Genomic DNA, 45,832 nt, shown 5'->3' on the forward strand with positions numbered 1-45,832 from the left:
GGTTTTGATGTTCAATATTTCCTCTCAACGAAACTGAAAACCCGCAACCAGTTGCCTGCCAAGAAAATTAGCGTTTAATCAAGACAAATACGGCAACAGCTAACACAAAATAACCAAAGCCTTTCTGGAGATTCTTGGCATCGATAAAGCGAGTTAAATATGCACCTACGAGAGTGCCTAAGCTGGCTGCAACAGTAAAGGAAATTACTAGATTCCAATCTAACTCTACTTGGGAAAGATAACCCCAAAACCCTGTAGCAGAATTAAAAGCAATAATTAATAAAGAAGTACCGATCGCTTCTTTCATCGCAATACCACCGAAAAGCACCAAAGCAGGAACAATAATAAAACCCCCTCCTACCCCAACAAAGCCAGTGATTATACCAATGCCTAACCCCTGTAGGGGAATTGCTAACCAGTGACTTGCCAAATTATATTGCTTGCTGGCAACTTCTGCTTGAGTTTCAGATGATTTCCCCTTCTTACGTATCATCAAAATACTAGCGGTTACCATTACTAAGCCAAAACAAATTAGTTGAAAAGTTTCCGTAATTAAGGGCAAATCTGCAATCCGCGCTCCCAAATAAGCCCCAATCATAGCTGTAGGAGCAAAAAACGCAGCAGTTCGGAAATTTACATTACCTTGTCGCCAATGAGGAATCACGCCAATTACACTCACCATCCCCACTACGGCTAAACTAGTAGCGATCGCAGTTTTGGGTGTTAGTTCCATAACATAAATTAAAATTGGGACGGCTAAAACCGAGCCACCACCGCCAATTAAACCCAGACTCAGACCAATACATAAGGCTAAAAGATATCCCACAAACTTCATCATCTTGTCATCACTCTGCTACGGTTTGGTTGAGTGTTTGTAGATAATGACGGGCAAAGCGATCGGGAGGAGAATCAGGGGGATAAGTAAAGCCAATGGAAGCTAGTTGCTGGAAGAATTTTTCTTCCGTCCATTTTTCTTTAGTTGCCAAGGTGAGTAGGGTCATTAAACTAGCGCGGGTAGCGGAGACGCATCTAGTATAAATGGGCTTTGGTACAGACTCAATAGTCTGCATGAACATTTCCAGAGACTTTTGATTGATATCATTGCGATATACAGGAACGCTGAAATAACCCAAACCAAGGGCTTCTACTAAACTCCTATTGAGTTGACTACCTTCCTGGGCAGGGCAGAGATCGATAAATGTGCGATATCCCTGTAGGGCAATTTGCTGTATTTTTTCTATTTCAGCAGCATTGCCAATTGCCAATTCTTCAGTGATTTGCTGTAACAACGGTTTCACTCCTCATCTACCTAATTTAAATATATTTACTGCATCAGTTCTAATTAATTGCAGAAGCTACTTTGCCACAACGCTCGTTAGCAGGGACAGCCTCCATAATCTTTTTGGGATTGGGCAGATTAAGGTTATCCATAAAACTGATAAAACTGTCGCGGTCTTTGCCTAAAAAACGAGGATTAAACCGCTTTTCTTCGCCGATAGTGGAAACTGTCTGTCCTTTATAGTCGTGTCCTGGATAGACTAAAGTCTCATCGGGTAGGGTAAAAAGTTTTTGGGTAACGCGATCGTACAGAGTCCCCGCATCTCCGCTTTGAAAGTCGGTGCGTCCACAACCCCGAATAAACAAGGCATCACCAGTTAAAACGTAGGTGTTATTTACCAGATATGCCACATGGCTGTCAGTATGACCGTGAGTTTCGATCGCTTTAATTTCAACATCTCCAACCTGTAAAATTTCGTCATCTTTGATATAGCGATCGGCACAAGCAGCTTGAGCATTTTCTGGCACAATACCAATGCAGCCAGTCATTTCTCGTAATTTGCCAGTACCAGTAATGTGATCGGCATGAATATGAGTTTCTAAACAGTATTTCAACTTTAGACCCAACTCGCTGAGTAATTTAAAATCTCGTTCTACCTGTTCTAAAACTGAATCCACCAGAACAGCCTCTTTGGTTTTGAGGTCTGCAATCAAATAAGTGTAAGTCCAAGTATCTGCATCGAATAGTTGACGAAATAGCATGGGGTTAACTCCTCCATTAAAACTAAGGTAATAAGTGCAAGCTAAGTTTACAATCTAATCTAAATTAGACCACCATATTATTATATAGTAATATACTTTTAATTTCAGGTTAAAGTCACAGATTACTCCGTCGTTTTACGGCGGACGCTGCCCTCTGCTGTGACCGTTGTCAAGATCGACATTCTAAGCTTAACATTTTCTCAAGAAAAATCAATCATATAACCAAATAGTTGTATGATAAAAACAATATATAAGATTAATTTTAAGTTTCAAACTCAATTTAAATTGACGAGGAAATTATTGTGTCAACATCAAGCAAGCGATCGCGCAGTGCCTCACTTTCAGCGAGATCGCCATCAAGAGAAAAAAATCCCGACGAACACTATCAAATTGTCATCGTTGGTGGTGGAGCAGCAGGAATTACCACCGCAGCCCAACTACTCAAGCAAAACTCTAAGCTGGATATTGCGATCGTTGAACCTGCTGAAAAGCATTACTATCAGCCAGGATGGACATTAGTAGGTGGTGGTATTGCACCCATAGAACAATTTGTTCGGCAGGAACAAGATGTTATTCCTAGAGGAGCAAAATGGATTCAGGATTACGTGACTGCTTTTGACCCCGATCGCAATAGTGTAACCTTAGCTCAAGGGCATGAGATAAAATACGACTACCTTGTAGTGTGTCCTGGCATCCAGATTGATTGGCATCTAGTTAAAGGATTAAAAGAAGCATTGGGTAAGGGTGGAGTAACCAGTAACTACTCCCAAGACTATGCACCATATACCTGGTCAACCATCAAAAACTTCCAGGGGGGTACGGCGATTTTCACCTATCCCAATACTCCGATTAAATGTGGTGGCGCACCGCAAAAAGTGATGTATATGGCAGATGACTATTTTAAAAGTAAGAGCGGAGTGGGTGTGAATACTAAAGTCATGTTTTGCACTGCGGGGGCGAAAATGTTTAGTGTTCCTGCATACAATGCAACTTTAGAAGAAGTAATTGAGAAGCGGGAAATTGCGACTAAGTTTAAACATAACCTTAAAGAAATTAAAGCCGATACCCAAGAAGCTATTTTCGATGTCACCACCGACAACGGCGTAGAAGAGGTCAGTATTCACTACGATATGATTCATGTCACTCCACCGATGAGTTCCCCTGATTTCATCAAGCATAGCCCTCTAGCCAACGATCAGGGCTGGGTGGATGTTAACAAATACACCCTCCAACACAATCGCTATCCCAATGTATTTGGCTTAGGTGATGCCTCATCCCTACCTATCTCTAAAACTGCCGCTGCTGCTCGTAAGCAGACTCCTGTAGTAGTGCAGAACCTAATTTCCCAAATGAACGCTCGGCAACTGAATAGCAAATACGATGGTTATACATGTTGTCCGTTGATCACGGGCTATCATTCGGCAATTATGGCTGAATTTGACTATGAAGGCGATCCTGCTCCGTCTTTTCCTCTCGATCCAACCAAAGAACGCTACTCGATGTTTCTGGCTAAAGCTTACGCGCTACCTTGGATATATTGGAATCGAATGCTCAAAGGAGAATCTTTTGAAGCAGATATCTTCAAGCCCATCAATCGACTATTACAAAAAGATAGCGATAAATCACCTGTTATAAAAACAGAAGAGAAAAACACTACTTGTTAACAAATATTTCTAGAGTTGGTTTTTGGCGTTTAAACACCCTATTCTACCAGCATAGCTTGGCATCTTCTTCGCGCAAATACAGATAATCTTGACTAAAAAGTATAAATTTTGACAAGAACAATTAACTATTGACGTAAAGTTTTGAGCATTTCCAACTGTTGACTTTGCTGTTCAAATTGAGCGGATAAAGCGTCACAAACTAGATCGCATAACTCAAATAAGCAAGAATTGGCAATTTGATAGTAAGTATAAATTCCTTGTTGTTCGCGGGCAACCACATTTGCTTTGGTAAGCACATTCAAATGTTTGGAAACATTGGCTTGTCCCAAACCCGTTTCTGACACAATTTCGCTGACGTTTTTTGCTCCATTTTTCAAGCTACAGACTATTTGCAGCCGACTAACTTCAGATAAAACTTTGAAGAAGTCAGCCATCAAGCCCAATGCAGCAGGGGAAAGTTTGGTAATTCTACAATCATCAGCTTTACTGGCTAGTTTGGTTTTGGGTTTTGTACTTGCTTTACTGGGCATAAGCTTGATTTGGCAATTTAATACAGAGTTATTACTATATTACTAAATGGTTGTACTGTATACCAATATAACTTGCCAAGAAAGAAGCGTATTTTACACAGTCTTTACCAAAGTTGATTCAGGGCTGGCAAACATTGCTGTGCTGAGATATCGCTCGCCACCACTGGCTTGAATTGCCACAATCAGGCGATCGCGGTACTGCGATCTCCTTGCTACTTCTATCGCTCCATAAACTACTGCTCCTGTAGAAATACCACTGAGTATTCCTTCTTCCCGTCCTAAACGCCTACCGATTTCATAAGCTCGTTCTTCTGTTACCTGAATAATTTCATCGATTAAATCCACCCGTAACACATCGGGAATAAAGCCAGCCCCAATCCCCTGAAGATCGTGAATTCCCGAAGGTTTACCACTTAGTACTGCACTCTTAACTGGTTCGATCGCCACAATTTTTAAACTAGGTTTTTTTTGTTTGAGATAAAGACCAGCACCTGTAAGAGTACCGCCAGTCCCGACTCCGACAACCAAAACATCAATTTGTCCTGCCGTATCCGACCAGATCTCTGGACCTGTAGTTTCGTAGTGAATCTTGGGATTTGCTGGGTTGCTAAATTGCTGGGGAGAAAAAGCCCCTGGAATACTCGCAATCAGTTCATTAGCACGGGCGATCGCACCTGGCATATCTAATTCAGCAGCAGTAGTAATTATTTTTGCCCCATAAGCTTTAACAATTGACTGTCTTTCCTGGCTCATATTTTCAGGCATCGTCAGAATTAAACGATAACCCTTAGCAGCACACACCATTGCTAAACCAATGCCAGTGTTGCCAGAAGTTGCTTCGATAATTGTAGATACTCCAGGTTCGATTAAGCCGACTTTTTCTGCTTCCTCGATCATGCTAATAGCAATGCGGTCTTTAACTGATTTGGCTGGATTAAAGCTTTCTAACTTCAAGACCAGATCGGCAACACAGCCAGAGCTTTGAGATAGTTTTGGTAACTTCACTAAGGGAGTGCGACCAATAATTTCGGTAATGTTATTGTAGATAGCCATAGAAAAAAGTAAATTTAAAACATAAGTTGGAAAAAGACCAAAATAAATCCACCCATTAATCCCATATGGGGCAGATTACTCCAGAAAGGACGCTGGGTAATTTTAATTAAGGGAAAGAGGCTAAGGAGAAAAACCGCTAATAAGGTCGTACCTTGCAGAAATGCAGCAACATCACTACTCCAGGTTAGAGTTGGTAAACCCACTCCACTAAAGCCAAAACTGCGAGCGATCGTGGGGATAATTTTACCAGCTTCGGTAATCGCAGCAGGGATATAATAAGCAAGGTTAAGTCCCAAGGTCATGGGCAGATAAGCATAAATGACTTTCAGATAATCTGGCATCTGGGGATCGAACAGGCGGGTTAGCTTATGGATTAGATAAGTAGTTACAAAAGGAATACTCAGCAAAATAGTAACTACAGGCAGTGAAATTAGTAAATGCTCGGAATCAATCGCTAAATCTCCCCAACCGATCCAACTGAGAATTTTGGCAGAATAGTGCATAAATACTCCCCCAAACAGCAAGAGCATCAAAGCGACTTCGGCGGGAAACCCGCGATGGTTTTCCAAGATATCCGCAGCAGGAAAGCGAAAATTAAGTTGAACCGAACGATTGGGACAAGCCTTGAGACAAGTCATGCAGAGAACGCAATCGCGATTATCGGTTAACTGGGCTGGATGGGAGTACAGGGGACAACCACCAGTTGCTTGTCCTTCAGTGGGGAGGGCATTAGCAAAGTTAACAGTCGTTGCTTCTCCACCTTTATAACAGCCAAAAGTGCTACATTGACTACCGCACACTTGTTGAGTTGAGCGCAATTCAATGGCAGCCAGCTTGGCAAACATCCCATTCATTCCCCCTATAGGACAGAGATAGCGACACCACAGACGACGCTCATAAATTAGACTACCAAGAACCGCCCCAGCAGCAATAATAATTAATAACCAAGAGGAGAGATAGGCAGTGTGAGGGAGATCCCATAATTTTTCCCAAAGATAAATAGCTACAAAACCCAACCAAAGTACCCAAGCTCCCCATTTGTTCAACCATTTAGTTGGCCAAGGGAGCAATTTTCGCGGCCAAATCCAGAGAGAGATAGTTCTGATCCATTCTCCCGCAATCATAAAGGGACAAACCGCACACCAAAGCCGACCGATAATAGGAAATAGCAAAAGGTAAAATGGCCACCACCACGCCCAAAAGAAATTGAGGGTGATGCTGGAATCGCGAGTTTGAGGACCGATAAAACCCAGAACCGTAACGGGAATAAAAACCGCCATCATCAGTAGCCAAAACCTTTCTGGCCACCAGTTACTGAGTAAAAACCGACGTAACCAAGGAAATTGATTGAGTAAATCGACCCGAAAGGTATTTTTAGATGATTCAACCGACCACAGTACCTGTTCGGGAATCACAGCCTGTTCGGCAGGGGTCATGCTCGCTGCTCGTTTGAGAATGGCTGCGAGTTCGGCAATATTTTCAGGATAGTCGTAACTGAGCAAACGACGGAGATCCGCTTGGTTGATTTCTAAAGGAGTTCGTCCTCGTTCTCGGCAAAATTTAGTCAGGAAATAACGAGTAAAATCAGGAATATCCTGTTTGCGTTGGGCTAGGGTAAAGAGTTTGATTTGATGGGCTTCAACTGCGGCAAAAGAGATTTTCTGAGGACTGGCACAAACAAGACGCACCCAACTGGCAGTTTCTCTTACTTGCTCTCCTGTTCTTTGGTTGACAATAATCCGCCCTGTTTTAAAATAAGCACTCAGACGATCTCGCTCGGACTGACTTAAGAGGTGAGCATTGTCGATTAATAATGTACCTCTTTCTAATAATTCAATCACACCCAATTGGGATTTCTCTCGACCAAAAAGAGCATCGGTATTTAACTGACCGTTTTCTTGTGTGGGTAATTGAGCTAAGTCAATTTCGGCAAAAGGACGGTTTTTCAATCCCGAATTACCGTGAATTAAACCCGCCAAAAAGGTTTTACCACTACCAGGAGGTGCTTGTAGAATAACTGGCTTTAAATCTGTTGCTGTTTGTCGAACCTGCTGGGCTAATTTTTGACTGGCTTTACTGCTGCCAATAACCGACTCATCCACTGGGATAGGGCGAATAAAAGATTGTAATCCTTGAATGCGTTCTTGTTCTTTAGCTGCTCGTTGGGCAAAGTAGGCTAAGTCTTGAGCGAGTAGAGAATTAATCGCTCCCTGAAAATCGGGATAGGTATTAGTAAGCTGCAAAAAGCGATCGCGTTCTAAAAACCAAATTTCACTTTTACTCAATGCTACGGCACTAGCAGGATAAATAGCAGTTTTTTCACTGTTTAGTAAAGGTACACAGCCAAAAATTTCCCCCGCACTACGGTAATTAATATGGGTTCTTCCTACTAAAGAAGAGCGATAAATTTCTACCGACCCCCATTTAAGCAAGTAAAACCCTAACGCTTTAGTTTCCTGTTGGTAGATTTCCGTATTGGCTTCGACTTGGAAAACTTGTAAACATTGAGCGATCGCCTCAATCGCTTTACTGCTCAACCGCCCCCAAATCCGATGAAAACTCAACCAGTTAATACATTCTTCAATTGCTGGTGCGTCTAAATTAGAAAGCTGTAAGGACTGGGTATTCATAATTTTAGCATTCAACAAAAGCTTAACTTAATACAGGTTTTCCTCAATCGCTCCCTCGTGTTGCTGCCATTCTAATAAGACAGCACGACATTGCAGGCAGGTTAAATCTTGCAGTAAGTTTTTAATGCCGATCGCGTTGTGGGAATAAACGGTAGAAATCAGTTTTTCAGGTTTGACAATAATTTTAGGTTTAATTTCAGCGATAAAACCATAAAGTTTTTGATTGGAAAAAGAACTATTAATTGCCCAACCAGTTTGATTTAAAGGATCGAGGCGGATTAAGTCGCAATTGCTGATGCCTAACTCTCGGCGGAGGATATTTGACACTGCATCAACGGTGGTTTGTTCGGGTAAAACCCTACCCCCTGGAAAATCGAGGGTAGTTTGTCCTAATCCAGGACGATAAACAGGTTTGGGTAATATAAACTGACCGTTTTGAATCGTGATCATCACTACAGAATCAGTTTTTTCCACTCGCCAGTAATCTAATATTCGTTGTCGATCGTCTTGTAGTTTTTCACCAATTAAAGTCAACCAAGGAGAACGAATTTCCACAAAACGTTCTAAAGTTTGCCATTGATGTTCGAGATTTTCCATCAAAAATAGCCTTTTTGTCCGATTTTAAGTGGCAACACTCTGCCATTCCAAAACCACTTCTGGAGGAATGGATAGCTGGGTAGTTTCCTCACCTTTCATCGGTAAAGAGAGATTCAGTTTGGTTGCAGGTAACTGAGATAAAACATTTTGCATATCAAACTCACCGACATTGGCAGCAGGGGCTTTTTCGGCAAACACATCTTCAGCTTTAAATAAGTCTTTGTTAGTAGTAATTTGCAATGGTTGAGGGTGAGCAAAATCTGCTAATCCTGGAAAATCTACTAACCGTAAATGGATCGTACTCGAACCATCTGCTTTGGTGCGTTTGAATAACACTACTTGCCAAGAATTACCGCGATCATCTTTTAATGTATGTCGCGATTGAACTAATATTTGTCCTGGTGCTTCTTCCATTTGGCGGATCGAAGCAAAAGCTGGTTGAGTATGGAAATTATCTAAACCGATGAACAATAGCAGAACTATTGCAGCAATTAAAGTCAACTTGGATAAAAATCCGCGAATTCGATACCACATTAAATTTGTCCTTTTTTAATAAGTTACTAGGTTAGGCTTTATTTTCGATCCTTTGTTCTTTGTTATCAATGACAGCTAATGTTTCTTTCTGCCTCCTGCCTTCTGCCTTCTGCCTTCTGCCTTCTGCCTTCTATTAAATTATTCAGCTTCAAGATAGGGAATAAACGCCGAATACATTCCCCGCAAGTCGCCGACATTAAAATCAAAAGCTAAATCTTGAGGATATTTATCTTTAACAAACTGTGGACGAGCATTTTTACCGCCATGACAAGCAAGACAGCTAGATTCAACATTAATGCGACGATAGTAACGAGTACCTTGTTGACCATCAATGGTTTCTGAATCCCAAAATCCCATCAATTCTGGATCGTTTTTAAACTTTGCTAGTGCCATAACAGCGTGTAAATTGTCGGGCGCGTGAGCAGGATTGCGATATTTAGTAGCAATCTGTTTGACCTGCCAGCCATTTTCTTTACTTAGCTGCATGGCTCTCATCCCTACTGGTTTACAAACCTCTTTAAAAGTCTCTATTGTCGGTTCGGTAGTTGAACCTTCTAAGGTAGAAGCTAACCCAGAGCGCATCGCGTCGAGATTTTCAATTTCCTGTACCGCTTTGGCTAACTGAGTAGGATCGGTTTGAGCGTTAGCCAAAGAAGGATTCGCAATTAAGAGTAGAACCATAACTACGAATCCTATTAAAACTCGGTTCAAATATTTCATTTTCAATGTCTTGTGCTTTTAAAATTAACAGTTATGTAACTCGGCGATCGCCTTTGACAAGCTAATTTCCACCGCTTTGATTTCCTCCGCAGTTTTGTCTTCCAGTGCCATTGCCAAGAGAGACAAGCTAATTTCCACCGCATCATCTCGATCCATAATCAAACCCAATTCCTCCGCAGTACCTAAGAGACTTGGTAGTTTTTGGGGATGTTCGACGTTAAATGTTAAATGGACAGCAGAAGTATCTTTTTTTCCTGGTTCTGGCTGGTCTTCTAAAATTGATACTTGATGCCCCGTAAGTGTAATGCTGGTGACATTACTCATTGCTGTTAGTTTGCCAGTTTTAAGGGGATTAGTTACTAGTTTAGTAGTCATGTCGTACCTCCTGGGTAAGTTTGAGAGATTTAATAATTAAGACTTCACTCAAAACCATAGATTGATAAGTTGAGGAAGTTATGAAGGAAGATATTTTCAGGATTCTGGCTCGATCTGGCGATCGCCTTGGCTACATAAATCGAGTAAATCTAAATCGATAATGCGGTAATAACGGCAGATACCAACTCGGCGACAAGCGACAACTCCCGCACTTTTAAGTAACTGTAAATGCTTGGAAACATTGGCTTGATTCAGCTTAGTGAGATCGCATATTTCACTGACGCTACGTTCCTCTCGACAAATCGCTTGTAAAATCCGTAAACGACTTGCTTCACTGAGAAGCTTAAAACGATCTGCCAGTTTTTCTAATTGATGGAGTTCCAGAGTCCTTTTCATCTCACCTTTGGTTATTTCAGTAATTGACGAAGTCAGAGGAACAGTTGCGGGTAAAGCCTTACTCGTCGTCTCACGGCGGAGTCTCTCTGACAAGTAGCAGAATAATGTTTAACTTTTAACCACCTCTTGATTTGTATCAGTTATTTTTTGATTATCTCCTTCAGATAGTTTGAGGGATTTCAGCATCGATAAGCCAAATAACAAGCGCAATCCTAATTTTTCAAACCAAGGCATTCCCAAGCCCCAGCGCATCTTCAGCAGAAAATATTCCTCAAAGGCTGCCTTAACCCAATTCACCCAAAGTCCTCGCACTGCATAGGAATATCGTCGTTTGCCAGTAACAGGATCGGGAAGGACAGGGGCAGCAATATAAGCAATGCCAATATTGCCGTATTCGGCAAAGCAGAGAGCTTCTAAAGTCGGTTTGGTTAAAGGCGATTTAATCGCTCCCAATTCCACAGCAATATTATGTGCCACTGCTACGCCCATAGCTTCGGTCATTTGTCCACTTTTAGGTAAGCCGATGGGAACGGTAGTTTGTTCTGGCTGTTCTAAATGCACCCCCACCCCCAAAGCATAAACAGAGGGGAAATCTGGATGTCTTTGGTCAGGTAGTACGGGAATAAATCCTTTTTCGCTAGTCAATCCAGGTACTTTCCGCAGAAACTCAACTCCCCGAAAAGAAGGGAGAATCATCGAATATTTAAAGGGAAGTTGGCAGCCGTCAGCTAAAGTAATGTTCTGTGGATCTATGTGAGTAATTCTGGCATTGGCGATCGCCTTAATTCCCCGTTCTGCCATCAGTTCTTCCGTCAATTTTTGGGCATTTTTAATCCCTCCTACCCCTGTATGACCGATATAAGGTTCTGGGGTGACGTAGGTAATGTTTACTTTGTCTCGTATTCCCCGACGACGCAATTCCCAATCTGCCATCAAGACGAACTCATAAGCAGGACCAAAGCATCCCGTACCTGGCATTGCTCCCACTACTAAATCTCCTGGGTTTTCTAGAAATTCTAACCAAGCATCTCTCGCGTGCAGGGCATGATCGGGAGTACAGACAGACTGGGTATATCCTCCATGAGGTCCTAATCCTGGGATTTCTTCAAAGGCTAAAGAAGCTCCTGTGGCGATCGCCAAGTAATCGTAATCAATAACTTGGGTTTCTTCGACAGTAATTTTCTTGGTTTGAGGATTGAGAGCGGTAACTTTTCCCGCTACCCATTCAATTCCCTGTCTTCGTGTCAACCGCTTTAAATCTAGTTGAATATGTTCTAGGGGGTTGAGATTTAACGCGACTCTGATTAATCCTGGGATGAAAGTAAATTGAGGTTTATCGGAAATTAAAGTAACGGTGTGTTCTTTGGGCAAATAATGCCTTAATTCATAGGCTGTGGGTAATCCTCCTAGTCCTCCTCCAATTACTACAATATTAGCCATTGGTATATTCCTCTTGCTTAAATTTGGTTATTAGTCATTTGTGTCGATTGACGATCTATCTTTAATTTAGATTTATTCAATATTTATATAACCAATAAGTTATATAGTGATAATAACAGAATTGTGAAATTCGTCAAAAGATTAAAAATTTAACTTCAATAGAAGTTACTCTCCTGTAAACCAAAATTAGTTCTCTGGATTCAATTTAAATTTATTTCGTCCAATTACTTGACTAAATTACTAAATAGTAATATGTTGATAATTAAGAAGTGTAAACTTACTCATCACAACCAACTTCACAACAACGAGGTATATCAATGAATCACTTCAGTAAAGTATTAGACACATCATTTGAAGAAGCGATCGCGCAAGTAACCAACGCCCTGAGAGAAGAAGGTATGGGCATTTTGACCGAAATTGATGTCCAAGCTGCTTTTAAAAAGAAACTGGATGTAGATTTCCGCAACTATAAAATTCTTGGGGCTTGTCATCCTCAAATTGCCTATCAAATGCTCCAAACCGATGATAAAGCAGGAGTTTTCTATCCATGCAATGTCGTCGTCCAAGAACATGAAGATGGCAGAGTTGAGGTATCGGCAGTCGATCCTTTAATGATGTTTCTGACCATTCACAGTCCTAAAGCGAAAGAAATTGCCCTCGATGCAAGTCAAAAGATGCAAAGGGTAATCGAAAGCCTTGGTTCGCCTGAATTAGTCGCTCAAAGTTAGTTAGATATCTGCAAAGCAAAATAATTTAATTTAAGGAGAAAATAATCATGTTTAATAATGTAGGAACAGGCGATCGCATCATTCGTTTAATTTTAGCTAGTGCCTTAGCTTATTTCGGTTTATTAATCTATAGCGGTTCGGCTTTAGGTATTGGTTTGACTATTGCAGGTGCTGTCTTAGCAATCAGTGCTTTAGCTGGTTCGTGTATGCTTTATGGCTTATTGGGCATCAATACTCGTAAACCCCAACAAAACTAAATAATAAAAATTTAAGGAGGTATTAACAAATGGAAGAAAGTCTTCCCTTAGAAAGTCCATCTATGTCACGACGGCAGTTACTCAATTTTCTCACTGGTGCAGCGATTGCTGCTACTGCTGGTGCAGCCCTGTATCCTGTAGGTAAATATTTCATCCCACCCTCTGAAGTTGGCGAAGATGGCTCGATACTGGCAAAGGATATTAACGGTAATGTTATTCCTGCCAGTCAAATTTTAGCAGAACCCCCTGAAACTCGCGCTTTGGTAGCGGGACTTGCTGGAGAACCGACCTATTTAACTATTAAAGAAGACGGTACGCTGCATCCTTGGGGCATCGTGGATAATTGCACCCATCTAGGCTGTACTTTCCCTTGGAATGAAAATGACGCTCAATTCCAATGTCCCTGTCACGGTTCTCGCTACGATGATGAAGGGAGAGTGGTAAGAGGTCCTGCTCCTCTACCTTTGCGACTGGCTCATATAAATGTTGAAGGGGATTATATTCGCATTTCTCCTTGGACTGAAACCGACCCCCGTACAGGTGAAAAACCCTGGTGGGTTTAGCTCATACCTTTCAAGGTGGGCAAATTTTTTTCAAGCATATTGAAGAGTTACACTTGCTGATTTGCCCACCTTACTTTTCTTGATCATTTCTCAAAAAAACTGAAATATAAAAACCATGGAAATTGCCGTTGCCAGTCAAAATAAAAGCAGCATAACAAGTCATACAGGGAAATGCCGAAACTTCTGGATTTATGAAGTCAACCCCAAAGAAGTCCTCGGTAAAGAGCTTATAGAACTATCCTCAGAACACACTTTCTACAATAGTTCTCCCCATGACCCCCATCCTTTAGATAATGTTCGAGTTTTAATTTCAGGAAAGATAGGAAAGGGATTGATGCGTCGTTTAGAAAAACAAGGAATTGAAGGAGTCGTAACTTTGGAAAGCGATCCAGATTTAGCGGTTATTTCCTACTTGGAAAATTCCTTAGTCCAAGAAATATTGCAACCAAAACCTCCATCAAGGGAACGCAGACATCTTCAGGGACACAAACATCAGCATCGTTACAGACACGCTTACAACTGTAGTTAAGCAAAAGCTTTTTAATTTAAAGGAGTTTAAAATGACATCTATCGCAAATTCCCCACCACAAGTTATTAACCTCTCCCCAGAAGAATTTACCCAGTTACCCCAACCACCTCGGTTAATTGATGTTCGCAGCAAGTTTGAGTATGGTGTGTTTCATGCTCCCAATGCTATCAACCTCAGTCTGCCTCGCATTTTGATGAATAATCCTCCCTGGTTGAGTCGTTATGTTTTACCTCAATGGTTTCAGGAGTTACCCGAAGATGAACCCATTGCCCTAATCTGTTTAACTTCTCATCGTAGCCCTATCGCAGCCGAACAACTTACTAAAGCTGGATTTACTGAAGTCTACAACGTTACGGGTGGCATGATGGAGTGGAAAGAATTAGGGTTGCCTACTTGTAAAGGAAAATAAGCTCATAAATTCCTCAAATTAAATAAAGATTATTGGTTTAATTACTGGCGTTTTATAGAACTTGCCATAACCAACAATTCACACAAATCAATTATCAGAGGAAAACAAAATGAACTTCGAGATTCCTGAAACAATTAAAACTTGGTCGCAATTTTTCCATCCCATCATTATGTGGGTTTTGTTTGCCACTGCCATTTATGCCCTGTATCTCGGTTGGCAAATTCGCCGTACTCGTAATGCTCCCAAAGAACTCCGCCAAGAACTTGTCAAACAAAATTTTAGCAATAGACATCATCGAGTTGGTTCAATTTTACTCGCTTTAATGGTGCTAGGGGCTTTGGGCGGAATGGCAGTAACTTACATTAACAACGGCAAATTGTTTGTTGGACCTCACTTATTAGCAGGATTGGGCATGGTAGGACTTATTGCTACATCTGCTTCTTTAGTTCCATATATGCAAAAGGGAAATGACTTGGCTCGTTACAGTCATATTTCCCTCAACGCAATACTTTTAGCATTATTTAGCTGGCAAGCAATAACAGGGGTACAGATCGTACAGAAGATTATCAGTAATTTGTAATTTTTTAGCAAGTGGAGATCGCTGTCCTCTGCCTCCTGCCTACATGCGGCTAAAGCCTTTGTGCCTTCGATGAGAATACCGCTTCAAACTTATCTAATGAAAAAGAATTTAAACCCATGTGGAAAATATTATCCGCCCTGAAAAAAAATCTAGTTTGGTCAGTTCCCGCATTTATGATTGCAGGGATTATCTTCGGCGCGTTGGCTGATGCGAGTTTCCTCAAAGCTGCGATCGTTCCTCTGACTTTTTTGATGGTTTATCCGATGATGATTAACCTTCAGATCGCTAAAGTCTTTGCGGGGGGAGATTTTAAACTGCAAGCTATTACTCAAATAATTAACTTTGCCGTTGTACCTTTCTTTGCTTTCGGCATTGGTAAACTGTTTTTTAACGATCGCCCGTTAGTTTTACTAGGATTATTACTCACTTCCCTACTTCCCACCAGTGGCATGACCATATCTTGGACTGGCTTTGCTAGGGGAAATCTCAATGCTGCGATTAAGATGACGGTGATTGGATTAATTGCTGGTTCTTTGGCTGCGCCTCTTTATGCCAAATGGCTCATGGGTACGGCAGTAGAAATCCCTTTAGTTGATGTTTTTAAACAGATTGTGATGATCGTCTTTCTGCCGATGTTATTGGGGTTTGTCACCAAAAAAATCTTGATTGCTACGGTAGGGGAGAGTAAATATAATCGCAATCTCAAGCAAAAGTTCCCTGTCTTTTCTACCATTGGCGTACTCGGCATCGTATTTGTAGCAATGGCATTAAAAGCCAAGTCCATTGTTAGCAATCCTCTAGAAGTTCTATCCTTCTTTGTACCTCTACTAATTATTTACGGTTTCAATTTTGTTTTAAGTACTATTATCGGCAAAGCTTTATTCAATCGGGGCGATGCGATCGCTCTTGTGTACGGTACGGTAATGCGGAATCTTTCTATTGCTTTGGCGATCGCCATTACCGTCTTTGGTTCGGAACAAGGTTCGGAAATCGCCCTAATCATTGCGATGGGTTACATCATCCAGGTTCAATCCGCAGCCTGGTATGTCAAGTTAACCGACAGAATCTTTGGCATACCTGCGATCAAAGCACAACTTGAATAAGCGATCGTAATTCAAACACACTTAATTATTGGAGAAACACAATGAGAAATAGAAATAGAAAATTTAAGCGGTATGGCTTGCCAATTCTAGAGGATTCTTTTGTGGGAAAAGTGGAAGCTCCCGAAACCTTGGAAATCGCCTGTCAAATGGGTGTAGAAGCAGAAATTGCTAATGTAAAAATGTACGATCGCTTCCTTGATTTTGTCCGAGAAAGTGACTTAAGAGACACCTTTACCCAACTGCGTTATGTTTCCCAAAACAAGCACAAAGTAGCATTTGAAAGATGCCTCAATTCCAGAAGATCCAAAATATAAATTATGAATTTATCAACCATTCAAAAACGTCTATTTGCCTGGGGCATGGGTCAAGCTAATGATGCCGATGTAGATAGAATTAAACTAATTGATTGCCCTGAGTATCAAAGCTTAGGAGAACTAAAACGGGCATTATTAGGCAATGCACAGCATCAAGTTTTAGAAATTGGTCCTGGTGCGGGAGCGAGTCTTGCTTATTACCCTAAAGATATTCATTGGATTGGTATCGAACCCAATCCCTTTATGCACCAATATTTAGAACGAGAAGCACAGCAGCAAGGATTGGCTAACATCGAACTGCGTCAAGGAACAGCAGAAGATTTACCTGTAGAAGATGAAAGTATCGATACCGTGGTTAGTACTCACGTTCTTTGTTCCGTTACAGATTTAGAGACTAGTTTTCAGGAAATTAAACGTGTCCTTAAACCAGGAGGTAATTTTGTCTTTATCGAACACGTAGGAGAAGAATGTGGCACTTGGACGCGGAAAGCTCAAGATAGTATCAATCCTGTTTGGAAAAATTTGTTTGATAACTGTAATTTGAACCGTGAAACCTGGAAAATTCTCGAACAGGTTGGGTTAGAGAAAGTTAATTATTATCAGTTCAAACTGACTATCCCTCTTGTCAGCCCTCATATTGCTGGAATCGTCAGGAAAAAACCCGTGGCAGTTGGGTAACCAGATTCTAGAAGTTTAATTGTCTATTTAGGCTAAATCTACCGATAAAATTATGCAACTTTCTAAAAATAACCTTCAAGAAAAAAGCGATCGCGTTTACGATGTCATTGTCATTGGTGGTGGTGCGGGGGGACTTTCAGCAGGGGTTTATCTCCAACGTTATAACCTTTCGACCTTAATCGTCGATAAAGGGAAAGCACGCTCTTTTTGGATGCAGGAACTCCATAATTACTTGGGTTTACCTCCCGATTTACCAGGTAAAGAACTACTAAAGCGGGGTAAGGAACATTTTCTCTCTCTCGATGGTGACTGGCTTAACGGTTATGTTGAGGAAGTAGTGGATGAGGGTGAAACCTTTGCGGTACAGGTCAAAGTTGGTCGTCAAAACAGTATTGATCCCGTGCTTCGGAGTAAATATCTAATTGCTGCTAGCGGGATTATCGACAATCTCATTCCGTTAGAAGATATGCTCAATGTTTACGAATACGCGGGTTATAACCTTCACGTCTGTCTGGTGTGCGATGGTTATGAAATGACCGATAAGCAGGCTGGTTTATTTGTCGGTAGTGAAGCCAGTATCGAAACTGCCTTTGCCTTGAGTTGGTTTACCCCGAAGATTACAGTCTTTACTCACGGATTATTTGAAGTCAGCGAATCTATGAGTTCTCGACTGAAAGAGTTGGGCTATCGTCTGGTGGAAACCCCGATTAAGCAGTTTTTAGGGAAAAATCATCAAATGACTGGAGTGGAAATGGTAGATGGTTCGGTGGTGGAGTTGGAAACGGGACTTTTGGCAATGGGTTCTCGCTACCACCATACTTATCTCTCTAACTTTAATCTCGAAAAAGAACGGAATTATCTTGTCACCGATAAAACAGGGCGCACTTCCCATCCCCGCATCTTTGCTATTGGGGATCTCAAAGTCGGACTCAATCAAGTTGCGATCGCTGTAGGGGATGGTGCTTTAGCTGGTACGCAAATTTGGCGCGATCTCCGTCGGGTGAAAGGTGCCATACAGAATCTGGATAATTTGCCTGTATCTGTTTCGTAATTTTCGATAATTTTAGTAATGAAAAAATTATGGCTTTTAACAAAATTTTAGTTCCCCTGGTTCGTTCTGAATCGGCATCGGTAATATTCCAAGAAGCTCTAAAACTGGCTCAAGACAATAACAGTAAGCTGATGTTATTTCATAGCGTCGATTGGGATATGGGAGAGCATTTTGGCTCTTTTAATGAGATTGAAGCAGAAGTAGATTTCTCTGGTGCTTACATTCAGGCTCAACAAGAGAGATTACAACAGGAACTCCAGGAGAGTAAAGACTGGTTGCAAACTTATGCCGAACAAGCAACCGCCAAAGGAATTCCCACTGAGTCAAAATGCCAAGTCGGTCATCCTGGCTCTCTAATTCGAGATCTGGCAAAAGATTGGAACGCAGATTTAATTGTAATGGGTCGTAGGGGACTTAACAGTCTTCAAGAAGTTTTTCTCGGCAGTGTTAGTAATTATATACTGCATCACGCTCCCTGTTCTGTTTTGACCGTTCATGGAGAATAGTAGATGAAAAAACTCTTAGCTACCTTCTGGTTGGGAATCTGGCTCTATTTTGGTACTTTTTTGGCAGCTACTCCTGCTTTTGCTGCTGGTAATATGGCTCAAACCACAGATAAAGTTGAGGCACTGCGCGATCGTAATCTAACAAGGGTACAGCAGTTCCTAACTTCAATTCCTCGTGACTATTACACTGTCAGACAGATAAATAAAGTTAAAGCTCTGGGGAAAGAACAGCAAGCACTATTGGTAGATGTTCGAGAGCCAAAGGAATATGCTTCTGGTCATATTCCAGGGGCAATTAATCTTCCTTTACGCAGTTTAACCGATAATCTCGACCAAATTCCTAAAACTCGTCCTGTAATACTTTACTGCTCTACGGGTTATCGCACGGCAATGGGAGTTATGGCTCTGCAAATGCTCGGATACGATAATGTTCGGGGTTTTCCTCCCAGTATTGAGGGGTGGAAAAAAGCAGGTGAAACCTTAGAAAAATAAAGATACTCAGATTTATTCTCTGTGCTGTCCGAAGGTGCGGACAGCAATATTAAAGCTATAAACTCAATTTTTACCTGTTTTGGCGGTCGTCTGTTTTGGTATCAGCTTCATCTGTTCCCCACAGCAGATCTCTGAATGAGGCATACCTTCTGGACAGGGGCAAGGCTTCTCATACACAAGCTGGGCTCCGCACTTTTTGCAGACATAACGATCTCCGACTTCCCGTGGCATTATTATACCCTCCTTCTATTTTCAAGAAACTAATGTTAGTATATAACTATCTAGTTGTTTAATCAAATGTAAATATTATAATATTTATTATGGCAGAAGTTAATTGGATTGCAGCTTTAATTGGTGGGATGCTGATTGGAATGAGTGCAACTATTCTACTGGCTTTTGATGGTCGGATTGCTGGTATTAGTGGCATGGTCAATGGTGCAATCAAATTCAAGTCAGAAGAGAATTGGCGGTGGCTGTTTATCGCAGGGATGTTGGGTGGAGGTTTGATTTATGAATATATTTTTGCTTCAGAACCTACTCCTGTATCTGACTTTGCACCAGTAGCCATGATTGTTGGTGGTTTTCTCGTCGGTGTCGGTACGTGGATTGGAAATGGTTGCACTAGCGGTCATGGTGTTTGTGGTTTGGGTAGATTATCATTCCGCTCTCTAGTTGCGGTGATTACTTTTATGATGACTGCCATTATTACAGTATTTGTTACTCATCATGTTTTTTAGTCATCAGTCATTAGTTGTAAAAAAATGAAACAGAAATTAATTGCTCTTTTATCTGGACTGCTATTTGGTTTTGGTTTAAGCCTTTCCCAAATGATCGATCGCGATCGCGTGTTAGGATTTTTAGATGTTGCAGGAGACTGGGACCCCACCCTATTATTTGTCTTGGGTGGTGCGGTTGGGGTTACTGTAATTGCTTTTCGCTTTGTGCTGCGTTTACCGCGACCAATTTTCAGTAGTAAATTTTATCTACCCACTAGGAAAGATATCGACCTTCCTTTAATTCTCGGTACTGCGATTTTTGGTATTGGTTGGGGTATTGCAGGCTACTGTCCTGGTCCTGGGATTACCGCTTGGGTGTTGGGAATACCGAATCCAGTTTTGTTTATTATGGCGTTTATTCTTGGTTCACTTGCCTATCAATGGTATGCCCATAAATCAAATAAAAGCGATCGCCCAGACAAAACCCAGGTTCAACATTAGTCTATTAATAATTTAATTGACTGAAAACAGAAGTTAGTTATCTTCCTTTTCTCTTATACTCTTGATGCCAGCGATTTAATCGCTTCTTTGCATATCCAGAAATCTTTTCATTAGAAGATGCGGCAATTTTCCTTAGTGCTTCTTTTGCTTCCTCTGTGCCGATATCTGCTAACGCCCAAGTACATTTTCTCCCTAGACCAAAAGAGTCATCATATTCTAAATACTTAAATTTACGTTCTACCGTTTTTTGTAAGATTTTAATTGCTCTAGGATCTTTTAATTGCTGTAGCTGTAAAACTATATTCTCATGACAAAGATGCCAATCTGCTGACAAAAGCTCGATTAGAATACCAACATAGTCATCAGAGTTTTCTTTTGTTTGAAATCCTGCCATTATTGCTTTTTCTAGATCATCAATATTTTTATTGGCGATCGCATTTTTGAGAAGTTCGGTAATCTTTTTTTTCTGCATTAACTTTCGGTCATAAAATTTTGAGAAAACATAACTAAATACTAATTACCTCGAACGCTAACTTGAGAATATTTAAATATGTACAGCCTGAACAAGCTAAAAATCACCGTTTTAGTAGAAAATACCGCAGGGGGGAAGGGTTTACTGGGAGAACACGGGCTTTCTTTTCTGATTGAGGCTGATGATCGACGAATTCTGTTTGATACGGGGCAGGGATTAGCGTTACGTCATAATGCACAAACATTAGGCATTTCTCTGGAAAACCTAGATACCATCGTCCTCAGCCACGGACATTACGATCATGCAGGAGGACTACCAACCATACTAGAGCATTGTATCAACACGGATTTATTTCTCCATCCCCAAGCGATCGCTCCTAAGTATAGTCCTAGAGGCAATATTGGTTCTCCCATCGACAATGTAAAAACTTTAGCCAGTCACTGCCGACGGCTAATTTGGACTGAAACCCCCACTGAGATTATGCCAGGAGTATCTGTAACAGGAACAATTCCGCGACATCATCCCTTAGAAAATACAGGAGGAGCATTTTGGCACAATTGCGAACAGACAGAAGTCGATGGCCTGTTGGATGACCAAGCTTTATATCTGCAAGTACCTGAAGGTCTAGTGGTCATCTTGGGCTGCGCTCATGCAGGAGTAATCAATACTCTCGATTATATTGCCCAGATCGCCAATACGAAGAAGTTTTATGCCGTGATTGGTGGTATGCACTTATTAAGAGCAAACGAAGAACGTTTACAAGCTACAGTTGAAACTCTGACTAAATATGATGTTCAAATAGTCGGGGCGAATCATTGTACGGGAATGAAAGCAATGACTTTTTTGTGGCATCAATTGGGCGATCGCTGTTGGGATTGTCGTGTCGGTACTCAATTACAGTTTGGTAATGTTGAGACATAAGAATTTCAGAATCGTGTTAGCTGATTTTTAGAATAAGTAGCTAGGCGGAATTAAATATAAAACGTTCTAAGTGATAATTACCTCTTTCACTACGATTTTTCATTCCTTGTATAACTGTCATGGCTAAGTCATATTCATTGTCAAACATTTGCCCCGCAATTTCATGCGCTTTAAGTTGATGCCATTGTGTTTCAATATCATTAAGTTCAGAACAATATGCAGGAAGGAAAAATAGCAACAATCCTTGTTCTGACCAACGCGACCAACAAGCACGAACTTCTTTGCTCTTGTGTATGGGACTATTATCTTGAACAACCACAGTTAGTTTTCCTGTCTCTTTGAATAAAGAGGCTGCTTTTTGCGCTACCCAATTCATTACTTTGATATAGCTTTTGCTGTTGAAGCCGCCTTGAGCCAAACCATATTCAAAAGGCGGCTTTTGAGTAAGAGTACTCTTACTCAAAACGCGCCGTAACTTTCTCCCACTTGCCATAAACCTAAAATACTAATCCTCGAACCGGATCTTTTCTGACTTTGTTCTAGACATTTTTGTTCGCCAATTTGACTATAGCTATAGCTCACAGGACTCCACAGACAGAATCCTGCTTCGTCTAAGTATTTTAGGTCTATATCTCCATCAACTGCTGCCATTTTTAGCATGGCTAGATCGGCTTTCTTAATCTCTTTTAGTTGTTTATTTTGCTTCTTCTTGTTGCTCTGTCTGGTTCTTTTCCAACGATATCTTTTTTTTTAGTATTCGTCTTAAGCGATCGCTACTTAAATCTACCGCTCTTTCCTCCTGGAGTTTTCTAGCTAACTGAATGCTGTTGTATGTTCGCTCTTCTTCATTTAAACAAGTTTCTATGTATTCCAAGTCTTCTGGAATCCACTTCGGTTTTGCTCCTCTTCCACGGGCTGACCATAATCCTGTCAAGCCTCGGTCTTGCCAACGTTGAATTGCTGCTCTGACTGTATGCTCATGACAATTGAATATTTGAGCAATTTCTGGAACGTTTCTCCCCTGAGCATTTAATCTCAGCATCATAGCTCGATTTCTGGTTCGGTAAGGCACTGAGCTTGCCTTCTGTAATTCTCCCAACGTTTCTTCTTCTAACCGACTTAGTTTTACTCTTAGTGGTGCAGGCATTTTTTACTCATTTCTCAGCCTTTCTATCTTATATTTAATTACAACCGCCTACTAAAACAATATACAAATAAATAGCTTCGACCCTAGAACAAACCTTCTTATTGGTTTTAATATTATTAAATTACGATATAGTAATATAATGATGTATATTGCAGATCTTTAAATTTAGCAAAATTAAGGAGATTTCATGCTTCCTTATGTTTCAATCACCCTCGTAATTGCCTTTGTTGCTACTTGCTTTAGTTTTAATCCGCGAGAGGAAATAGCAATTCTAGGGACAATTATTGCCCTCATCAGTGTATTTATTAGCTGTACTTTGGCACCCTTAGTGATAAAGCTTTTAGTTGTAATTGTTGCTTGGTGGGGGATAAAGTCTATTTGCCGTAGCTCCAACAATTGTTAGCAGACACTGAATATAAGTACCTAAGCAGAATTAGTTACACATTTGGGTGACGGGGTGCTACTACCTACTACCTACTACCTACTACCTACTACCTACCCTTCACTATAAAATTAATTTTGCACGACTACTTATACGCCACAAATCCTAAATTAAAATCAATGGAAGTCAATCAATTTTTACAACAATACAGTGCGGGAGAAAGAGCTTTTGCCAAGATAAATCTAAGAGAAGCAGAATTAGTCAAGATGAATCTCAGCAAAGTAGATTTAACCGCAGCAGATTTACGACAATCGCGATTAGGAAGAACTAATTTAAGCTACGCCTGTTTACAAGAAGCAGATTTGAGTGAGTCAATTCTCTGGGGTACGGATTTGACTGAAGCAAATCTAAACCGAGTCATTTTGCGAGAGGCAGATCTAAGTGGAGCAATTCTTACCAAAGCAAATTTAGAGGGAGCTAACTTGCTAAAAACTGCCTTAAATGGCGTAAATCTCAGTGGAGGTAAATTGTGTCATGCTTTAGCGATCGAGGCTGATTTTCATCCTGCTTCTGATTATCTTAGCAACTTAAGTCAAGCAGATTTAAGCCATGCTAATCTTAGCTATGCCAATTTCCGTATGGCTCTCTTGTATCAAGCCAAATTAGATGGGGCAAAACTTTGTCGTGCTAATTTAAGTGGTGGTATGGGAAGTTTAGCTACCGATCTAACAGAGGCTAGTTTACAGGGTGCAGATCTCAGTTATGCTAATCTCAGTGGTGCAATTTTGGCTAAAGCCAATTTACGAGATGCCGATTTGACGGGAACAAATCTCGATGATGCAGATCTGACGGGAGCGATTATGCCCGATGGTAGTGTTTATTTGTAAATCGTAAGAGAAGGAAAATTATCCCTCTCTTAAATCGTCTTATCCTTTTAACGCACAGTACCCCGTAAAGCCTCTGCATCAATGGGTTTAATCAAATACAGAACTAACAAATCCCAAAAAATGCCAGTAATTAAAGGCAACTTACAGAAAAACTTGACTATTTTCGGTGCATTACTTGCTTCTATCGCTTTTAACTCTTCATTGCGATCTGCACAATGTTCTAACCGTTTGAAAAACTCAGGATGATCGACATTAAGAATAGCGGGAAATGCTCTAGCTGAAGTTTCGTTAGTTTTGCGAATTACCTCGCGATCGTATTCTTGTGCATCTAAGCCGACGCTGGCATAAAAGTCTGCCCGTTCGTGTACGGTTAAGGTATGGGTGGCAAATACAGATAATAAGAAGAAACGCGCCCATAATCTACCCTTCCAACCTTGCCACATAGATTTTTGCGATCGCAATAAGGCTTTAAAGATATCTCCGTGACGGTTTTCATCCTGACACCAGCTTTCAAACTTTTTGAACAGGGGATAAAACTGATATTCGGGATGTTTTTCTAAGTGACGATACATCAGGATATAACGCCAGTAACCAATTTTTTCAGAGAGATAGACGGCGTAAATTACCCACTCTGGTTTAAAAAATGTATAGTTGCGATTTTTAGTTAGATATCCTAAGTCTAAAGAAATATTAAAATCACTCATGGCTTTATTGAGGAAACCTGCATGACGAGCTTCATCTCGTGCCATTAGATGAAATATTTCTGCCAAAATCGGATTGCGACCTTTGAGTTTGCGGGATAACTCTTTAAATAGCAGAAAACCAGAGAATTCTGAAGTGCAAGAACGTTCCAAGAAGTCCACAAATACTCGACGGGTATTTTCATCGATATGATCCCAAGATTGCTTGAAATCTTCATCCCGTAAAAAATGATCCCGATTATAATCCGTCTTCATCTCGGCAATCATTGCTTTTAACTCTTCCTCTTGAGAAGAGATGTCCATATTGGCGATCGCATCAAAATCCGTAGTGTAAAAACGCGGAGTCAGCAAAGTTTCTTCTGTAGAGGTTTTTTTAGTAGCGGGTTGAGAAACAGTACTAGTCATAATTACTTAGGTGTATAGCTAATTAGTTATGAAATATATTTTATCCAACAAAGCCAGCAAAAAGCAATAAAGTTTTGTAAATCATATATTTATCTTCAATATATTCTTATATAGTTAAATAACGTATATGAAAATTAATCGAAAATTTGTAATGAGCATTCAAGCCGTTAGTAAGGTCGTAACTAAGAATCAAAACTTACCCCCTACAGATTCAAGAGAACGGGTCAAACAATTTGTCCAGCAATTACAAGATAATATTTGCGCTAGTTTAGAACAACTCGATGGTAAAGCTAGCTTTAGAGAAGATAGTTGGCAAAGAGAACAAGGTGGTGGCGGACGTTCTCGTGTCATTAGAGATGGCAGAGTGTTTGAACAGGGTGGGGTCAACTTTTCCGAAGTTTGGGGTGATACTTTACCTCCCTCGATTTTAGTTCAACGTCCCGAAGCAGCAGGACACGGTTTTTACGCTACAGGTACATCAATGGTACTGCATCCTCGTAATCCCTACGTTCCCACCGTACATCTGAATTATCGCTATTTTGAAGCGGGTCCCGTTTGGTGGTTTGGGGGTGGTGTGGATTTAACTCCTTACTATCCTTTTGTCGAAGATGCAGTGCATTTCCATCAAACTATTAAACAAGCTTGCGATGTTCATCATCCCGAATATTATCCCGCTTTTAAACGCTGGTGCGATGAATATTTTTATTTAAAACATCGTCAGGAAGCACGGGGTATTGGCGGGATTTTCTTTGATTATCAAGATGGCAATAGTCCTCTTTATTGTGGTCCCGATCCCGATGGTGCTGCTGCTGAGTACAGTAATAAAGTAGGCAAGGTATCTCGTAGTTGGTCAGATTTATTTGCTTTCGTGCAGAGTTGCGGTAATTCTTTCTTACCTGCTTATGTTCCTATTGTCGAACGCAGACAAGATACAGAATACGGAGACAGAGAGCGTAACTTCCAGCTTTATCGTCGCGGACGCTATGTAGAGTTTAATTTAGTTTACGATCGCGGTACGATTTTCGGTCTACAAACTAAAGGACGTACTGAGTCTATTTTAATGTCCTTACCTCCTTTGGTGCGTTGGGAATATTGCTATCAACCCGAACCAGGAACACCAGAAGCCAAGTTAACAGAAGTTTTCCTCAAACTTCAAGATTGGGTTAATTATCAGTCAACAGTTAACAGTTAACAGTTAACAGTTATCAGAGTTATTTAAATTTTAATTAGGAGAGTATTAGTTATGAGCAATCTAGCTAGTCAATTAAGAGAAGGTACAAAACAATCTCACACAATGGCAGAAAATACGGCATATATGAAGTGTTTTCTCAAAGGGATTGTGGAAAAAGAACCTTTCCGTAAGTTAATTGCTAATTTATATTTTGTTTACAGCACCCTCGAAGCAGAACTATTAAGACACCGAGATCATCCAGTAGTTGGGTTGATTTATTTTCCCGAACTAAATCGCAAAGCTAGCTTAGAAAAAGATTTAGCTTTTTATTATGGTGATAATTGGTCTAATGAAATTGTTCCTTCCGAAGCTGGTAAAGTTTATGTCGATCGCATCAAAGAAATATCTAATAGCGACCCTGCCTTGTTAGTGGCTCATTCCTACGTGCGCTATATGGGGGATCTTTCTGGAGGACAGGCATTAAAAAAAATTATCCGTTCTGCCCTGAATTTACCAGAAGACCAAGGAACTAATTTCCATCAATTTGATGCTTTTCCCTCCGTAGAAGCCAGAAGGGGATTTAAAGGCAGATATCGCGATGCTTTGAATGCTTTACCAGTTGATAATGAATTAATTGAGAAGATTGTCGCTGAAGCTAACGCTGCTTTTGCCCTCAACCGTGATGTGATGCACGCTTTAGAACTAGAAGTGAAAGCTGCTATCGGCGATCATGTCTTCGATCTTATTACTCGTCAAGATATTCCAGGTGCTACAGAACGCTCTCCAGGTAATGGTTCTGTGGAATTGATGAACGTAGAGTAATTGATTCGCTCTGTCATTTGTTATTAGTCATTGGTCATTAGTGTTCAATATAGACAAAAGACCAATGACAACTACGATAAAAATTTTCCGTTTTATAGAAAGTTAATTATTTACAGTACACAATAAGATGAAAGTTGCTGATTTATCCGTTCAATTTAATTCCACTCTTTTACAAAAATACGATAAACCTCTACCTCGTTATACCAGTTACCCTCCTGCCACCCAATTAAGTTCTGATTTTAACGAACATAACCTTCTCGCTATTATTGGCGTTGGTAATTATAAACAAACTCCCATTTCCCTATATTGTCACATTCCTTTTTGTGAAACTCCCTGTTATTTTTGCGGTTGCAATACTGTTATTACTCAAAACAAGGCGTTTGCAGAACGTTATTTAGAATATCTCGCTCGCGATATCGAACAGACTGCATCTTTAATTGATTCTAAAAGAACGGTACATCAACTTCATTGGGGTGGTGGTACGCCTAACTATTTGAATTTGTCACAAATCGAGTTTTTGTGGAATAAGCTCAATCAACATTTTAGTCTTGATTGCAATGCGGAAGTTTCTATTGAAATTAATCCGAGATTTATAGATCGCAACTATATTTACGTTCTTAAAAGTTTGGGTTTTAACCGCATTAGCTTTGGTATTCAAGATTTTAACCCCCAAGTGCAAGCAGCAATCAATCGGGTACAGCCAGAAGAGATGTTGTTTGATGTCATGGACTCCATTAGATCCGCAGGTTTTGAAAGTGTCAATGTGGATCTGATCTATGGTTTACCCTATCAGACGTTAGCTACCTTTAGAGAAACCATCCGCAAGACAATTAAACTCAATCCAGATCGCATAGCTGTCTTTAATTTTGCCTACGTACCTTGGTTAAAACCAGTACAGAAAAATCTGCCTGTGGAAGCTTTGCCTTCTGCTGCTGAAAAACTGGCAATTTTCCACATGACAATTGATGAATTGACCAATAATGGTTATGTCTATATCGGCATGGATCACTTTGCTAAACCCGATGATGAACTTGCAGTGGCACAACATCAAGGCGAACTACACCGTAATTTCCAAGGTTACACCACCAAACCCGAATCGGATCTATTTGGTTTTGGCATGACCTCCATTAGTATGCTTAATGATGTTTACGTCCAAAATCAGAAACGCATCAAAGATTATTATCGGGCGATCGATCAAGGAAAATTACCTATTGAAAAGGGTGTGAGTCTCAGTCGCGATGACATTCTCCGTCGCACCGTAATTATGGAATTAATGTGTCAGTTTTGTCTTTCCCAATACGATTTAGAGGAAAAATATCATCTCGGTTTCGATCTCGATTTTGACAGCTATTTTAGTTCCGAAATTTGCGAACTAAAAGCCTTAGAAGCCGATGGCTTAATTAAGGTTTTTGATGATGGTATTGAGGTAACACCCACGGGAAGATTATTAATTAGAAATATTGCCTCGGTTTTTGATACCTATCTCACCAGACATGGCGATAAGCCTGACGGCATGGCTTCGCTACGCTCTTTTTCTAAATCGATTTGATCCTTTAAAGCTTTGAATATGATTTGAAATTATGGAGCGATCGCATTGACTCTCGCTCATTTCTACCATCAGGCGATCACACTGACTTTCAATCATCTCTACAATAGAGCGATCGCATCTACTCTCAATCATCTCTACCATCGGGCGATCATGCTGATTCTCAATTAAATCTATAATCGGGCGATCGCAATAATTAGAATATTGCTTGTTTTAAAATTAAGAAAGCTATGTTGTAACATTAAGAGCAAAACAGCTTAGTCCTCACATAACATTTATGAACACTAAAAATATTACAATTCGGGTTAATGCTGAAGTTGCCCGTATATTTGAAACTGCCTCAGAAGAACAACGCCGTAAACTGGAAGCCTTGCTAAGTCTAAAACTTAGTGATGCAACTCGAAACAAAAGAACACTTGAAGAAGTTATGAGTGAAATTAGTCAAAACGCCCAAGCACGAGGCTTAACTCCAGAAATTTTAAATTCACTTCTCAATGAGTAATCGAGTGCGTTATGTTTTCGATACAAATGTAATTATTAGTGCGCTTCTCTTTAAAAATAGCAAACCTGCTCAAGCTTTCCAATACACTTTGGCAAACGGAGAAATATTACTATCCCTCGATCTGTTAGAGGAATTAAATGAGGTACTGGGACGTAAAAAATTCAACAAATATGTGACAAACGAGGAAAGAGAGGAGTTTTTAGAAGCGTTAATTGAGCGAGCAGTTTTGATTGAAATAGTCGAAAATGTCCAAGAGTGTCGCGATCCGAAAGACGATAAGGTTTTGGAGTTAGCATTAAACGGAGAGGCACATTACATCATAACTGGCGATCGCTATTTACTCGTACTGAATCCCTTTCGTAATGTAAGAGTAATTACAGTAGAAGATTTTTTGAAGACAATTTAAAGCTATGTTATTGCCTGTTCTCAACTTTAAAGAACGATCCCACTAACTCTCAATTATCTCTACAATCGGTGCGATCGCCTAAACTACAGAGCATTAGCCTATAATCAGAAATAAAAACCAAAGATAACAATGACAGAAATTGTATTTTTAGTAGAAGACGATCCAGAAGTCGGCTATACAGCTAGAGCTTTAGGAGAATCTATCTTTACTCAAGCAGAAGATATAGAAAGCCTTAAAGAAATGATTCGTGATGCGGTAGATTGTCATTTTGAAGCTGAAGAAAAACCCAAAATAATTCGCTTACATATTGTTCGCGATGAGGTTATTGCTTCGTGAAGTTACCACGAGATATATCAGGTAAAGATTTAATTAAGACTCTTTCTCGCCTTGACTATCAAGTCACTCGCCAGACAGGTAGTCATATCAGATTAACAACTCAACGAAACGGAAAACATAGTATTACTATTCCCGCACACGATCCAATCAAACTAGGAACTCTCAATGGGATTTTACGAGGTATTGGCGAGCATCACAAACTGGATCGCGATCGATTAATCGTAATTTTGTTTGAATAGTATTTTAAGAAGAACTACAAAAAGCAATCTCTCAATCATTTCTATAATCGGGCGATCGCAAGTTTTAAGTTCAATTTATGTCAACGCTCGCAGCATCCAAGCAGTTTTTTCGTGAATACGCATTCGATCTGAAACCAATGAAGCTGTTGATTCATCATTAGCTTCTTGAGCAGTTACTAAAACCTCACGACAGGTTTTTACCACCTGTTGATGACCTTGGGTGAGAATTTCCACCATATCTTTAGCAGCAGGAACACCCTCGACTTCTTTAATCGAACTTAATTCAGCAAAAGACTTATAAGTACCAGGCGCGGGAACGTCTAAAGTGCGGATTCTTTCAGCAACATCATCAACCGCAGTGGCTAGTTCGGTGTAGTGTTCTTCAAACATCAAGTGTAACTCGCGAAACTGGGGACCAGTGACATTCCAATGAAAGTTATGGGATTGTAGATAGAGAGTATAGGAATCTGCTAGCAAACGTTTCAGTCCCTGGGCAATTTTGATGCGGTCTTGTTCTTTGATGCCAATATCAATAGTACTCATATCAATTGCTCCATTCTAATTAGAGTGCTGAAGAATTCTCCATTATTATACGCCAACTTACAAATCTAAAAAAATATAATTTTATGCTTGACTTTTTATATAACCATATAGTTAAATAAAGACATAAAGTTAAAATTGCCTTTAACAATGATTAACCTCGGAATTAAACATTATGACTATATCTCTGCAAGAACGCCAAAGTAACAATCTTTGGGATAAATTTTGTAATTGGATTACCAGCACCAACAACCGTATGTATATTGGTTGGTTTGGGGTACTGATGATTCCCACTTTATTAACGGCAACTATCTGTTTTATCATTGCCTTTATTGCTGCACCTCCTGTAGATATTGATGGTATTCGCGAACCCGTTGCTGGTTCTTTACTCTATGGCAATAACATCATTTCTGCTGCGGTAGTACCTAGCTCTAACGCCATTGGGTTACACTTTTATCCCGTTTGGGAAGCTGCCTCTTTAGATGAATGGTTATACAATGGCGGTCCTTACCAGTTGATTATTTTTCACTTTTTGATTGGTATTTTCTGCTATCTAGGTCGTCAATGGGAATTGTCTTTCCGCTTGGGAATGCGTCCCTGGATTTGTATTGCTTACAGCGCACCTGTTGCTGCTGCGACTGCGGTACTTTTGGTTTACTCTATCGGACAGGGTTCTTTTTCTGATGGTATGCCTTTAGGAATCAGTGGTACATTTAATTTCATGTTTGTTTTGCAAGCAGAACACAATGTGCTGATGCACCCCTTTCATATGCTTGGTGTTGCTGGTGTCTTTGGTGGAGCGTTGTTTTCTGCCATGCACGGTTCTTTGGTAACTTCTTCTCTAGTAAGAGAAACTACTGAAACTGAATCCCAAAACTACGGTTACAAATTCGGTCAAGAAGAAGAAACCTATAATATAGTTGCTGCTCATGGTTATTTTGGCAGATTGATCTTCCAATATGCCTCCTTTAATAACTCTCGTTCCTTGCACTTCTTCTTAGGTGCTTGGCCCGTAGTTGGTATCTGGTTTGCTGCGATGGCTGTATGCTGTTTTGCCTTTAACCTCAATGGTTTTAACTTCAACCAATCTGTTTTAGATGCTCAAGGTCGAGTAGTTAATACCTGGGCGGATGTTTTAAACCGTGCTGGTTTGGGAATCGAAGCTATGCACGAACGTAATGTCCATAACTTCCCCCTAGACTTAGCTAGCGGAGACAGCCAACCTGTAGCTTTAGTTGCCCCTGCTGTTCACAGCTAATTGGTTATCAATTGCGTTCATGCTAATTTTCCTCTAACTTCCTTCTAATAATTTAAGCAACCCAAGTTTTAATTACTTTAATTACTTCGGGTTGCTTTTTTATCGCTAATTAACTATATAATTATTTAAAGTATAATTTTGAATTAGCGATCGCTTTTAATACTGCTATTCAACAGTTAAATAACAACATATTATGACCACACTTCCACCGCTTCGTATTGGTAAATATCTTGCTCCCTACCCAATTATTCAAGGAGGTATGGGGATTAGAATTTCTGGTGCAAATCTTGCTAGTGCTGTAGCCAATGCTGGCGGTATTGGTATTATTTCGGCAGTTTGCTTAGGACTCAATTCTCCTTATTACCAAAAAGGTAATTTATTTAAAGCTAATCGTTTGGCATTAATCGATGAAATAACAAAAGCTCGTCAACTCAGTCCCCAGGGTATTATCGGGATCAATGTCATGGTAGCGGTAAGGGATTACGAAACTTTAGTTCGTACTGCTGCCGAATCTGGTATCGATTTAATTATTTCTGGTGCGGGATTACCCTTGCACCTACCTGAATATACTGCTGACTATCCCGATGTGGCATTAGTACCGATTATTTCCAGTACCCGTGCTGCTAAAGTCATCTGTCGGAAATGGGAACGTCAATATAAACGCTTACCCGATGCTTTTGTAGTGGAAAATCCCAATCGAGCAGGGGGTCATTTAGGAGCAAAATATGGAGAATTATCCAGTTCCAAACTAGAAGCCGAGCAAGTCATCCCTGAATTAGTCAACTATCTACAAAATGAATTGGGACAAGACATTCCCGTAATTGCTGCGGGAGGAATTTGGGATCGTTATGATATAGACCGAGTATTAGCTTTGGGAGCTAGTGGAGTGCAAATCGGCACGCGCTTTATAACTACCGATGAATGCGATGCAGATCTTCGCTACAAAGAATTTCATCTCAATGCCCGTCCCGAAGATGTGGCAATTGTCCCATCTCCTGTAGGGATGCCAGGCAGAGCTTTACACAATCAATTTGTGGAAAAAGTTTTACAAGATTCTCCAGATTTAGATAAAAAATGTCTGGCTAACTGTTTGCAAGTATGTCGCTGTCGGGATACTCAAGAAACTTACTGTATTGTTCGCGCTTTAGATCGGGCTGCTCGCGGTAATGTAGAAGAAGGTTTAATTTTTGCTGGTACTAATGCAGGACGTGCGGAAAAGATCGTCCCTGTCAAAGAGCTAATGGCAGAATTGATTGCTAATTCTAATTAAATCTAATGGTAAATTCTCCAGATGACTGGCAAACTCTAGAACGTTTTGTAGAAATCCGTTCGTCTTGGCTGACTTTAATTGGTGAAAAACTACAAGACGAACAACAACGAATATTAGATTACTGGCGAGTTGAAAAAGCTGATTCGGTGGTAATTGTTACGATACAAAGCGATCGCTTTATCTTGCCCAAACCTGCTTATCGTCCTGGTGTAGGAAAGACTACCCTGGATTTTCCAGGGGGTAGAGTTTTACCCGAACAAACAACCGTCGAGGCTTCTAAAATTATTCTCCAGCGAGAATTAGATATCAAAGAATCAGATATTACCAGTCTTGAACCTTTAAATCAAACTGGCTGGGCAATTAATAGTTCTTTTTCCAATCAAAAACTTTTCGGTTTCGTCGCCGAAATTGACTCTCAAACTATCGTTAATCCTGAGAAATTGACATCAATTACTTATATCAATACTGCCAGTGGCATCAACAATTTACTCCAAGACCTAACTTGTCTTCAATGTCGCGCTGTGTTGTTAGAGTGGCAACAAAGTATTTGATATTTCAAACTTATTTCTTGGAAGGACTAAAAGCACTTAATCGTTTGAATTGATCGGCTTTTTGCTGCATCCGTTGGTACAGGCGATCGCAAACTAACTCGCATAGCTCGAAAATCATCGGGTCTTGAATTTCATAATAAACAGCTACCCCTTGAGGTTTACGGGATAAAATTTCGGCTTCGGTAAGCATTTTGAGATGTTTGGATAAATTTGCCTGTCCCAAACCAGTAGCTTCCCCTATCTCACTGACATTCATCGCTCCTTCTCTCAAGCAGCTTAAGATTTGCAGCCGACTAATTTCTGATAGCACTTTAAAATAATCGGCAACTGGGGCAAGATATTCGGTGGGTTTTGCTGTCTTGTCGCGAGAGTCAGTTTTGGGCATGGACAAAATAAAGATAATTTTTATATTATATATAACTATATAGTATTCTAACAAAAAAGTAAAAGATTGAAAACTATGCTGGTATTGATACTGGCATAGTTTTCTAACCAGTAAAATTACTCTGGCTCAACACTAACAACTTTGCCCCGAAACACAATATAGTTATAGATGTTGTAAGCTAGCATGATCGGAATTAAAAAACCGATGAAAATAATCATAAACACCAGAGAGCTAGGACTGGCAGCAGCTTGGTAAATTGTAATTTTAGTCGGGATGATGTAGGGAAAGATAACTAATCCCAAGCCCACAAAGGAAACCAGAAACAGCAATAAAGTCCAAACAAACGGTCTTCTTTCCTGCTTTAAATAAAGACTTCTGAGCAACAAAAAGATTAATAAAGCTCCCAATAAAGGAATTAAGGCAAAGATATAGACAAGAGGTGGGTCAAACAATCTGGCTCTAGCACCTTCAGAAAAGATGGGCGTGGTAATAGTAAGATACACTGCACCGATAAATGTCGTCACCGCCGAAATTCTCGCAGTCCAATAATGAGTAGTTTGTAAATCTCTCTCTGTTTTGGTGATGAGATAGGTCGAACCAATCAAGACATAACCTTGAATCAAGGTCAAAGCGGTCAAAAAAGAACGCCAACTCAACCAGTCCCAAGTTCCACCGATAAAGCTGCCAGCATCATCTACCGCAATACCTTGTAAGATTCCGCCCAAGGCAAAACCCTGTCCCAATGCAGCTAAAAAACTACCACCACCAAAGGCAATATTCCAAAATATTTTAGTTTTGGCATTTTCCCGAAATTCAAAAGCGACAGCGCGAAAAATTAAACCAAAGATCATCACCATCACGGGAATATATAAAGCCTGGAGAATCGTGCCGTAAGCTAGAGGAAACGCGCCAAATAAAGCACCCCCCATCAAAACCAACCAAGTTTCATTGGCATCCCAAACATTGCCCAAACTGGTCATTAACATTCCACGACGTTCTTCGGTGGAGGCGGTAATCGAGAGAATCCCCACCCCCAAATCGAATCCATCCAACATTACATAGAGAAATAAAAACAGTGCCAAAACGGCAAACCAAACCTGTGGTAAAAAATATTGCAGAGATTCCATAATTTCCAATAATTACTGTTGAGCTTCGACAGGACGGCTATCGGGAAGATGTTCGGCTGGGGTGGTATCTAAATCTTCCGCAATTTCCTCTCCTGGTACGGGTAGATCGAAGTTGGGTCCAAGACGAATAATCCGACTGCCAAAATAAAGAGCGAAAACGAATAAAAGACTGTAAACAACGGCAAAAGCAGTCAGAGAAGTCAAAACATTACTAGCAGGTAACTGCGAAGCTGCATCAACGGTGCGAATTTCTCCATAGACTGTCCAGGGTTGCCTGCCCACACAACGCACGATCCAACCTGATTCCACGGCAATATAACCCAATGGTGCAGCTAAAAGCCAAATTCTTAGCAGCCAACGTTGTTGGGTAATATTTTCTGGTGAGAGTTTGCCACGCAACCATTGTAAGACTGTGATCGTCATCAAACCTGCCAGGAAAAAGCCGATCGCGATCATGATTCTTAAGGCATAGTAAATTAAACCAATCTGATGGGGTCGATCTTCTGGTGAGTATTCTTTTAAGCCTAATACGGGCGCAGATAATTGAGGTTTAATTTCCAGAATGTAACTCAACAACCCAGGAATAGAAATTTCCCAGTCATTTTGTTCCGCTTTGTCATTAGGCAGAGCGATCGCACTCCAAGCAGGAGATGTTCCCGCAGGAATTGTCTCCCACTGAGCTTCCATTGCAGCCAGTTTTGTAGGCTGATGGTGGTAAACTTGTTCGCCACTTAAATGTCCGATATAAATTTGTAGGGGAGTAACGGCGATCGCGATCGCCAAAACGATTTTGAAAGATAAAGCAAAAAATTCTGAATTCCGTTGATTGAGAATATACCAAGCACTAATTCCGCCAATTACAAATAAAGAAGTCTCCAATGTCGCAAAGAACATATGGAGGACACTATTGAGCATGAAAGGATTAAAGATGAGAGCGTAACAAAATTGCATGAAAAAGAAACTTTATGATATGCTCGTTATCAGTTGTAGAAATCAAGAGAGAGCATGGAATTTGAATTGAGGATAGTAGTAGAAAAGGTTGCAATCAGTACTCAAGAAGTTGTCGAGTGCAATATGCTCAAAGTATACGATATCGAAGCACCTCAATCTATCCTAGAACTTGGATTGCGACATACAGAACAAATATCATTATTGTCCAAGGTTCAAAACTCGGTTCTAGCAGAACAATGTAAACTAATCCGCAAAGATCACAAGACTTGTCCTAACTGTGGTGGAAAGCTGGGTCGTAATGGAACTACAAAATCCAAATTTCACGCTGTTTTCAGTGACCATCAATTGACGATCCAAAAACATCGCTGTCAAAACCCAGATTGTCGTTGGCAGCAATCTTCTACTACGAATGCAGTGTTTGGCACCAATATTCATCCAGATTTAGCTAAATTACAATGCGAACAAGGAGCTAATTTCAGTTATCGACAAGCACAAGAGAACCTGGAAAAGATCAACACTTGTCATCGCCCCATCAATAATCATACTCAAATTAGTCGTCTGACTTCACAGGTGGGAGAAATGCTCTCAAAGCAAAATTTAATTACACCCGAACCAGAAGAATGTGCCGAGGCATCAAAGGAGATCATTCTACAAGTGGATGGGGGACATATTCCGATTAAAGAGAAACAGAAAAGAAGCTTTGAGGCTCTGTTTGCAGTTACTTATCGCCCTGAAAATCTGCAACCAGTTGATGAGAATCATCGCCAAATAGTGGATAAATCTTGTGCCATATCTGCCCAAGAAGACAATCTCGAAATGATGAAAACTTATGTTCTAAATACGGCACTCAAACAAGGACTTAACACCAAAACTCTGGTGACAGCATTAGCTGATGGAGCAAAGAATTGTTGGTCAGTGATTCAAGCTCTTAAACCTCATTGTCGTGACATTGAAGCTATTTTGGATTGGTTTCACATTGGTAAAAAGTTTCAAAATGTACTGAATGGATTAGACGCAACCAATCAAGAATCACTAGAGAATGCCAAATGGAAACTATGGCATGGTCAAGCAACAGAAGCAATCGAAAAGCTGGAAACATTAAGGAGGCAAATTACAGACGAGAAACAAAAAAATAAACTCAAAGGATTAAAGGATTATCTTCTACGGAATCAAGAATATCTCATCAATTATGAGCAACGGAAACAATCAAATCAAACTTTTACCTCTCAAGTGGCAGAATCTCATATTGATACTGTAATTAATGCCCGTCATAAGAGAGATGGCAAAATGCAGTGGAGTCGAGTGGGAGCGCATAATGTGCTACAAATCAGGGCAGCAATGATTTCTCAGCAATGGCAACATCATTGGCAAAGAACTGTACTTCCTGCTTTGGGAATAGTAGCATAAAATACTATTCCATGCAAATTTGTTACGCCAGCCATGCTATTTGGTCTCCATCCCTTGGCGGGGATGGGCAGAGTAGAGGTAATTAATGTCTGGCTAACACCGCAATTAGGAAATTCGCCTTTCTCTACCAAAATCAAACAGGGTAATCTCAATCTAACTATGTTGATGGCATTACGACTCCATCGCAGTTGGCAGGGTTCTTTAAATTTGATTACCGTCGTAGCCGATACAGAAGAGGTTAAAGCAGCACAACAATACATCAAAGAACTACGAGATCTCGCCCGCATACCCCATCGTGCTAAAACCTTTGTGCTGGTAGGAACATTTATAGACTGTCTCACCCAAGCACCCCAGTCGGATATGGACTTTGTAGGACTGACCTTAGAACCAGATTTTGAATTTATTAATCGAATGATTAAAATCACGGGTTCTTCCTGTCTATTTTTCCGCGATTCTGGTAACGAAAGTGCGATTGCTTAATTGGTTAGTAGTTAATACTCCTAACTTCAATAAATTTCTTATAATGAAAGTAGGAAAGCCGTCCTGTATTAGGAGGAGGGCATAATGAAAAACAGAGCTTTTATCCACGATTCGCTCGAAACTTTACTAGTAGCGTTAATTATTGGCTTGCTAACAGTTTGGGCAGTCAAGGCAGAAAATAAACCAGATGTAGGTGTTCTCAACGGACTGTTTACACCAACACAGTCGGAAAGATTTTTTGAAACTGGTAGAGAAGATTTTGAACGGGAAATCGAAATATTTACTCATCCAGAGAAATATTGGCACGACGATCTGTTGCAAATAGATTCCGAATCAATCGAACAGATGAATCGAGGTCAGTTTGATTCTGATTATGACTGGGATAATTCGATCCGTGAATTGCGTATAGACATCATCGAACATTAAGTAAGGGCGATCGCCTCTAACCCTAACCTACACAACTATCAAGCGTCCTCTAAAAATAGATTTTTTTGTGAGGGAGTTTACTATGAGAAAAACTAAAATTATTATTGCTTTGGGTCTGACTAGTTTAATTACTTGGCGTTGCTGAATAAAGAGTGGATTTGTTAAAAAGAAAGAGTACAGAAAACTCTTTTGATAAATATGAAATGTCCTCGTTGTCAATCTGATAATATCCGAAAAGATGGTCATGCAAATGGAAAACAAAGATGGGAATGTAAAGACTGTGGTCGTATTTTTCGTGACTCTTATTCCAGTAGAGGTTATCATCCTCAAGTCAAGGAAATTTGCCTGACTATGTACCTTAATGGCATGGGATTCCGAGGCATTGAAAGAGTCACAGGAATTCACCACACAACGATTATAAACTGGGTCAAAGAATCGGGAGAAGAGTTACCTGAAGACGAATCTGGAGAACCAGAGTTTGCCGAACTGGATGAACTTCAGACTTATATTGGTCGTAAAACCGATAAGATATGGATTTGGACTGCTATTAATCATCTTGCTCCAGGTATTGTAGCAATAGAAATCGGTGATCGAAGCGGTCAAACTTTTGATAAACTTTGGCAGAGAATTAAAATCTGGGATAGTCGGAAGTATTTTACCGATGGATACTGTATCTACGCAATTTATATTCCGCCCTTTAAGCATCAAGTATTACCAAAAACTAAATTGACTAGAGTAGAGGGAGAAAATACTAGATTAAGACATTATTTAGCTAGACTACATCGAGCGACATTATGTTACTCAAAATCAATCCAAATGTTAAAGTATTCGGTTCGGCTTTTAATGCATTATTTAAGATTTAAACGAGTGCCTATTCTAGCATAATCCACTTCTTATTCAGCAACGCCCTGAGTTTAAGACATTTACCCATCCTACTTTTTACTACCAACAACTAATTATTATTAACTGACGTTACGCGATAATCTATTTGTAAGGATAGGTAAAAGGTAAAAGGTAAAAGGTAAAAGGTAAAAGGGGTAGATTGATCGTTACCTTTTAAATCCTCTAAAATTTAACGCTGCGGTCAAGAGATCATATAAACCCTTAACCCTTTCCCAGCCTTCGCAGATTAATGAGTGCGTAACATCAGTTATTAAGATTGCAGCTTTAATCTTCCTACCTATTAACCACTAAGTAAAAAAATCATCACAAATTTCTCAAAGTCTTTAATTAAATTTAAGCTAGAACAACTGGGAGAATAAAAATGCTCTACTGGAACGTACTAATCAAAGTGCAAAAACATAACTTTAGCCCAGCATATTTACTATTGGAAAAACTGGGCAGAGTCTATCAAAGCGATTTCGAGGATTTGTTACTCGTCAAGGTTGAGAGTATTCCGCAGTTTTTGGCAGAGTGCGATCGCGCCTTTAAAAAAGATGCCCACTTACTAAATCTGTTTGAACGGATCGTTCCCGTTACCAAAACTTTTGATTTTCAATCGCAAGAAGAATTTGAAACTCAAGCCAAAGAAATAGTCATGGATTGGATACCTATGTTGGCAGATAAAAAGTTCTATGTGAGGATGCACCGTATTGGTTTTAAAGACCGTATAGATCGCCACGAGGAGGAAACTTTTCTCGATTTAGTAATTTTGCAAGAGTTAGAAAATATCGGCAAACCAGGACAAATCGGTGGTGTCGATCCCGATATGATTGTGGCGGTAGAAACCGTAACCGAACGAGCGGGATTGGCTTGTTGGACTCGCCAGGATTTACAAGCTTATCCTTGGTTGGGTTCGGGATTGCTAGTCCCTCAGTAGATATCCTTGATAAGCTGCGAACACAGGTTAATTTGGTTTATTTAGGGATATTTTGCTGTTTTTTCGTATTTCTTAACCTAAAATTACAAAACAGTTAAGTAGTTGCACTTAAGATAATTGCAGGAAGTATTTTTATTTTTACAGATCGCAATTAAATTTATAGTGCAGTCAAATCAGTTTTTCTCCTTGTCACAGATAATCGATCGCCAGCCGTTAACCGTCAGCCCTAGTACTCCTCTATCGGAGGCTGTCAGACTAATGCAGGATAGGGGTAATAGCTGTAGGGTAAGCAGTTCTGAGGATACTGCTGCTAGCAATAGTAGCTGCGTGCTAATTGTAGAAGACAATCGGCTACTGGGCATCTTTACCGAACGAGATTTGGTTAAGCTGATTGCCAGGGAAATCGATCTGACGAAGATGGCAGTCGAACAAGCCATGAGCAAAGAGGTAGTGGCGTTAACCTACACTGGTACTGAGGATATTTTTGCAGCATTAAACCTGCTGCGATCGCATCGCATTCGTCATTTACCGATAATAGATGCGGATAACAATCTGTTGGGTCTAACTACGGTCAAGAATTTACGTCGCAAGCTTCAGCCCGTCAACATGATGAAGTGGCGTAAGGTGATAGAAGTGATGAAGACAGGAGTGATTTATACCGATCCTGAAGATTCACTCAGGCACGTAGCCCAATTGATGGTGGAACACAAAGTAAGCTGTGTGGCAATCTGCGAAACCGTTTCAGAGTCAGATACTGTAAAGCCTTTGGGAATTGTGACCGAACGAGATATCGTCCAGTTTCAGAATCTCGATTTAGATTTGGAACAGCCAGCGCGGGATGTAATGAGTTCGCCCTTGTTTTTGGTTAGTCCCGATGATACCCTGTGGTCGATACACCAACAAATGCAGCAGCATCGCGTTAGACGTTTATTGGTAGGGGGTAGGCAAGGAGAACTAGCAGGAATCGTTACCCAGACTAGTTTGTTACAGGTGTTCGATCCGAGTGAGATGTACGGGGTAATTGAATCGCTACAGCAGCAGGTATGTCAGTTAGAATTGGCACAGACTAAACTCCTAGAAAATCGTCAAGTAGAGTTAGAAACAGAAATTGCAGAACGCACTGCTGCCCTGAGAATTGCCAACCATCAAAGAAAAGCGATCGCCGAACTGGGTCAATATGCTCTAGTAACTCCCAATTTGCCGTTAATTTTAGAAAAAGCGGTTTGCTTAGTCGCCGACACTCTAGAAGTTGAATACTGCAAGGTACTGAAACTATTGCCCGATGATAATCTACTACTTGAGGCAGGAGTAGGCTGGCATGATGGTTTGGTCGGCACTGCTAAATTGGGAATCGAACAGAGTTCTCAGGCGGGCTATACCCTACAGCAGTCTCAACCTGTAGTAGTGGATGATTTGCGTACCGAGACACATTTTGATGGACCTCCTCTTCTAATCGACCATCAGGTAATTAGCGGAATCAGCGTCATTATTGCCGATAGCGGTAAACCTTATGGAGTTTTGGGGACTCATACCACCCAGCAGCGAAATTTTACGACCGATGACGTTAATTTTTTAAGTGCGATCGCTAATATTATCGCCCAAGCCAACGAACGCTTACAGGCAGAAACAGCCCTCAAAGCCAGCGAACAAAAATTTGATAGTATTCTTAATTCTCTTAATGACATCATTTGGTCTGCCGATGCTCGAACTCTCAAATTAACCTATATCAATCAGGCTGCGGAAAAAATCTATGGTTATCCAGTGGCAGAATTTTATCGCAGTGAAAACCTGTGGTTAGAAGTAATACATCCCGACGATCGCGATCGCGTCAGCGAGTTTCCTCATATAGTTGTCGAACGGGGTAGCTGTGAAATGGAATACCGTATCCTACGTCCTGACGGAGAAATACGCTGGTTATTAGACCGCGCTAATCTTACCCGCGATGAAAGCGATCGACCGCTACGTATAGATGGTAACTCTACCGATATTACCGAACGCAAACAGGCAGAAAAGCTGCTCGAAGAAAGTCAAGAACGTTTTGACTTGGCAGTTCGGGGTTCTCGCGATGGTTTGTGGTACTGGAATGTAACTACCAATGAAGTATTTTATGCCCCGCGATTTAAAGCCATGATTGGTTATACCGATGCAGAAATGCCCAATCTATTGGAGGCTTGGTCGTCCAAACTGCATCCAGAAGATCGAGAACCAGTCTTAACAGCAGTGCAGCATCACCTCGAAGATCGTACCCCCTACAACGTTGAGTATCGCTTGCAGACTAAACAAGGGGACTATAGCTGGTTTAATGCCAGAGGTCAGGCAATCTGGAATGAGGACGACGAAGCAATACGCATGGCGGGTTCGATTACCGATATTAGCGATCGCAAACGACGGGAAAGTATTCTCAAAGATATTGCTTCGGGAGTTACTATTCCTATCGGGACAAACTTCTTTTCTTCTTTGGTAGAGTACCTCAGCAAAACACTCAAAATAGATTATGCTTTCATCGGTGAATTAGTTTTTGGGGTGACAAGCATCTGAAAAACCCTTAAGAAATGAGATTTACATTCGAGAAGCTGATTTAAAAAACAACAATGATATAAATTAGTTTAATCTTTTTAGCAAATTAAATAAGTAAAATCAAGAACAACCTCATTCAAGATAATCTCTCAACAAATTGATATGTACTAGGACTTACGCATTGACAGAAAAATTTAAATCTGCGGTATTGGTTTTGGGTATCTATAATTTTGGTTTTTTCACTTTTAGGCGATCGCCACCTTTTAAAAGATGTTTGAAATAAGGCTACAATCACCTATTTTCGTTGTCAAAATATAGTAATTTTGTACGATGCGTAAGTCCTATGTACATTAATCTTAAATAGACAAAATAAAGTAGACTATTTGATAATAACTAAGCCTAAAACTAGAGAATAATTAATTAAAATAGATGCTTAACTAATTGCCGCTAAAACTTTTAATCCTTGTTGATAATACTTGAGCTTATGGCGGTTAATTACCATAAGTTTTTCAACTAAAAACACACAAGAATCCCAAGCAATTACCCAGTTTTGTCCATATAATCCTACTCGAAAATCACTATGTCTTCTATATTTTCTTTGAGCTTCTCTAAGACGAGTAATATACTTTTGATGTCCTTTATTCTTAAAAGACTTGCCTTTTAAAGAAGCTGAAGTATAGGCAATCGCGATTAATAAAATCAAGTTAGTTAATCTCAAGATATTAGCTTTGCTGCCTTCAAGATTGTAACCTCCACTTTTATAATCACGAAACATAGCTTCGATAGCATATCTTTTTTTATAAAGTTCAACCACTTCAGATGCATTATTCAAATTAGTTAGAATAAACCAAGTATCTTTTTCTTGATAGTGACGATAATTTCTCTTTTGATACACTAACAAATTAAATCTACCAAAACCTTTTTGCTTGGTTATGTTGACCTTGTTATATAAAACTTTGACTCCTGGAATTAATTTTAGATCTTTCAGTCTTTCGAGATTTTTCTTGTTTCTTTTTAGATAAATATTATCTTTTTCTCTGAAAGCAAAATAAATAGCTTTCTTGGCTTTTTTATTTTTTTGTTTTAGCCAATAAGATAATTCAACACCATGAAACTCCCTATCTCCTAAAATTACTACTTCGTAGTCAGAAAATAATTTCAATACAGGTCTAATTAAGGCAATTTGTTCGCGAATATTGCTGCTCCCTTTCTTTTCTAAAATCAGCCAATAAATTGGTAAAGCTCGCTTTCTCCACATTACACTAATCATGAAAACATTATTGTCTGACCACTGAGTTCTATCTAGTATTAGAATTAGACGTTTTTCTGATTTAAATTCTTTTTCTACTATTAATTTAATTATGGGAAACCAAAATAGAGATAGGCTTAAAGAGGATAAAACTAAGAATCTCTGAATCTTTTTTCGACGGCTTTCGTAGAGAATTGGCATCGGTAAATAGCTAGCTAATCTCTCTATTCTTACATCTTTTTGTATTTGAAGTAGCCAAATTAATAGCTGTAAAGTTAATATTTGACTCTTAGTTAAATATTTTTCAACCTGAGATTGATGAGCAGAAAAAAAGTCCATGATTGGGATTTTAAAGTCGCGCTTTATTTAACTTTTTTTATCATTAATTGCTCAATTAATTCTGTTCATCAATAATAATTAACGAGAATTGCTATTTTAATAGTTTTTATGTACTAATATGGATTGCTTGGATTTGTTTTAAAAATCACCCTCTCAACTTGTAGACCTTAGTTTAAAAGGGCTTTTCAGATGATTGTCACCCCCAAAAGTGAATTAGTCCAGCCAGAATTAGACCGCATCCAAACTTTAGCTGTATATGACAGCGATCGTATTGTCAGCAATTTTGAATACAATTTGGGGGATGGTCTTTGTGGGAATGTCATCGAACAAGGAATCTGTATCTATCCCACAGCAGTTAGAGAAACATTTCCTCAGATCGAGCCACTAGCAGACATTGGAGCAGAAAGCTATGCAGGAATGCCCATTGTGAGTGAATCGGGGCAACCTTTGGGTTTAATTGCGGTTATCGATCGCAAACCTTTAGAAGATATCTCTTTAATTGAGGAAGTATTAAAGATTTTTGCCTCTCGCGCTACTGCGGATATAGAACGCAAACGAGCAGAAGCAAAAAACCGCGAACAGGCAGCATTACTCGATGTCGCCACCGATGCGATTATGGTTCGGGGCTTAGATAACCAACTGCTGTTTTGGAACAAAGGAGCAGAAAGACTCTATGGCTGGACACAATCAGAAGCTTTAAACCATGATGCTACCGAACTTTTATATCGTACCTCTCTTAATAGATTGGGTGAAATACAGCAGGCTGCAAGAGAAAAAGGGGAATGGCAAGGAGAACTCAAGCAAGTAACCAAAGCAGACAAAGAAATTACCGTTGAAAGTCGCTGGACAATGGTAAGAAATGAGGCAGGCGAACCCAAGTTTTATTTAGTAGTCAATACCGACATTACCGAGCAAAAACAGTTAGAAGCGCAGTTTCTCCGCACCCAACGGCTAGAAAGTTTGGGAACGCTAGCGGGTGGCATTGCTCACGATCTCAATAACATCCTCGCGCCAATTTTGGGCTTTTCTAAACTACTGCCCCTCAAACTACCCGATGTAGACGAGCAAACTAAAGGTTTCTTTGACATTATGCAAACCAACGCCCAACGGGGAACGGCGTTGCTGAATAAGAAGTGGATTATGCTAGAATAGGCACTCGTTTAAATCTTA

The 45,832-nt window shown here is 40.1% G+C and carries 53 protein-coding genes and 2 pseudogenes; 35 read left to right on the forward strand and 20 right to left on the reverse strand.

Going from position 1 to position 45,832, the window contains the following annotated elements:
- Positions 1–67 precede the first annotated feature (67 nt).
- The 3 genes from I4641_RS14175 to I4641_RS14185 are packed head-to-tail and all read right to left on the reverse strand — an operon-like array spanning position 68 to position 2,040.
- On the reverse strand, positions 68–838 hold the full coding sequence (locus I4641_RS14175) for a sulfite exporter TauE/SafE family protein (protein WP_229641193.1): 771 nt from the start codon (positions 836–838) through the stop codon (positions 68–70).
- Between the two features lie 7 nt (positions 839–845).
- Complete coding sequence (locus tag I4641_RS14180) at positions 846–1,289, reverse strand: protein tyrosine phosphatase family protein (protein ID WP_229641194.1); 444 nt, start codon at positions 1,287–1,289, stop codon at positions 846–848.
- A gap of 49 nt (positions 1,290–1,338) precedes the next feature.
- Entirely contained in the window at positions 1,339–2,040 is a 702-nt protein-coding gene (locus I4641_RS14185) for an MBL fold metallo-hydrolase (RefSeq protein ID WP_229641195.1), read from the reverse strand.
- A 299-nt stretch (positions 2,041–2,339) separates the two neighbouring features.
- Between I4641_RS14185 and I4641_RS14190 the strand changes: the two genes are divergently transcribed.
- Positions 2,340–3,704 carry an NAD(P)/FAD-dependent oxidoreductase gene (locus I4641_RS14190; RefSeq protein WP_439655350.1) on the forward strand — a complete coding sequence of 455 codons (1,365 nt, stop codon included), beginning with the start codon at positions 2,340–2,342 and terminating at the stop codon, positions 3,702–3,704.
- Positions 3,705–3,829: 125 nt separating this feature from the next.
- On the opposite strand, the gene I4641_RS14195 is transcribed toward I4641_RS14190, so the two are convergent.
- The 9 genes from I4641_RS14195 to I4641_RS14235 form a co-directional block, all read right to left on the reverse strand.
- On the reverse strand, positions 3,830–4,234 hold the full coding sequence (locus I4641_RS14195; RefSeq protein ID WP_263858235.1) for an ArsR/SmtB family transcription factor: 405 nt from the start codon (positions 4,232–4,234) through the stop codon (positions 3,830–3,832).
- A gap of 93 nt (positions 4,235–4,327) precedes the next feature.
- Positions 4,328–5,287: a cysteine synthase A gene (gene cysK / locus I4641_RS14200; protein ID WP_229641197.1), complete on the reverse strand. Its 960-nt coding sequence runs from the start codon at positions 5,285–5,287 to the stop codon at positions 4,328–4,330.
- A gap of 14 nt (positions 5,288–5,301) precedes the next feature.
- On the reverse strand, positions 5,302–7,917 hold the full coding sequence (locus I4641_RS14205; protein ID WP_229641198.1) for a cyclic nucleotide-binding domain-containing protein: 2,616 nt from the start codon (positions 7,915–7,917) through the stop codon (positions 5,302–5,304).
- A 27-nt stretch (positions 7,918–7,944) separates the two neighbouring features.
- Positions 7,945–8,514, reverse strand: a complete 570-nt coding sequence (locus I4641_RS14210; protein WP_229641199.1) for an NUDIX hydrolase — start codon at positions 8,512–8,514, stop codon at positions 7,945–7,947.
- A 24-nt stretch (positions 8,515–8,538) separates the two neighbouring features.
- The gene (locus I4641_RS14215) at positions 8,539–9,048 is read right to left on the reverse strand and encodes a DUF3122 domain-containing protein (protein WP_229641200.1); all 510 of its coding nucleotides are present in this window, start codon (positions 9,046–9,048) and stop codon (positions 8,539–8,541) included.
- A gap of 138 nt (positions 9,049–9,186) precedes the next feature.
- Positions 9,187–9,729, reverse strand: a complete 543-nt coding sequence (locus tag I4641_RS14220; protein WP_229641201.1) for a Tll0287-like domain-containing protein — start codon at positions 9,727–9,729, stop codon at positions 9,187–9,189.
- A gap of 63 nt (positions 9,730–9,792) precedes the next feature.
- Positions 9,793–10,143, reverse strand: a complete 351-nt coding sequence (locus I4641_RS14225) for a hypothetical protein (protein ID WP_229641202.1) — start codon at positions 10,141–10,143, stop codon at positions 9,793–9,795.
- A 96-nt stretch (positions 10,144–10,239) separates the two neighbouring features.
- Positions 10,240–10,632: an ArsR/SmtB family transcription factor gene (locus I4641_RS14230; RefSeq protein WP_229641203.1), complete on the reverse strand. Its 393-nt coding sequence runs from the start codon at positions 10,630–10,632 to the stop codon at positions 10,240–10,242.
- Positions 10,633–10,647: 15 nt separating this feature from the next.
- Complete coding sequence (locus tag I4641_RS14235; protein WP_229641204.1) at positions 10,648–11,979, reverse strand: NAD(P)/FAD-dependent oxidoreductase; 1,332 nt, start codon at positions 11,977–11,979, stop codon at positions 10,648–10,650.
- 317 nt (positions 11,980–12,296) lie between these two features.
- Here I4641_RS14235 and I4641_RS14240 point away from each other — a divergent pair, with 317 nt between their 5' ends.
- The 14 genes from I4641_RS14240 to I4641_RS14305 all read left to right on the forward strand — a co-directional run bounded on the left by I4641_RS14240 (position 12,297) and on the right by I4641_RS14305 (position 20,406).
- Positions 12,297–12,707, forward strand: a complete 411-nt coding sequence (locus tag I4641_RS14240) for a DUF302 domain-containing protein (protein ID WP_229641205.1) — start codon at positions 12,297–12,299, stop codon at positions 12,705–12,707.
- 47 nt (positions 12,708–12,754) lie between these two features.
- Complete coding sequence (locus I4641_RS14245; RefSeq protein WP_229641206.1) at positions 12,755–12,964, forward strand: YgaP family membrane protein; 210 nt, start codon at positions 12,755–12,757, stop codon at positions 12,962–12,964.
- 29 nt (positions 12,965–12,993) lie between these two features.
- Positions 12,994–13,527, forward strand: a complete 534-nt coding sequence (gene petC / locus I4641_RS14250; protein ID WP_229641207.1) for a cytochrome b6-f complex iron-sulfur subunit — start codon at positions 12,994–12,996, stop codon at positions 13,525–13,527.
- Between the two features lie 115 nt (positions 13,528–13,642).
- Entirely contained in the window at positions 13,643–14,056 is a 414-nt protein-coding gene (locus tag I4641_RS14255) for a NifB/NifX family molybdenum-iron cluster-binding protein (RefSeq protein WP_229641208.1), read from the forward strand.
- Positions 14,057–14,087: 31 nt separating this feature from the next.
- Entirely contained in the window at positions 14,088–14,465 is a 378-nt protein-coding gene (locus I4641_RS14260; protein WP_229641209.1) for a rhodanese-like domain-containing protein, read from the forward strand.
- 109 nt (positions 14,466–14,574) lie between these two features.
- Complete coding sequence (locus I4641_RS14265; protein ID WP_229641210.1) at positions 14,575–15,045, forward strand: DUF4079 domain-containing protein; 471 nt, start codon at positions 14,575–14,577, stop codon at positions 15,043–15,045.
- Between the two features lie 116 nt (positions 15,046–15,161).
- Positions 15,162–16,148: an arsenic resistance protein gene (locus I4641_RS14270; RefSeq protein WP_229641211.1), complete on the forward strand. Its 987-nt coding sequence runs from the start codon at positions 15,162–15,164 to the stop codon at positions 16,146–16,148.
- Positions 16,149–16,189: 41 nt separating this feature from the next.
- Positions 16,190–16,462, forward strand: coding sequence for a ferritin family protein (locus tag I4641_RS14275; RefSeq protein WP_229641212.1), 273 nt, complete (start codon positions 16,190–16,192; stop codon positions 16,460–16,462).
- A 3-nt stretch (positions 16,463–16,465) separates the two neighbouring features.
- Positions 16,466–17,140, forward strand: a complete 675-nt coding sequence (locus I4641_RS14280; RefSeq protein WP_229641213.1) for a class I SAM-dependent methyltransferase — start codon at positions 16,466–16,468, stop codon at positions 17,138–17,140.
- A 52-nt stretch (positions 17,141–17,192) separates the two neighbouring features.
- Complete coding sequence (locus tag I4641_RS14285) at positions 17,193–18,191, forward strand: NAD(P)/FAD-dependent oxidoreductase (protein ID WP_229641214.1); 999 nt, start codon at positions 17,193–17,195, stop codon at positions 18,189–18,191.
- A 29-nt stretch (positions 18,192–18,220) separates the two neighbouring features.
- Positions 18,221–18,697: a universal stress protein gene (locus tag I4641_RS14290; RefSeq protein WP_229641215.1), complete on the forward strand. Its 477-nt coding sequence runs from the start codon at positions 18,221–18,223 to the stop codon at positions 18,695–18,697.
- Between the two features lie 3 nt (positions 18,698–18,700).
- On the forward strand, positions 18,701–19,189 hold the full coding sequence (locus I4641_RS14295; protein ID WP_229641216.1) for a rhodanese-like domain-containing protein: 489 nt from the start codon (positions 18,701–18,703) through the stop codon (positions 19,187–19,189).
- Between the two features lie 320 nt (positions 19,190–19,509).
- Positions 19,510–19,926, forward strand: coding sequence for a YeeE/YedE family protein (locus I4641_RS14300; protein ID WP_229641217.1), 417 nt, complete (start codon positions 19,510–19,512; stop codon positions 19,924–19,926).
- Between the two features lie 24 nt (positions 19,927–19,950).
- Positions 19,951–20,406, forward strand: coding sequence for a YeeE/YedE family protein (locus I4641_RS14305; protein WP_229641218.1), 456 nt, complete (start codon positions 19,951–19,953; stop codon positions 20,404–20,406).
- A gap of 37 nt (positions 20,407–20,443) precedes the next feature.
- On the opposite strand, the gene I4641_RS14310 is transcribed toward I4641_RS14305, so the two are convergent.
- Complete coding sequence (locus I4641_RS14310) at positions 20,444–20,878, reverse strand: HEAT repeat domain-containing protein (RefSeq protein WP_229641219.1); 435 nt, start codon at positions 20,876–20,878, stop codon at positions 20,444–20,446.
- Positions 20,879–20,956: 78 nt separating this feature from the next.
- Here I4641_RS14310 and I4641_RS14315 point away from each other — a divergent pair, with 78 nt between their 5' ends.
- Positions 20,957–21,799, forward strand: coding sequence for an MBL fold metallo-hydrolase (locus I4641_RS14315; protein WP_229641220.1), 843 nt, complete (start codon positions 20,957–20,959; stop codon positions 21,797–21,799).
- A gap of 40 nt (positions 21,800–21,839) precedes the next feature.
- Here the strand turns inward: I4641_RS14315 and I4641_RS14320 are convergent.
- Positions 21,840–22,946, reverse strand: a pseudogene (locus I4641_RS14320) (IS630 family transposase).
- 561 nt (positions 22,947–23,507) lie between these two features.
- On the opposite strand from I4641_RS14320, the gene hetL reads away from it, so the two are divergent.
- Positions 23,508–24,215 (forward strand): heterocyst differentiation pentapeptide repeat protein HetL, encoded by a 708-nt coding sequence (gene hetL / locus I4641_RS14325; RefSeq protein ID WP_229641221.1) that lies wholly within the window; start codon positions 23,508–23,510, stop codon positions 24,213–24,215.
- Between the two features lie 47 nt (positions 24,216–24,262).
- Here the strand turns inward: hetL and acsF are convergent, their stop codons facing one another.
- A complete protein-coding gene (gene acsF / locus I4641_RS14330; RefSeq protein WP_229641222.1) occupies positions 24,263–25,321 on the reverse strand; it encodes a magnesium-protoporphyrin IX monomethyl ester (oxidative) cyclase in 1,059 nt (352 codons plus the stop codon).
- Positions 25,322–25,472: 151 nt separating this feature from the next.
- On the opposite strand from acsF, the gene hemF reads away from it, so the two are divergent.
- From hemF to I4641_RS14365, 8 genes are all read left to right on the forward strand, one after another.
- Positions 25,473–26,513: an oxygen-dependent coproporphyrinogen oxidase gene (gene hemF / locus I4641_RS14335; RefSeq protein WP_229641223.1), complete on the forward strand. Its 1,041-nt coding sequence runs from the start codon at positions 25,473–25,475 to the stop codon at positions 26,511–26,513.
- A 51-nt stretch (positions 26,514–26,564) separates the two neighbouring features.
- The gene (locus I4641_RS14340; protein ID WP_229641224.1) at positions 26,565–27,314 is read left to right on the forward strand and encodes a biliverdin-producing heme oxygenase; all 750 of its coding nucleotides are present in this window, start codon (positions 26,565–26,567) and stop codon (positions 27,312–27,314) included.
- Positions 27,315–27,441: 127 nt separating this feature from the next.
- Positions 27,442–28,863, forward strand: a complete 1,422-nt coding sequence (gene hemN, locus I4641_RS14345) for an oxygen-independent coproporphyrinogen III oxidase (RefSeq protein ID WP_229641225.1) — start codon at positions 27,442–27,444, stop codon at positions 28,861–28,863.
- A 45-nt stretch (positions 28,864–28,908) separates the two neighbouring features.
- The gene (locus tag I4641_RS23835) at positions 28,909–29,031 is read left to right on the forward strand and encodes a hypothetical protein (RefSeq protein ID WP_263858236.1); all 123 of its coding nucleotides are present in this window, start codon (positions 28,909–28,911) and stop codon (positions 29,029–29,031) included.
- Positions 29,032–29,137: 106 nt separating this feature from the next.
- Positions 29,138–29,362, forward strand: coding sequence for a hypothetical protein (locus I4641_RS14350; RefSeq protein ID WP_229641226.1), 225 nt, complete (start codon positions 29,138–29,140; stop codon positions 29,360–29,362).
- A complete protein-coding gene (locus tag I4641_RS14355; RefSeq protein WP_229641227.1) occupies positions 29,355–29,768 on the forward strand; it encodes a putative toxin-antitoxin system toxin component, PIN family in 414 nt (137 codons plus the stop codon). Before I4641_RS14350 ends, I4641_RS14355 begins: the two co-directional genes overlap by 8 nt.
- 129 nt (positions 29,769–29,897) lie before the next feature.
- A complete protein-coding gene (locus I4641_RS14360; RefSeq protein WP_229641228.1) occupies positions 29,898–30,104 on the forward strand; it encodes a hypothetical protein in 207 nt (68 codons plus the stop codon).
- Positions 30,101–30,343 carry a type II toxin-antitoxin system HicA family toxin gene (locus I4641_RS14365; protein WP_229641229.1) on the forward strand — a complete coding sequence of 81 codons (243 nt, stop codon included), beginning with the start codon at positions 30,101–30,103 and terminating at the stop codon, positions 30,341–30,343. Before I4641_RS14360 ends, I4641_RS14365 begins: the two co-directional genes overlap by 4 nt.
- Positions 30,344–30,418: 75 nt before the next feature.
- On the opposite strand, the gene I4641_RS14370 is transcribed toward I4641_RS14365, so the two are convergent.
- Positions 30,419–30,886 (reverse strand): Dps family protein, encoded by a 468-nt coding sequence (locus I4641_RS14370; protein WP_229641230.1) that lies wholly within the window; start codon positions 30,884–30,886, stop codon positions 30,419–30,421.
- Between the two features lie 172 nt (positions 30,887–31,058).
- Between I4641_RS14370 and psbA the strand changes: the two genes are divergently transcribed.
- The 3 genes from psbA (at position 31,059) to I4641_RS14385 (ending at position 33,962) form a co-directional block, all read left to right on the forward strand.
- The gene (gene psbA, locus I4641_RS14375) at positions 31,059–32,141 is read left to right on the forward strand and encodes a photosystem II q(b) protein (RefSeq protein WP_229641231.1); all 1,083 of its coding nucleotides are present in this window, start codon (positions 31,059–31,061) and stop codon (positions 32,139–32,141) included.
- Positions 32,142–32,334: 193 nt separating this feature from the next.
- Positions 32,335–33,411: an NAD(P)H-dependent flavin oxidoreductase gene (locus I4641_RS14380; RefSeq protein ID WP_229641232.1), complete on the forward strand. Its 1,077-nt coding sequence runs from the start codon at positions 32,335–32,337 to the stop codon at positions 33,409–33,411.
- 5 nt (positions 33,412–33,416) lie between these two features.
- Positions 33,417–33,962, forward strand: a complete 546-nt coding sequence (locus I4641_RS14385; protein WP_229641233.1) for an NUDIX hydrolase — start codon at positions 33,417–33,419, stop codon at positions 33,960–33,962.
- 10 nt (positions 33,963–33,972) lie between these two features.
- Here the strand turns inward: I4641_RS14385 and I4641_RS14390 are convergent, their stop codons facing one another.
- The 3 genes and pseudogenes from I4641_RS14390 to I4641_RS14400 all read right to left on the reverse strand — a co-directional run.
- Positions 33,973–34,347 carry an ArsR/SmtB family transcription factor gene (locus tag I4641_RS14390; RefSeq protein ID WP_229641234.1) on the reverse strand — a complete coding sequence of 125 codons (375 nt, stop codon included), beginning with the start codon at positions 34,345–34,347 and terminating at the stop codon, positions 33,973–33,975.
- A 116-nt stretch (positions 34,348–34,463) separates the two neighbouring features.
- The gene (locus I4641_RS14395) at positions 34,464–35,474 is read right to left on the reverse strand and encodes a cytochrome d ubiquinol oxidase subunit II (RefSeq protein ID WP_229641235.1); all 1,011 of its coding nucleotides are present in this window, start codon (positions 35,472–35,474) and stop codon (positions 34,464–34,466) included.
- A 12-nt stretch (positions 35,475–35,486) separates the two neighbouring features.
- Positions 35,487–36,404 (reverse strand): annotated as a pseudogene (locus I4641_RS14400) (cytochrome ubiquinol oxidase subunit I); the annotation flags it as partial.
- Positions 36,405–36,479: 75 nt separating this feature from the next.
- Between I4641_RS14400 and I4641_RS14405 the strand changes: the two are divergent.
- The 6 genes from I4641_RS14405 (at position 36,480) to I4641_RS14430 (ending at position 43,095) form a co-directional block, all read left to right on the forward strand.
- Positions 36,480–37,832 (forward strand): ISKra4 family transposase, encoded by a 1,353-nt coding sequence (locus I4641_RS14405; protein WP_229641237.1) that lies wholly within the window; start codon positions 36,480–36,482, stop codon positions 37,830–37,832.
- 33 nt (positions 37,833–37,865) lie between these two features.
- Positions 37,866–38,312, forward strand: a complete 447-nt coding sequence (locus tag I4641_RS14410; protein WP_229641238.1) for a hypothetical protein — start codon at positions 37,866–37,868, stop codon at positions 38,310–38,312.
- Between the two features lie 84 nt (positions 38,313–38,396).
- Positions 38,397–38,738 (forward strand): hypothetical protein, encoded by a 342-nt coding sequence (locus I4641_RS14415; protein WP_229641239.1) that lies wholly within the window; start codon positions 38,397–38,399, stop codon positions 38,736–38,738.
- Positions 38,739–38,936: 198 nt separating this feature from the next.
- Positions 38,937–39,623 carry an IS1 family transposase gene (locus I4641_RS14420; RefSeq protein ID WP_229641240.1) on the forward strand — a complete coding sequence of 229 codons (687 nt, stop codon included), beginning with the start codon at positions 38,937–38,939 and terminating at the stop codon, positions 39,621–39,623.
- 379 nt (positions 39,624–40,002) lie between these two features.
- Positions 40,003–40,557: a THUMP domain-containing protein gene (locus tag I4641_RS14425; RefSeq protein ID WP_229641241.1), complete on the forward strand. Its 555-nt coding sequence runs from the start codon at positions 40,003–40,005 to the stop codon at positions 40,555–40,557.
- A gap of 162 nt (positions 40,558–40,719) precedes the next feature.
- Positions 40,720–43,095 (forward strand): CBS domain-containing protein, encoded by a 2,376-nt coding sequence (locus tag I4641_RS14430; RefSeq protein WP_229641242.1) that lies wholly within the window; start codon positions 40,720–40,722, stop codon positions 43,093–43,095.
- A 412-nt stretch (positions 43,096–43,507) separates the two neighbouring features.
- On the opposite strand, the gene I4641_RS14435 is transcribed toward I4641_RS14430, so the two are convergent.
- Positions 43,508–44,662 carry an IS4 family transposase gene (locus I4641_RS14435; RefSeq protein WP_229641243.1) on the reverse strand — a complete coding sequence of 385 codons (1,155 nt, stop codon included), beginning with the start codon at positions 44,660–44,662 and terminating at the stop codon, positions 43,508–43,510.
- 189 nt (positions 44,663–44,851) lie between these two features.
- On the opposite strand from I4641_RS14435, the gene I4641_RS14440 reads away from it, so the two are divergent.
- Positions 44,852–45,814 carry a PAS domain S-box protein gene (locus I4641_RS14440; RefSeq protein WP_229641244.1) on the forward strand — a complete coding sequence of 321 codons (963 nt, stop codon included), beginning with the start codon at positions 44,852–44,854 and terminating at the stop codon, positions 45,812–45,814.
- Positions 45,815–45,832 lie beyond the last annotated feature (18 nt).

The sequence above is a fragment of the Waterburya agarophytonicola KI4 genome, assembly GCF_020640915.1.
GTDB classification, from domain to species: Bacteria; Cyanobacteriota; Cyanobacteriia; order Cyanobacteriales; family Xenococcaceae; genus Waterburya; species Waterburya agarophytonicola.

Bases quoted from the DNA above. Each gene is read 5' to 3' on its own strand.
- I4641_RS14425 (WP_229641241.1), top strand. From the start codon at position 40,003: ATGCTCTACTGGAACGTACTAATCAAAGTGCAAAAACATAACTTTAGC.
- I4641_RS14285 (WP_229641214.1), top strand. From the start codon at position 17,193: ATGCAACTTTCTAAAAATAACCTTCAAGAAAAAAGCGATCGCGTTTAC.
- I4641_RS14395 (WP_229641235.1), bottom strand. From the start codon at position 35,474: ATGGAATCTCTGCAATATTTTTTACCACAGGTTTGGTTTGCCGTTTTG.
- hemF (WP_229641223.1), top strand. From the start codon at position 25,473: ATGAGCATTCAAGCCGTTAGTAAGGTCGTAACTAAGAATCAAAACTTA.
- I4641_RS14240 (WP_229641205.1), top strand. From the start codon at position 12,297: ATGAATCACTTCAGTAAAGTATTAGACACATCATTTGAAGAAGCGATC.
- I4641_RS14315 (WP_229641220.1), top strand. From the start codon at position 20,957: ATGTACAGCCTGAACAAGCTAAAAATCACCGTTTTAGTAGAAAATACC.
- I4641_RS14355 (WP_229641227.1), top strand. From the start codon at position 29,355: ATGAGTAATCGAGTGCGTTATGTTTTCGATACAAATGTAATTATTAGT.
- I4641_RS14370 (WP_229641230.1), bottom strand. From the start codon at position 30,886: ATGAGTACTATTGATATTGGCATCAAAGAACAAGACCGCATCAAAATT.
- I4641_RS14280 (WP_229641213.1), top strand. From the start codon at position 16,466: ATGAATTTATCAACCATTCAAAAACGTCTATTTGCCTGGGGCATGGGT.
- I4641_RS14260 (WP_229641209.1), top strand. From the start codon at position 14,088: ATGACATCTATCGCAAATTCCCCACCACAAGTTATTAACCTCTCCCCA.
- I4641_RS14360 (WP_229641228.1), top strand. From the start codon at position 29,898: ATGACAGAAATTGTATTTTTAGTAGAAGACGATCCAGAAGTCGGCTAT.
- acsF (WP_229641222.1), bottom strand. From the start codon at position 25,321: ATGACTAGTACTGTTTCTCAACCCGCTACTAAAAAAACCTCTACAGAA.
- I4641_RS14350 (WP_229641226.1), top strand. From the start codon at position 29,138: ATGAACACTAAAAATATTACAATTCGGGTTAATGCTGAAGTTGCCCGT.
- I4641_RS14440 (WP_229641244.1), top strand. From the start codon at position 44,852: ATGATTGTCACCCCCAAAAGTGAATTAGTCCAGCCAGAATTAGACCGC.
- I4641_RS14405 (WP_229641237.1), top strand. From the start codon at position 36,480: ATGGAATTTGAATTGAGGATAGTAGTAGAAAAGGTTGCAATCAGTACT.
- I4641_RS14205 (WP_229641198.1), bottom strand. From the start codon at position 7,917: ATGAATACCCAGTCCTTACAGCTTTCTAATTTAGACGCACCAGCAATT.
- I4641_RS14245 (WP_229641206.1), top strand. From the start codon at position 12,755: ATGTTTAATAATGTAGGAACAGGCGATCGCATCATTCGTTTAATTTTA.
- cysK (WP_229641197.1), bottom strand. From the start codon at position 5,287: ATGGCTATCTACAATAACATTACCGAAATTATTGGTCGCACTCCCTTA.
- I4641_RS14220 (WP_229641201.1), bottom strand. From the start codon at position 9,729: ATGGTTCTACTCTTAATTGCGAATCCTTCTTTGGCTAACGCTCAAACC.
- hetL (WP_229641221.1), top strand. From the start codon at position 23,508: ATGGAAGTCAATCAATTTTTACAACAATACAGTGCGGGAGAAAGAGCT.
- I4641_RS14295 (WP_229641216.1), top strand. From the start codon at position 18,701: ATGAAAAAACTCTTAGCTACCTTCTGGTTGGGAATCTGGCTCTATTTT.
- psbA (WP_229641231.1), top strand. From the start codon at position 31,059: ATGACTATATCTCTGCAAGAACGCCAAAGTAACAATCTTTGGGATAAA.
- I4641_RS14305 (WP_229641218.1), top strand. From the start codon at position 19,951: ATGAAACAGAAATTAATTGCTCTTTTATCTGGACTGCTATTTGGTTTT.
- I4641_RS14310 (WP_229641219.1), bottom strand. From the start codon at position 20,878: ATGCAGAAAAAAAAGATTACCGAACTTCTCAAAAATGCGATCGCCAAT.
- I4641_RS14225 (WP_229641202.1), bottom strand. From the start codon at position 10,143: ATGACTACTAAACTAGTAACTAATCCCCTTAAAACTGGCAAACTAACA.
- I4641_RS14435 (WP_229641243.1), bottom strand. From the start codon at position 44,662: ATGGACTTTTTTTCTGCTCATCAATCTCAGGTTGAAAAATATTTAACT.
- I4641_RS14300 (WP_229641217.1), top strand. From the start codon at position 19,510: ATGGCAGAAGTTAATTGGATTGCAGCTTTAATTGGTGGGATGCTGATT.
- I4641_RS14380 (WP_229641232.1), top strand. From the start codon at position 32,335: ATGACCACACTTCCACCGCTTCGTATTGGTAAATATCTTGCTCCCTAC.
- I4641_RS14420 (WP_229641240.1), top strand. From the start codon at position 38,937: ATGAAATGTCCTCGTTGTCAATCTGATAATATCCGAAAAGATGGTCAT.
- petC (WP_229641207.1), top strand. From the start codon at position 12,994: ATGGAAGAAAGTCTTCCCTTAGAAAGTCCATCTATGTCACGACGGCAG.
- I4641_RS14290 (WP_229641215.1), top strand. From the start codon at position 18,221: ATGGCTTTTAACAAAATTTTAGTTCCCCTGGTTCGTTCTGAATCGGCA.
- I4641_RS14410 (WP_229641238.1), top strand. From the start codon at position 37,866: ATGCTATTTGGTCTCCATCCCTTGGCGGGGATGGGCAGAGTAGAGGTA.
- I4641_RS14175 (WP_229641193.1), bottom strand. From the start codon at position 838: ATGATGAAGTTTGTGGGATATCTTTTAGCCTTATGTATTGGTCTGAGT.
- hemN (WP_229641225.1), top strand. From the start codon at position 27,442: ATGAAAGTTGCTGATTTATCCGTTCAATTTAATTCCACTCTTTTACAA.
- I4641_RS14185 (WP_229641195.1), bottom strand. From the start codon at position 2,040: ATGCTATTTCGTCAACTATTCGATGCAGATACTTGGACTTACACTTAT.
- I4641_RS14215 (WP_229641200.1), bottom strand. From the start codon at position 9,048: ATGTGGTATCGAATTCGCGGATTTTTATCCAAGTTGACTTTAATTGCT.
- I4641_RS14270 (WP_229641211.1), top strand. From the start codon at position 15,162: ATGTGGAAAATATTATCCGCCCTGAAAAAAAATCTAGTTTGGTCAGTT.
- I4641_RS14415 (WP_229641239.1), top strand. From the start codon at position 38,397: ATGAAAAACAGAGCTTTTATCCACGATTCGCTCGAAACTTTACTAGTA.
- I4641_RS14210 (WP_229641199.1), bottom strand. From the start codon at position 8,514: ATGGAAAATCTCGAACATCAATGGCAAACTTTAGAACGTTTTGTGGAA.
- I4641_RS14340 (WP_229641224.1), top strand. From the start codon at position 26,565: ATGAGCAATCTAGCTAGTCAATTAAGAGAAGGTACAAAACAATCTCAC.
- I4641_RS14195 (WP_263858235.1), bottom strand. From the start codon at position 4,234: ATGCCCAGTAAAGCAAGTACAAAACCCAAAACCAAACTAGCCAGTAAA.
- I4641_RS14235 (WP_229641204.1), bottom strand. From the start codon at position 11,979: ATGGCTAATATTGTAGTAATTGGAGGAGGACTAGGAGGATTACCCACA.
- I4641_RS14275 (WP_229641212.1), top strand. From the start codon at position 16,190: ATGAGAAATAGAAATAGAAAATTTAAGCGGTATGGCTTGCCAATTCTA.
- I4641_RS14385 (WP_229641233.1), top strand. From the start codon at position 33,417: ATGGTAAATTCTCCAGATGACTGGCAAACTCTAGAACGTTTTGTAGAA.
- I4641_RS14255 (WP_229641208.1), top strand. From the start codon at position 13,643: ATGGAAATTGCCGTTGCCAGTCAAAATAAAAGCAGCATAACAAGTCAT.
- I4641_RS14390 (WP_229641234.1), bottom strand. From the start codon at position 34,347: ATGCCCAAAACTGACTCTCGCGACAAGACAGCAAAACCCACCGAATAT.
- I4641_RS14265 (WP_229641210.1), top strand. From the start codon at position 14,575: ATGAACTTCGAGATTCCTGAAACAATTAAAACTTGGTCGCAATTTTTC.